The sequence below is a fragment of the Reyranella soli genome (genome assembly GCF_007992495.1).
In the GTDB taxonomy this organism is placed as follows: Bacteria; Pseudomonadota; Alphaproteobacteria; order Reyranellales; family Reyranellaceae; genus Reyranella; species Reyranella soli.
Window position 1 is genome coordinate 1 of the sequence record NZ_BKAJ01000134.1, and the last position, 41,966, is coordinate 41,966.

General features: G+C 67.1%; 44 protein-coding genes. 18 read left to right on the top strand and 26 right to left on the bottom strand.

Annotated features, from left to right (window positions below; genetic code table 11):
- Positions 1-10: 10 nt before the first annotated feature.
- Complete coding sequence (locus RSO01_RS33455) at positions 11-499, bottom strand: MlaC/ttg2D family ABC transporter substrate-binding protein (protein WP_170303544.1); 489 nt, start codon at positions 497-499, stop codon at positions 11-13.
- A 309-nt stretch (positions 500-808) separates the two neighbouring features.
- Positions 809-1,255: a TIGR03668 family PPOX class F420-dependent oxidoreductase gene (locus tag RSO01_RS33460; protein ID WP_147154935.1), complete on the bottom strand. Its 447-nt coding sequence runs from the start codon at positions 1,253-1,255 to the stop codon at positions 809-811.
- A gap of 27 nt (positions 1,256-1,282) precedes the next feature.
- Here RSO01_RS33460 and RSO01_RS33465 point away from each other — a divergent pair, with 27 nt between their 5' ends.
- On the top strand, positions 1,283-1,975 hold the full coding sequence (locus RSO01_RS33465) for a site-2 protease family protein (RefSeq protein WP_147154936.1): 693 nt from the start codon (positions 1,283-1,285) through the stop codon (positions 1,973-1,975).
- Here RSO01_RS33465 and RSO01_RS33470 read toward each other — a convergent pair.
- On the bottom strand, positions 1,972-2,544 hold the full coding sequence (locus RSO01_RS33470; protein ID WP_281291562.1) for a PAS domain-containing protein: 573 nt from the start codon (positions 2,542-2,544) through the stop codon (positions 1,972-1,974). The genes RSO01_RS33465 and RSO01_RS33470 overlap by 4 nt on opposite strands.
- A gap of 113 nt (positions 2,545-2,657) precedes the next feature.
- Complete coding sequence (locus RSO01_RS33475; protein ID WP_147154938.1) at positions 2,658-3,479, bottom strand: glycoside hydrolase family 25 protein; 822 nt, start codon at positions 3,477-3,479, stop codon at positions 2,658-2,660.
- Positions 3,480-3,700: 221 nt separating this feature from the next.
- Between RSO01_RS33475 and RSO01_RS33480 the strand changes: the two genes are divergently transcribed.
- Positions 3,701-4,390 carry a peptidoglycan-binding domain-containing protein gene (locus RSO01_RS33480; RefSeq protein WP_147154939.1) on the top strand — a complete coding sequence of 230 codons (690 nt, stop codon included), beginning with the start codon at positions 3,701-3,703 and terminating at the stop codon, positions 4,388-4,390.
- 10 nt (positions 4,391-4,400) lie between these two features.
- Here the strand turns inward: RSO01_RS33480 and RSO01_RS33485 are convergent, their stop codons facing one another.
- Complete coding sequence (locus tag RSO01_RS33485; protein ID WP_147154940.1) at positions 4,401-4,775, bottom strand: DUF4188 domain-containing protein; 375 nt, start codon at positions 4,773-4,775, stop codon at positions 4,401-4,403.
- Between the two features lie 52 nt (positions 4,776-4,827).
- Positions 4,828-6,732 carry a CocE/NonD family hydrolase gene (locus tag RSO01_RS33490; RefSeq protein WP_246158994.1) on the bottom strand — a complete coding sequence of 635 codons (1,905 nt, stop codon included), beginning with the start codon at positions 6,730-6,732 and terminating at the stop codon, positions 4,828-4,830.
- Between the two features lie 94 nt (positions 6,733-6,826).
- Here RSO01_RS33490 and RSO01_RS33495 point away from each other — a divergent pair, with 94 nt between their 5' ends.
- A complete protein-coding gene (locus RSO01_RS33495) occupies positions 6,827-8,251 on the top strand; it encodes a tetratricopeptide repeat protein (protein WP_147154942.1) in 1,425 nt (474 codons plus the stop codon).
- Positions 8,252-8,256: 5 nt separating this feature from the next.
- Here the strand turns inward: RSO01_RS33495 and RSO01_RS33500 are convergent, their stop codons facing one another.
- The 6 genes from RSO01_RS33500 to RSO01_RS33525 all read right to left on the bottom strand — a co-directional run bounded on the left by RSO01_RS33500 (position 8,257) and on the right by RSO01_RS33525 (position 13,615).
- Positions 8,257-8,538, bottom strand: a complete 282-nt coding sequence (locus RSO01_RS33500; RefSeq protein ID WP_147154943.1) for a hypothetical protein — start codon at positions 8,536-8,538, stop codon at positions 8,257-8,259.
- 60 nt (positions 8,539-8,598) lie between these two features.
- Complete coding sequence (locus RSO01_RS33505; protein ID WP_170303545.1) at positions 8,599-10,887, bottom strand: MASE4 domain-containing protein; 2,289 nt, start codon at positions 10,885-10,887, stop codon at positions 8,599-8,601.
- Between the two features lie 404 nt (positions 10,888-11,291).
- On the bottom strand, positions 11,292-11,702 hold the full coding sequence (locus tag RSO01_RS33510) for a response regulator (protein ID WP_170303546.1): 411 nt from the start codon (positions 11,700-11,702) through the stop codon (positions 11,292-11,294).
- A 35-nt stretch (positions 11,703-11,737) separates the two neighbouring features.
- The gene (locus RSO01_RS33515; protein ID WP_147154946.1) at positions 11,738-12,313 is read right to left on the bottom strand and encodes a cupin domain-containing protein; all 576 of its coding nucleotides are present in this window, start codon (positions 12,311-12,313) and stop codon (positions 11,738-11,740) included.
- A gap of 52 nt (positions 12,314-12,365) precedes the next feature.
- Positions 12,366-12,944, bottom strand: a complete 579-nt coding sequence (locus tag RSO01_RS33520) for a cupin domain-containing protein (RefSeq protein ID WP_147154947.1) — start codon at positions 12,942-12,944, stop codon at positions 12,366-12,368.
- On the bottom strand, positions 12,941-13,615 hold the full coding sequence (locus tag RSO01_RS33525) for a sigma-70 family RNA polymerase sigma factor (protein ID WP_170303547.1): 675 nt from the start codon (positions 13,613-13,615) through the stop codon (positions 12,941-12,943). Before RSO01_RS33525 ends, RSO01_RS33520 begins: the two co-directional genes overlap by 4 nt.
- Before the next feature lie 239 nt (positions 13,616-13,854).
- Here RSO01_RS33525 and RSO01_RS33530 point away from each other — a divergent pair, with 239 nt between their 5' ends.
- The gene (locus tag RSO01_RS33530; RefSeq protein ID WP_147154949.1) at positions 13,855-14,964 is read left to right on the top strand and encodes a YihY/virulence factor BrkB family protein; all 1,110 of its coding nucleotides are present in this window, start codon (positions 13,855-13,857) and stop codon (positions 14,962-14,964) included.
- Between the two features lie 24 nt (positions 14,965-14,988).
- Complete coding sequence (locus RSO01_RS33535; protein ID WP_147154950.1) at positions 14,989-15,408, top strand: GFA family protein; 420 nt, start codon at positions 14,989-14,991, stop codon at positions 15,406-15,408.
- Positions 15,409-15,498: 90 nt separating this feature from the next.
- Here the strand turns inward: RSO01_RS33535 and RSO01_RS33540 are convergent, their stop codons facing one another.
- On the bottom strand, positions 15,499-17,643 hold the full coding sequence (locus RSO01_RS33540) for a catalase (protein WP_147154977.1): 2,145 nt from the start codon (positions 17,641-17,643) through the stop codon (positions 15,499-15,501).
- A 284-nt stretch (positions 17,644-17,927) separates the two neighbouring features.
- On the opposite strand from RSO01_RS33540, the gene RSO01_RS33545 reads away from it, so the two are divergent.
- The 7 genes from RSO01_RS33545 to RSO01_RS33575 all read left to right on the top strand — a co-directional run bounded on the left by RSO01_RS33545 (position 17,928) and on the right by RSO01_RS33575 (position 23,787).
- Positions 17,928-18,407: a hypothetical protein gene (locus tag RSO01_RS33545; RefSeq protein ID WP_147154951.1), complete on the top strand. Its 480-nt coding sequence runs from the start codon at positions 17,928-17,930 to the stop codon at positions 18,405-18,407.
- Positions 18,404-18,802 (top strand): phage holin family protein, encoded by a 399-nt coding sequence (locus RSO01_RS33550; protein ID WP_147154952.1) that lies wholly within the window; start codon positions 18,404-18,406, stop codon positions 18,800-18,802. The genes RSO01_RS33545 and RSO01_RS33550 overlap by 4 nt, the downstream gene beginning before the upstream one ends.
- Positions 18,799-19,719: a hypothetical protein gene (locus RSO01_RS33555; RefSeq protein ID WP_147154953.1), complete on the top strand. Its 921-nt coding sequence runs from the start codon at positions 18,799-18,801 to the stop codon at positions 19,717-19,719. The genes RSO01_RS33550 and RSO01_RS33555 overlap by 4 nt, the downstream gene beginning before the upstream one ends.
- Before the next feature lie 16 nt (positions 19,720-19,735).
- Entirely contained in the window at positions 19,736-20,980 is a 1,245-nt protein-coding gene (locus tag RSO01_RS33560) for an NAD(P)/FAD-dependent oxidoreductase (RefSeq protein WP_147154954.1), read from the top strand.
- Between the two features lie 58 nt (positions 20,981-21,038).
- Entirely contained in the window at positions 21,039-22,601 is a 1,563-nt protein-coding gene (locus tag RSO01_RS33565) for an FAD-dependent oxidoreductase (protein ID WP_147154955.1), read from the top strand.
- Between the two features lie 106 nt (positions 22,602-22,707).
- Entirely contained in the window at positions 22,708-23,178 is a 471-nt protein-coding gene (locus RSO01_RS33570; protein ID WP_147154956.1) for a hypothetical protein, read from the top strand.
- A 21-nt stretch (positions 23,179-23,199) separates the two neighbouring features.
- Positions 23,200-23,787 (top strand): hypothetical protein, encoded by a 588-nt coding sequence (locus RSO01_RS33575; RefSeq protein WP_147154957.1) that lies wholly within the window; start codon positions 23,200-23,202, stop codon positions 23,785-23,787.
- A 68-nt stretch (positions 23,788-23,855) separates the two neighbouring features.
- On the opposite strand, the gene RSO01_RS33580 is transcribed toward RSO01_RS33575, so the two are convergent.
- Positions 23,856-24,131 (bottom strand): hypothetical protein, encoded by a 276-nt coding sequence (locus tag RSO01_RS33580; protein ID WP_147154958.1) that lies wholly within the window; start codon positions 24,129-24,131, stop codon positions 23,856-23,858.
- Positions 24,132-24,364: 233 nt separating this feature from the next.
- Between RSO01_RS33580 and RSO01_RS33585 the strand changes: the two genes are divergently transcribed.
- From RSO01_RS33585 to RSO01_RS33595, 3 genes are all read left to right on the top strand, one after another.
- Positions 24,365-24,916 carry a hemerythrin domain-containing protein gene (locus RSO01_RS33585; protein WP_147154959.1) on the top strand — a complete coding sequence of 184 codons (552 nt, stop codon included), beginning with the start codon at positions 24,365-24,367 and terminating at the stop codon, positions 24,914-24,916.
- Positions 24,913-25,473 (top strand): D-glycero-alpha-D-manno-heptose-1,7-bisphosphate 7-phosphatase, encoded by a 561-nt coding sequence (locus tag RSO01_RS33590; RefSeq protein ID WP_373867971.1) that lies wholly within the window; start codon positions 24,913-24,915, stop codon positions 25,471-25,473. The genes RSO01_RS33585 and RSO01_RS33590 overlap by 4 nt, the downstream gene beginning before the upstream one ends.
- Positions 25,474-25,542: 69 nt before the next feature.
- The gene (locus RSO01_RS33595) at positions 25,543-25,782 is read left to right on the top strand and encodes a hypothetical protein (protein WP_147154961.1); all 240 of its coding nucleotides are present in this window, start codon (positions 25,543-25,545) and stop codon (positions 25,780-25,782) included.
- Positions 25,783-26,711: 929 nt separating this feature from the next.
- On the opposite strand, the gene RSO01_RS33600 is transcribed toward RSO01_RS33595, so the two are convergent.
- The 12 genes from RSO01_RS33600 to RSO01_RS33655 all read right to left on the bottom strand — a co-directional run bounded on the left by RSO01_RS33600 (position 26,712) and on the right by RSO01_RS33655 (position 38,419).
- Positions 26,712-27,548 carry a Crp/Fnr family transcriptional regulator gene (locus tag RSO01_RS33600; protein ID WP_170303549.1) on the bottom strand — a complete coding sequence of 279 codons (837 nt, stop codon included), beginning with the start codon at positions 27,546-27,548 and terminating at the stop codon, positions 26,712-26,714.
- A 213-nt stretch (positions 27,549-27,761) separates the two neighbouring features.
- Positions 27,762-28,175: a cupin domain-containing protein gene (locus RSO01_RS33605; protein ID WP_147154963.1), complete on the bottom strand. Its 414-nt coding sequence runs from the start codon at positions 28,173-28,175 to the stop codon at positions 27,762-27,764.
- A complete protein-coding gene (locus RSO01_RS33610) occupies positions 28,172-28,930 on the bottom strand; it encodes a carboxymuconolactone decarboxylase family protein (protein WP_147154964.1) in 759 nt (252 codons plus the stop codon). Before RSO01_RS33610 ends, RSO01_RS33605 begins: the two co-directional genes overlap by 4 nt.
- Before the next feature lie 4 nt (positions 28,931-28,934).
- Positions 28,935-29,903, bottom strand: a complete 969-nt coding sequence (locus tag RSO01_RS33615; RefSeq protein WP_170303550.1) for a Bug family tripartite tricarboxylate transporter substrate binding protein — start codon at positions 29,901-29,903, stop codon at positions 28,935-28,937.
- A 71-nt stretch (positions 29,904-29,974) separates the two neighbouring features.
- Entirely contained in the window at positions 29,975-30,931 is a 957-nt protein-coding gene (locus tag RSO01_RS33620; protein WP_147154966.1) for an acetamidase/formamidase family protein, read from the bottom strand.
- 11 nt (positions 30,932-30,942) lie between these two features.
- Positions 30,943-31,698, bottom strand: coding sequence for an SDR family NAD(P)-dependent oxidoreductase (locus RSO01_RS33625; RefSeq protein ID WP_147154967.1), 756 nt, complete (start codon positions 31,696-31,698; stop codon positions 30,943-30,945).
- A gap of 64 nt (positions 31,699-31,762) precedes the next feature.
- The gene (locus tag RSO01_RS33630) at positions 31,763-32,761 is read right to left on the bottom strand and encodes an oligopeptide/dipeptide ABC transporter ATP-binding protein (RefSeq protein ID WP_147154968.1); all 999 of its coding nucleotides are present in this window, start codon (positions 32,759-32,761) and stop codon (positions 31,763-31,765) included.
- Positions 32,758-33,801 carry an ABC transporter ATP-binding protein gene (locus RSO01_RS33635; protein ID WP_147154969.1) on the bottom strand — a complete coding sequence of 348 codons (1,044 nt, stop codon included), beginning with the start codon at positions 33,799-33,801 and terminating at the stop codon, positions 32,758-32,760. Before RSO01_RS33635 ends, RSO01_RS33630 begins: the two co-directional genes overlap by 4 nt.
- Entirely contained in the window at positions 33,801-34,709 is a 909-nt protein-coding gene (locus RSO01_RS33640) for an ABC transporter permease (protein ID WP_147154970.1), read from the bottom strand. Before RSO01_RS33640 ends, RSO01_RS33635 begins: the two co-directional genes overlap by 1 nt.
- Position 34,710: 1 nt before the next feature.
- Complete coding sequence (locus RSO01_RS33645) at positions 34,711-35,709, bottom strand: ABC transporter permease (RefSeq protein WP_147154971.1); 999 nt, start codon at positions 35,707-35,709, stop codon at positions 34,711-34,713.
- Between the two features lie 14 nt (positions 35,710-35,723).
- Complete coding sequence (locus RSO01_RS33650; protein WP_147154972.1) at positions 35,724-37,367, bottom strand: ABC transporter substrate-binding protein; 1,644 nt, start codon at positions 37,365-37,367, stop codon at positions 35,724-35,726.
- On the bottom strand, positions 37,364-38,419 hold the full coding sequence (locus tag RSO01_RS33655) for an isopenicillin N synthase family dioxygenase (RefSeq protein WP_147154973.1): 1,056 nt from the start codon (positions 38,417-38,419) through the stop codon (positions 37,364-37,366). Before RSO01_RS33655 ends, RSO01_RS33650 begins: the two co-directional genes overlap by 4 nt.
- 329 nt (positions 38,420-38,748) lie before the next feature.
- Here RSO01_RS33655 and RSO01_RS33660 point away from each other — a divergent pair, with 329 nt between their 5' ends.
- Genes RSO01_RS33660 through RSO01_RS33670 form a run of 3 tightly spaced genes read left to right on the top strand, consistent with a single transcriptional unit; the run spans position 38,749 to position 41,860 of the window.
- Positions 38,749-39,597, top strand: a complete 849-nt coding sequence (locus RSO01_RS33660) for a TauD/TfdA dioxygenase family protein (protein ID WP_147154974.1) — start codon at positions 38,749-38,751, stop codon at positions 39,595-39,597.
- 2 nt (positions 39,598-39,599) lie between these two features.
- Positions 39,600-40,199, top strand: coding sequence for an SRPBCC family protein (locus RSO01_RS33665; protein WP_147154975.1), 600 nt, complete (start codon positions 39,600-39,602; stop codon positions 40,197-40,199).
- The gene (locus tag RSO01_RS33670; protein ID WP_147154976.1) at positions 40,196-41,860 is read left to right on the top strand and encodes a thiamine pyrophosphate-binding protein; all 1,665 of its coding nucleotides are present in this window, start codon (positions 40,196-40,198) and stop codon (positions 41,858-41,860) included. The genes RSO01_RS33665 and RSO01_RS33670 overlap by 4 nt, the downstream gene beginning before the upstream one ends.
- Positions 41,861-41,966: the final 106 nt, after the last annotated feature.

Here is a 41,966-nt window from a genome sequence, read left to right on the forward strand (position 1 = left end):
CTCCGAAGATCTAGCGGCTGGCGCGGGCTTCCAGCTCGCGGACCAGCGGCTCGACCTGGCCGCCGTTGCCCTGGATATAGAAGTTGAACTCCGACCGCTTGATCTGGGACATGCTGATGCCGGCCACCTTGAGGTCGGCGATGCGCGCACCGCGGCCGTCGTCGTGCACTTCCCATTCGATGCGCGTGGTCTCGCCGTTGGCCTGGGTGAAGACGGCCTTCACCATCGACACGCCGTTGGGCCGGGCATCGACCTTGTCGATGGTGACGTCGGAGGTCGCAAGCTTGGCCAGCCGATCGCCGTAGGCCCGCGCCTCGGCCGCTTCCAGCGCCACCAGGAAGCGCGCCCGCTGCGGCTCGCTGGCCTGGCTCCAATAGCCGCCCAGCGCCACGCGCGCGATGTGGGCGAGATCGAAGCTGTTGCGCAGCACCTCGCGGACGGCGGCATCGCGGCTCGGACCGCTCTTGGTCCGGGCGATGTCGGCAAGCTGGCTTGTCACGTTTTTGACGAATTGTCCGGGGTCGCCACTGGCCGCCCCGGCCGGAAACACGAACAACAAGGCCGCCGCTGCGGCAGCCCATAAACCACTGAAAACATTGCGCATCAGGATCACCTGCCTTGGTCGCTCAGCACGCGGGATTTCAGCGAAGGGGACCGCCCGGAGCGAAAATCGATAGAGCATCGCCCCGCCGCAAAGGGCGGGGACAAGCGCACCGGGCACGCGCTCATGGCTGGATACGGTCGATGCCTGTCAAACGTCCCCGAAGCAAAGCGACCGTGCGTCGCGGGCCCCTCCCGCCAGTTGCACTCAATCGCCGAGGTCGCCCCAGCTTGCCGTCCGCTCGATGCGGATGGCGATGACGGGAAGCCCGGCGAGCTGCATGGCGGCGAGCTGCCGGTAGCGGCCCTGCAGCAGCGCCTGCGCCCGGCCATGCTCCGGTCCGTCGGCCAGGATCTCCGCCCGGCCGCGCAGCATCACCCAGGCGAGCCGCCGCCAGTCCTCGTCGTAATGATCGAAGACAATGGCTGCCTGCGGGTTTTCCAGGATGTTGCCCAGCCGCTTCAATGGCCTGTCGGTCTCGCGCTTGGGCTTGCGGTCGATGGTGATGTAGAGCCTGTCGTCCACCAGCCCGAAGCAGACCGGCACGACGTGCGGTGCCGACCGCGCATCCGCGGTCGCCAGATGGCCTATCCGTCGCGTCTCGATGAACCGACGCTCGCGCGCCGACAGCAGGCTGGCCGAAGCTCTGTTCATCGTCGTCATGTCTCAGTAGAAGAGTTCATGGATCAACAACTGGCAAGCACCCTCTACACCGCCTCGACATGGGTGCTGCCCGTGCTGCTGGCGATCACCCTGCACGAGGCGAGCCACGGCTTCGTGGCGCATCTGCGCGGCGACAACACGGCGTGGCAACTGGGGCGCGTCAGCTTCAATCCGCTGAAGCATGTCGATCCATTCGGCACTATCCTGTTGCCCGGGCTGCTGCTGTTCCTGCACGCGCCTTTTCTGTTCGGCTACGCCAAGCCCGTGCCGGTCAATTTCCGGGCGCTGAAGAATCCACGGCGCGACATGGTGCTGGTCGCCGCCGCCGGGCCCGGCATCAACATTGCGCTGGCGATCGCGGCGGCGCTGCTGGTCCACCTCGTCGGTTTCCTGCCTGACGGTGCGCGGCAATGGACGGTGCTCAATCTCGAGAACGCCATCGTCATCAACGTCGTGCTGGCGGTGTTCAACATGATCCCCCTGCCGCCGCTCGACGGCGGCCGCGTCGCCGTCGGCCTGCTGCCCGACGTGCTCGCGCGGCCGCTGGCGCGGCTGGAAGGCTACGGCATGATGATTGTCATCGGCCTGATCTTCATCCTGCCGCTGATCGGCTCTCAGCTCGGGCAGAACCTGAATGTGATCGGCTGGCTGCTGGGCGGACCGGTCGACAGCATCATCGACGCGATCCTGCGACTGACGGGTAACGGTTAGGCCGAGGTAGCGAGCTCGGCGGCGGTCGTCTCGTACTCCTCGCCCATGCGCTGCAGCGCGGCGATGGTCTGAGGATCGTTGATGGTGCGGGCGAGCCGGCGGCAGCGCCGGGCGTGGGCCAGGAATTCGTCGCGCCGACGTGCCGCGGTGATGTCGACCAGGAGATTGACGGCCCCGGTGAACTTGCCTGAGGCATCGAACAGCGGCGTCGGATAGGGCTGGAAGGCCACCCGCCGGCCGTCCGGACGTTCGGCGATGGCCGTCACGCCGCGGATCGAGCGCTGTTCCTTGATCGCCGTGGCCATCGGGCATTGGTCGTGCGGCAGCGACGCGCCGTCGTTGGTCATGAGCTTCCAGGTGACGCACCAGCGGTCGCTGTTGGCAACCGGCGTGCGACCGGCAAAGTCGATGCACGCGCGATTATACCAAGTCACGACGCCATCCCGATCGGTCACATAGAGGGCCGTCGGAAGGTCGTCCAACGAGGCAGGGTTACCGTCGGGACGTCCGTCCAGCGCCTTCAAAGCGACCTGGACGATGTCCTCCGCATCAAGACCTTGAGGAACCACGCTGATACCGCTCCTGAGGTCCTACAACGCCTGGATTCCCATAAGGTTTCAGTCGGATTTCTGCCGGCGACTTTGTCACAGGTTGCGGCGGCAGGTTTCGCCAGGAGATTGGCCTATGACCGGGGACGGCTGTTCCAGAACCGGTAAAGGGCGTTGGCGTCGCCGTTGAACAAATTGCGATCGCAATAGGCAACGCCGGCCACCGCCCGGGCGTGCGAGCCGTAGGCGACGTCGGTCGCGGTCTGGTTGGCGGCGTACTGCCAGAGCTTCCAGCCGCGATCAGCCCACGCCCAGGGGATGTCGGGCTGCTCGCGATAGTCGGCGAGCCAGAGATCGCACTGGGCCAGCAGCGAGCCGGGCTGTATCGGCTGGCCGAGGCTGAGGCCGCGGCGGCCATATTTCTGGCCGTTGGCCCATTGCGGATGGGTGTAGAGCAGCGGCAGCCGGCCGGTCTGCTGACGCACGACCTGCACGAAGACCTCGGCCTGGGCCAAGGTCATGGTGTTGCGCGGATTGCCGTCATTGGGCTCGAGGTCGAGGGCGATCAGCGTCGACGGCCCCGGCCGCGCGACCGAGAGGAAGGACATCGCCTGGTCGGAGCCGGAATACTGCCGCGTGCCGAAGTGATAGGCGCCCCACAGCAGCCCCGCCTGCTCGGCCTGCGGCCGGCGGATGGCATAGGACTGGTCGACCCAGTCGCCGCCTTCGGTCGCCTTGTGGATGAGGCCCAGGATGCCGCTGCGGCGGATCGCGCCGAAGTCGCTCACCGCGACGCCATGGCTGATGTCGATGACGGCGTCCAACCCCGTCGGTCCGGTCGGCGGGTGGTCGATGTAGACATCTCCGCCGCGCCTCGCCACGGGCTGCTGCCCGCCGCAACCCGCCAACGCCAGGCTGGCCAGCCCGCCACCAAACACAACCCTGCGGGAAACCATCCCCCACCCTTCATTGAGCAACCGCCGAACCATAACACGTCGGCCTGTGGGTTTGGTCTCCGATTGGTCACGCAATGTCACGGCCCCAATAGCGTATCTCCAGCAATCGACGAGGTGTGATCATGCTGGGCGACGGCACGATAGGTTCCACGATTGGTTCATGGTGGGGCAAAGTCCGGCCGCAGGCCGCTCGTCGCGACAAATCGCCTCCCGACGACCCCATGTTCATCGACGTGATGGCCGACTTCTCGCGCAAGCTCGGCGAGCGTGCGGCGCGCCAATCGGCCGGCGGCCTGGCCGCGGCACAGCAGGAACGGCGCGAGGCCATGAAGGCGTACGACCGCGCGCGCCGGCGCCAGCAGATATTGACGGCGGGCGTCGCCGTGGGCGCGCTGATCGCCCTCGGCATCGCCTCGCTTGCCCCGCCCGTCGCGCCACCAGTGGCCGCCCCGCCAGCTGTTGCCGCAGCGCCGGTCGAACCAGCACCGCCCGTCATGGTCGCAGCCGCGCAGCCGACCGTCCTGCCCGACACCACGCCGGTCGCGCCGGCGCCTGAGCCCGCGCCGTCGAGTGCCTCGGCATCCACCACGCCCGCCGCGCCTGAGCCGTTGCGTGGCGAGGAGGTGCGAGAAGTCCAGAAGCGCCTGCAAGGCTTCGGCTTCAATCCCGGGCCGGCCGACGGCGTCGCCGGGCGCATGACCGCCAACGCCGTCATGGGCTACCAGCAGAGCCGGGGCCAGGCGCAGACCGGCGACATCGACCGCGATCTGCTGGACCAGTTGCGCCTGGACCCAGCGCCTCAGGTCGCACCGCCGCAGCGGACGGCTCAACGCACGCGGACACAAGCGGCCGCACGACGTTCCAACCCGCTCGACCAATTCGGACGCTGGATCGACTCGCTGGTGCGCTGACCGTCACGTCTCAGGCGGCCTCTGCGTCCGGCGCTTCAGGTGGCGGCGCCGGACCGTCGCTTTTGAGACCAAGGCGCTGGCGTGCCGAGAACGCCGAGCCACGAGCGGGCAGCTCGGGCGCGAAAGCAAGCAAGCCGACCGGCTTGTCCATGTCGGCATAGATCGCTTCCATGCCGCCGCGCCGATGATAGGTCTCGTGCCAGAAGCCGGTACCGAAGTGCAGCAGTCCGTCCGGCTGGTCGGCCCCTGCCCTGTCGATCTGCGGACCGAGGCCGAGCAACGTCATGAGGCCGCGCCAGCCGCGGACGCGCATCCCGAGATAGATCACCACGAGGTCCGGAAAGCCGGACAGATCCACTGTTCGCCGTTCGACGCGCGCCTTCATTCGAGCCCTGCCAGATTGGTCGACTCCTTTACGGTCGGACGACGCCGTCGGATCAGGTGAGGTCGCGGGCAATCGTACAGTCCCAGTCGCGATGGCAGACCTCGGTAGCGCCTTCGCTGGCGCGCAACGTTGCCTGCAGCCGGAAGGCTTCGGCCGTGCAGGTGAGGCGCATCGAGGTTTCGATGCGCACCTGCCAGTCGTCGCGCCGCTTGGTCTGGACCTTGCGCATCTCGGCGACGGCGCTCAGCGGGTCGTCGTCCTTGATGTCGAGGTCGTACTTGCCTTCTCCGCCCTGCTCGAAGCCCAGCGTGTCGGCAGCCGGCGCGGCCGTTTCCGCCATCGGCAAGAGCGGCAGCGCAGCATCCTCTTGCCGCGGCCACCGCACCGGCAGGTCGAGCGTGCCATCGAGGATCGTCACGGTCGCATCGTACGGCGCGGGCCAGATCATCGGCCAGTACGTCGTTGAGAGCGCGAGCCGGATGCGATGGCCGGCCGGAAAGGTCGCGCCACAATCGTTGAGCTTCAGGCGCACGCGATAGCGCTGACCTGGCACCAGCGGTTCGGGAGCGGCATGGCTGTCGCGATGCGTGAGGTTCAGCACGCCGAAGCTGACGCGCAGCGATTCACCCGAGGGGTGCACGTCGCACAGCCGGGCCACGAGATTGGCAACCGGCTTGTCGCAGGCGATGTCGACCGTGACGACCGGCGCGCCCAGGATCTCCAGGGTCTCGTCGAGCGGTGGCGTCTCGAACAGCGACGAGCGCGAGTCGTCGGGCCGCTGGTCACCCGCCTGATCGTTGCCGCGGCCGAACGGGCACCATTCGCCGCCCTCGCTGCCCACCGTCTGCGGCGAGCGTACAGCGCGCGATGCAGGCGACGCTCTTGCCGGCTGCAAACCATCGTCGGTCAGGAACAGGCGATGCGGCTTGCGATCGGGCGGCGGCCAGACGGGCTCACCCACCCAGCGCCCCGGCAACGTCTCGTGATGCGTCGCGGGCTGATGGCTCGCCGTCATCCAGGCGCGCAGCATGGGCTCGTCCATGACGCCTGTCGGCTTGCCCTTCAGCCAGTGGTCCCACCAGCGCAGCATCTCCTGCAGGAAGCCGATCTGCGGGCCGGGCAGGGCGAAATGCGGATAGGCATGCGCCCACGGCCCGATCAGTCCCTTGCGCGGCCCGTCGAGATGCTCCAGCAGGCGCGGGACGGCGTTGCTGTAGCCGTCGGTCCAGCCGCCGACGGCATAGACCGGACATTTGACAGCGCTGAAATCCTCGCACACCGAGCCGTGCCGCCAGTAGGCGTCGCGCCGCTGGTGTTTCAGCCAGCGCTCGAGGAACAACGGCACGCCCGCCAGGCGCTTCAGCCACATCTCGCGCCAGCGCTCGCCGACCAACAGAGGATCGGGCGGGTGGCACATATCGCCGAAGATGAAGCCGCCCCAGCCGAGATCGGCCGAGGCGAGCTTGGCGCCGCCCATGTAGTGCACGTCGTCGGCGTAGCGGTCGTCGGTCGAGCACAGCGTGACGATGGCCTTGAGCGCCGGCGGCTGCAGGGCCGCGACCTGCAGCGCATTGAAGCCGCCCCATGAGATGCCGAACATGCCGACGGCGCCGCTGCACCACGGCTGGGCGGCGAGCCAGGCGACGATTTCCAGCCCATCGTCGAGTTCCTGCTGGCTGTATTCGTCGCTCAGCACGCCGTCGGACTCGCCCGAGCCGCGGATATCGACGCGCACCGCGGCATAGCCGTGCCCGGCGAGATATGGATGGGTGAGCGCATCGCGCTGATACGTGCCGTCGCGCTTGCGGTAGGGCAGATACTCCAGCAGCGCGGGCACCGGGTCAGCCTCGGCATCTTCAGGCAGCCAGAGGCGCGCGGCGAGCCGCGTGCCGTCCTTCAGCGGGATCGTCATGTGCTCGATCTCGCGGATCGCGCGAGGAAAGGACGTGACGATCAAGATCGATGCTCAAACGCCATTATAACCACGCCCCAGCATACAAGTTGTCGCGATGGTGGAAACCTTCTAGTGGTCGGCGGCAAGGGAGCGGGCGATGTCGGCGAGTAGCAAGTTTCTGGCTTTTGCAGTGGTTTTTCTGGTCGCGGTGATCGGCTATCTCGCCGTCGACCATCTCAGCCGGACGCCGGCGCCCGCCAGCGCACCGGCACAGCAGGCCGCGTCCCAGCCAGCCAGCCCAACCCCTGCAACGTCGGGCCCTGCCGCTCCGGCCGCGGCGCCATCCGCACCGACGGCCGGCGAGGGCACCGACGACACGACGGTCCGCCAAGCCTATACCGAATGTGTGTCGGGCCTGTTTCCGACCCGCGCCGACGCCCAGAGCCGCGCCGCCGCCTGCTCCAAGGCGCTGCAGAGCCGCCAGCTCAAGCCCGACGAGATCGCGCTGGCGCGGTTGAACCGCGGCATCGCCCGCACCGCGCTCGGCGACAATGTATTGGCCGGCGAGGATTACATCGACGCGGTCCAGCGCTACGACCGGCTGATCGACCCCAGCAATCCCGATTCGCTGGCGCTCTACCGGCGCGCCGTGGCGCTCGACGGCAGCGGCCAGACCGACAAGGCGCTGGAGGATTACAGCGCGGCGATCAAGGCCGACCCGAAATCGTCGCTCGCCTTCCTCGGCCGCGGCGTGCTGCTGGCGACGCGCAAGCGCGCCTACGACCGCGCCATCGAGGACTTCGACAAGGTGCTGGTGATCGAGCCCGACAATGTCTGGGCGCTGATAAGCCGTGGCGATGCCTTCTCCCAGCTGAGCGACGTCGGCCGCGCCATGGCCGATCTCAACCGCGCCGTGGCGCTGGCGCCCGACAATCCCGTCGTGCTGCTGACGCGCGGCCTGGCCGAGGGCCGGCGCGGCAATCTCGACAGCGCAGCGCGCGACTACGAGGCGGCGCTGAAGCTCGACCCGCGCTACGCCGCCGCCTTGGCCAACCTCGCCGCCATCCGCTCGATGCAGGGCCAATCCGGCGCCGCCGTCGAACTCCTCGACAAGGCGATCGCGATCGACCCCAGCAATCCGCTCGCCCTCTACAATCGCGGCTATGCCGAGTTTGCGCTGAAGCGGTACGACAAGGCGATCGCCGACTACGGCGCGGCCATCGCCATCGATCCCAACATGGGCCTCGCCTACAACAACCGCGCCCTGACCCGCGCCATCGCCGGCAGCGACCTGGTGGCGGCGCTGGCCGACAGCGACCAGGCGCTGAAGCTGCTGCCGCTCAATCTCGAGGTCCGCGACACGCGCGGCTTCATCTACCTGAAGCTCGGCGACCCGGCGCTGGCCCTGAACGAATACAATGCCGCCCTGACGATCGATCCCAATCGCGCCCTGTCGCTCTACGGCCGTGGCCTGGCCCGGATCAGGATGGGCGATGCCGCGGGCGGCAAGGGTGACCAGGACGCCGCACTCACCATCAATCCCGAAGTCGCCAACGACTTTGCGATCTACGGCCTGAAGTAACGCCTTTAGAGCAACGCCCGGCGGTAGGCGCGGTCGGCCGAGCGATCGGCGTGGTGGTCGTAGCGGATGACGGCATGATGACCGGGTTGGCGCGCCCGCAACTCCAGGATCTCGGCCCAGGTCTTGCCGGCCAGGGCATAGATCGCCTCGAGCTGTCGGCGTGCGATGGGATCGCTCGGATTGAGCCTGAGGTCGTGCTCGGCATCGTCGGCCGCGCCACCCATACGGTCGAATTCGCGCTCGAGAAACGCCAGCCGCCGCGCGATCACCGACTCGATCTCGTTCATGACATTCCCCCGCTGCGACGCTCCTAAAGTCGCCGCGGTCGCTTTGCAAGCTCATACTCTTCAGCTTGAGACCCGCGCGATCGTCTGCGCGAGCTGCTCCAGGCGGAAGGGTTTGCGCAGCACCGGGAACTGTTCGGGTACGGCGCTGGCCGACGCGGCATAGCCGCTCACCAGGACGATCGGCAGGCCGGGCCGTCGATGGCGCAGCTCCTCGGCGAGCTCGATGCCGTTCATGCCGCCCGGCATCACGATGTCGCTGACCACGAGATCGAAATCCTCCGCCTCGAACATCACCAGGGCCTGCCGGGCATCGGCCGCCGGGCGCACGGTGTAGCCGATCTCCTCCAGCATGGACTGGCCGACCGCGGCCACGTCGGCATTGTCCTCGACCAGCAGCACCTTGCCGGCCGCCGTGCTGGGCGCGGCCTCGTCGTCGTGCGCGGCCGGCCGCGACTCGGGCGAGCGCGGCAGGTAGAGCGTGACGACCGTGCCTCTTCCCGGCGTGCTGTCGATGGTGACCGTGCCGCCCGACTGATGGCTGAAGCCGTGGACCTGCGACAGCCCCAGCCCGGTGCCCTTGCCCACCGACTTGGTCGTAAAGAAAGGATCGAACACCCGCGACAGCACGTCGGGCGCAATCCCCTGCCCGCTGTCGCGCACGGCGATCACCACGAAGGCGCCGCTGAGGCCATCCGGCGCATTCCCGCCGTCGAGCTGCCGGTTCTCGGCCGAGATGGTCACGACGCCGTCCTGCTGGATGGCGTCGCGCGCGTTCAGCACGATGTTGAGCAGCGCCAGCTCGAACTCGCTGGTATCGACGCGAACCAGGCCGAGATCGTGCGCAAGGGCGAGCTCCAGGCGTACCTGCGGCCCCACCGTGCTGCGCAGGATCGGCTCCAGCTCCTTGATGGTCGCGGCGACGTCGATTACTTCCGGATTGAGCGGCTGGCGGCGCGAGAAGCTGAGCAGCTGGCGGGTCAGGGCAGCGCCGCGGCGGCTCGCCGATTCGATGGCGAGCGCCGCCTGGCTCGCCTTGAGGTCTGACGCGACCGCCTCCTTGAGCCGCGGGATGTAGCCGCTCACGATCATCAGCAGATTGTTGAAATCGTGCGCCACGCCGCCGGTGAGCTGGCCCAGCGCCTCCATCTTGTGGCGATGCGCGGCATCGGCCTCGGCCTTGCGCATCGTCTCCTCGGCCTGCTTCTCGGCCGTGATGTCGCGGCCGGCGACATAGATCAGCCCCTGGTCGGTCGTCATGGTCCAGGAGATCCAGCGCCAGCTGCCGTCCTTGTGACGGAAGCGGTTCTGCATGCGCACCGTCGGCGCGCCCTCGGCCAGGCTGGCGCGGCCCTGCCGGGCGGGCGCGGCGTCGTCGGGATGGCGCAGCGCGTCAGTGTTCATCGCCTTCACCTCGGCCTCGCTCCAGCCGAGCATCTTCTCCCAGGCGGGGTTGAGGGTGAGGAAGTAACCGTCGAAGGTCGCAACGGCCAAAAGGTCTTCCGACACGCTCCAGATGCGGTCGCGCTCGCGGGTGCGCTCCTCCAGGTCGCCGGTGGTGCGGCTGAGCTCGCCTTCCTGGCGCACGAACTTGCCGAGGAAGTAGAGCAGCAGCACGCCGCTCGAGACGAGCCAGCTCAGCCGGCAGGCATACCAGCCGACCGTGTAGCGGGCGCCGCCGACGACGGAGAGCATGTTGCCGATGGCGATGGCCGCGAGAGCGAGGCTCAACCACAGGAACAGGTCGCGCGGCGGCCGCATGGCGAGCAGGATCAGGGCAACGCCGGCCGCCAGCAGGAGTGCCGCAGCGGAATTGAAGATCGCGTTCAACGACGTCCACGTGCCGCCGGCGCCCAGCAGCGGCAGCCGATCGCCCACCATGATCGCCAGGCCGCTCATCGCCAAGGCCGCAACCGTCGCCAGCGCCGGCACCAGGGTGCCCAGCCGCCGGGCCTGGCGATCGGGCGAGCGTCGATGGCCCTGCAGCACCTCGACCAGCACGGCGGCGAATGTGAACAAAGCGAAGCCTACGACCCAGTTGTTGTAGATCCAGCCGATGGATTGCGGCGTGCCCATCAACGGACGGCCGGCGGCGACGGCGCCCGGATAGGCCAGCAGGTAGCCCAGGCTCATGACGGCGGAGTAGAGGTAGGCGCCGACCAGCAGCACCACGGAGCGCTGGGGCTGGCGACGATAGAGAACCATCAGCAGGAAAGCGGTCACACCCTCGATGACGAACACGCCGCCGGCGAACAGCGCGTTGAAGCCCGGCAGGTCGGGTCCCGCTTCCCGGGCGAAGGGCAGCAGTGCCGCGCCGACCACCAGATACGCGGCGGCGAGCACGGCCGTCATCGTAAACGCCGCGGGGACAACCGGAGACCCAGTATGCGCCGCGACGACTGTCTGTGGGAACCTGTCCTGAACGTCCGCCATCCTGCCCTCGCCGGCAATCCTAGCATGGCTGCCGCAGGATCAATCACCTTCCAGGCGCGCACGCTCGCCGGCTGCATCCAGCTCGGCCAATTCCGCATTGGTGACGCCCAGCAGGCAGCGACGTGCGCCTGCATTCGGCTTTGTGCACGGTCGGATGTCCGGTTACGGGCATGCGCTGATGATAACTTAAGTCAATTTCAATGACAACAAGAAATGACTACTGTTCTCATAGTTTTTGCGCCCCATATGGGCCATATGGGCGCAGAAACGCGAGTGCCTGCAGTGCAAGCATGCGCTCACGCCAAAGTGCTTTCAGGCGCGGCTCACAAGCGATCGGCGGACGACCAGGAAGAGCGCTCGGTCGGCATTAAGCCGGCGCTCAGACCTTCGATTGCCTCCAACAGAACCGGCACTGATATGGGCTTGGCGATGAAGGGGGCCCTTCTCAGTCCACTCGGCAGGTCCACCTCGTCGTAACCGCTGACCACCACATAGGGAATTCGACGCTCCTCGATGCACACGGCCAAGTCTGCACCGGAGCCGTCGACGAGCTTGGCATCGAGAATGACCAGATCAATGACCCGGGTCTCAATCTCCTTCAGCGCGTCGGCAACCGATGTCGCGGGGCCAATGGTGGTGCCACCGGCGCGTTCGATCTCCTTGGTGAGCATCAAGCCAATGAGGAATTCGTCTTCGACGATCAGGACAGATTTGCCACTGAGCCACGGCGTCATTGACCGTCCTCCGTCGCGGGCGGGTGCCTCTACGGTCATTGCAGAATGTCCCGGGTGCTGGTGAGGAGAACGCAAGTGCAGCCCGTCTCGCTCCAGACGCGCTGATCGGCGGTGCCCGGCGCACAGCAGCTATAGTCACCCGGCCGCAACTTGCGCTCGTTGATCCAGAGTTCGCCGTCGAGAAGATGCAGCTCTTCGGTGCCCGCATGGGTATGCGCCGGATAGTGCGCGCCAGGCGCCAGGCGGACCAGCATGCTGACCCGATACCTTGCACCGTCGGTCGCCAACAGCTTGCATTCGATGCCGGGCGCGACTTGTTCCCAATCGGGCTCAGACCATCGCGGTGCGGGCGGGCCCGCCAGCGGCTTGCCGCTCGTCCCTGCGATCCGCTGCGCAAGACGCGCCTGCAGTGATGTCGGCGGACGCAGCACGTCGATCGGCCACAACACAAACCGATCGACCACCGGGCGCAGGCTCTCCAACTCGTGCCGGCAGTGCAGACAGCCGTCGATATGGGCCTGAATCGGCGCCCGTTCGCTCGCCGGCAAGGCCTGCAGGGCATGGACGCAGGCCAGCTCGGCCCGTTCGCAGGGGGATTCCCACGGCTTCATACCCTCTAGAACGACAAACGCGCGCCGCTGGATTGGTCGCCCTAGAGTCCCTTCAGCGAAGGGTATCCCTGGTGCTGGTTACCAGAACGCAGGTGCAGCCGGTCTCGCTCCAGACGCGCTCGTCGCTGGCGCCCGGTGGGCCGTAGTTGTAGTCGCCGGGCACAAGCTTGCGCTCGTCGATCCACAGTTCGCCATCGAGGAGATGCAACTCTTCGACACCGGCATGGGTATGCGCCGGATAACGCGCACCGGGCGCCAGGCGCACCAGCATGCTGACCCGGTGCCGTTCGCCATCGGTCGCCAGCAGCTTGCACTCGATGCCGGGGGCGACCTGCTCCCAGTCCGGCTCGCGCCATTGCGGTGCCGGCGGCGGCACCGGTTCTCTCCCGGTGTCCGCGGCGATCCGCTGCGCAAGGCGTGCCTGCAGCGGCGTCGGCGGACGCAACACGTCGGTCGGCCAGGAGACGAACCGGTCGACCACGGGACGCAAGGCCGCCAACTCGCGCTGGCAGTGCGGGCAGGCGGCAATATGGGCTTCCGCCGCGGCAACATCGCTTGCCGGCAGAGCCTGGACAGCATAGGCCGACGTCAACTCGCTCTGCCCGCAGCCTTCCTCGTCGAGCGTGGTCATGGCATCCCCGCCTGTGCAGCCAGCGCTTGCCGCAGCTTGTGCAGTCCCGAACGAATGCGCGTCTTGATCGTCCCGAGCGGCATATTGAGCCGCGCCGCAGCTTCGGCGTGCGTCAACCCGCCGAAGAACGTCGTTTCGATCGCCTGGCGCTCGGCCGGCGTGAGCACCACCAACGCCGCGCGCAGCCATTCGGCTTGCTCGCGAAGCTCGAGTTCGTCACACGGATCGGCAGCAGCTTCGGGCGGCGGCTGCTGCATGTCGCCGCCATCACTGCGTTTCTTTCGACTGTCGAAGCGCAGGCGATCGATCGCCCGCGAGCGCGCCTGGTTCATGATCCAGCCGAGCACCGTGCCGTTGGCGGCGTCGTAGCCCGCCGCGCGCCGCCAGACGTCATGGAAGACGTCGACGGTCAGCTCCTCAGCAGTTTCCCGATTGGCCGTGATCCGCATAGCCAGCGTGAACACCATGCGATGAGCCCTCTCGTAGAGAGCATGCAGCGCGAACTGGTCGCCCGCGGCGATCGATCGGACGAGTGCCGCCCAGTCCTCCTCCAGCACCACAGCCTTGGGCTTGGCGTACAGCACGTCGCCCAATGTCGCCGGCGACTGTTCTGCCTCTTTCTTACGGGCATCGACGGATTGGCCACTGGCCGCGATTTTGGAATCTTCCATCAGTCGATCAGTCGCGGAGGATAGGCGCTTTGCCCGGCCCGAAACAACGGCTTCGATATCTCCATTGGCAGCCGGTCTTGAGGGTGGCTGGCGCGCAACGCCTTCATCGTCCCCTCCTCGCCACGCAAAACTAGAGACGACCCGAGAAGGCCGGAAGCGACGGTTCGATAACGGACCGCCGCAGCGCGCAACGGCAGCGAGCGAAGCTCGTTCTGACCCCACCATATGGACTCGATGCCATGGGCGTCTGGGAACTGGCCAAGGACACGGTGAAGGGCTTCATCGCCGACGAAGCCTTGAGCCACGGAGCTGCGATCGCCTATTACACCTTGTTCGCCGTCGCACCCGTGCTGTTGATTATCATTGCCATCGCCGGCCTGGTGTTTGGCCGAGAGGCGGCGGAAGCCGCCATCGTCGCTCAGCTGAGCGGCCTGATGGGCGAGTCGACAGCCAAGGCCCTCGAAGAGATCGTGCACAAGGTCGGAGACCGCGAGGGCGGGCTGTGGGCGACGGCGATCGGCGTCGGCGCCCTGATCCTCACGGCGACCGGCGTATTCGGCGAGGTCCAGTCCGCGCTGAACGTCGTCTGGAAGGCCAAGGATCGCAAGGCCAGGGAACGGCGGTCGGCGCTCAGCCGCTTGGCGCGGGCCCGCGCCGCCAGTCTCGGCCTCGTGGTGACCGCCGGTTTCCTGATCACGGTGTCCCTTGCCGTGAGCGCGGCCCTGGAAGCCCTGTCGGGTTACCTGAGGGGCATTTTTCCGGGCGCGGAAATCGTGCTCACTGTCGTCGATTTCGTGATCTCCACGGCCCTCATCGGCTTCCTGTTCGCGGCGATCTACAAGGTGCTGCCCGACAAGCCCATCGCCTGGCGCGACGTGGCGATCGGAGCACTCGTCACGGCATTGCTGTTCGAAGCGGGCAAGTATCTGATTGCCCTATATATCGGCAAGAGCGACGTGGCCTCGACCTACGGCGCGGCCGGAGCGCTGGTGGTGCTGTTGCTGTGGATCTTCTACACGGCGCAGATCTTCCTGCTCGGATCCGAGTTCACCTACGCCTATGCGCGTCGCTACGGCAGCTTCTCTGCGGCAGGCCGCGCCGGTTCAGATGCAGAATCGGGTGACGCCGACGGCGACGCGCTTCGCGAGCTGCTGGAGGATGCCGAGCGAAACGTGGCGCTGACCACCCGCCGGGTCGAGCGACAGCGCCAGTCGGTCGAGCGGATCGAGCGCCAGCGACAGGACGCCAATAGCGCCCGACGAGTGCTGGCCACCGCTGAGCGAGCGCTGAGGATGCGGACCGAGCATCGCGACCGGCTACGACAGGAGGTGGAATCAAGCAACTCATGAGTGGTCTACCCGTTTTGATGGGTGATGACGGTCAGCACCTCCGAACGCCCCTTGTTTGCGGGCGGCTGCCTATGCGGCGCCGTCCGCTGGCAAGCGTCTGCAGGCCCTCGCGTCGTCCACCATTGCCATTGCAGCATGTGCCGTCGATGGACCGGCTCGGGCTTTGCCACACTGGTCTGGTTTTCCCGCAGCGACCTTTCCTGGGATGGCGCCGCGCCCGCGCTTTTCCGTTCCTCGCCGATCGCCGTCCGCAGCCACTGTGGACGGTGCGGCACGCCCCTGGCGTTGGCCTATGACGGACGCAGCGACATAGCTTTGGCCGTTGGCACGCTCGACGACCCGGCCGCAGTCACGCCACGTCATCACTACGGTGTGGAAGGTCGATTGCCGTGGGTCGACATCGACAAGGATCTGCCAGGCAAGGAAACACGGGAACGTTGGTAGAGCCTCGGCCCGTGAAGCCCCCTTGCCATGCGATGATATTGGTGCCGTCGAGCGAGGTGGCATCGTTCTTCAATCCATGCACGACGTCCATCATGATGGGCGCAGCACGGAGACCCGGCGCGGGAACCGATGCCGACCGAGGTCGGTTGTCAATTGTTCCGCCAACTCGGCGGCCTCGGCCACGGTGACGCCGTCGCTCGATGCCGGTACGCCAGACGCCTCGAGCAGCGTCTCCGCATCGGACGCCACGGCGATCGGCTTGCCATGACGCCATGCCTCATGGAGGAAGCGTTGCGCCAGCGTCTGAGCCGCCAGCGCCGGCCCCACACCTGTGGGCACGAGCACGGCATCGTAGACGACCGATGGCGCGTTGGGCGCGGCGCGATTGACCTTCATCGGCCCCCCGCTCGCAGCGACGGCGCCGGCACGCGGCCCGATGGTCTCGGGCACCAGCTCGGCGGCAGACAGCGCCTCGAGCAGGGCCTCGACCTCACCGGTATCGACGCCGTCACCCAGCAGCACGGCGACCTTGCGGCCTTTGATGGTGGGAGGAGGCTTGTCCATGCTGAGCGCTGGTGAGCGCAGCTTGTCGGCATCCTTGCGCAGCGGACCGGCCGGCGTCGGCGCCGAAGGCGTCGGCGCCTCGGGCGAGCCGGCAGGGCTCACGGCGATGCCGGTCGCTTCGGAGACCATCGCCGCTAGCTCCTTGTGAATGTTCACCAGGATCTCGTTCATGGTGCGGTCGCGCACGACTTCGTCGACCACCTGGTTCAGCTCGAAGGCGAAGGCGGCGGCGATGTGGTCCTTCTCCCAGTCGCTCATGCTGTTCCAGAACTGGGTCGCCTGGCTGAAATGATCGCTGAAGCTCGGGCTGCGCTCGCGCACCTTCGGCCCGGGCTGCTCCTTGACCGCGACCGAGCGGAACGCCGCGGCAGCGGCAGGCGAATGCATCGGGCAACCGCCGCCCAGGCTGTTGGGGAAATAGGAGACGCGGCCCTTGTTGATGGTCATGCGGGCAAAGCCGTCGCGCTGGTTGTTGTCGGCCGGTCGCAGCGAGCGATTGATCGGCAGCTCGTGGAAGTTCGGCCCGACTCGGCGAAGCTGGGTGTCGATGTAGGAGAACAGCCGACCCTGCAGCAGCGGGTCATTGGTGAAGTCGATGCCCGGAATGATGTGGCCGGTGTGAAAGGCCACCTGCTCGGTTTCGGCAAAGAAGTTGTCCGGGTTGCGGTTGAGCGTGAGCTTGCCCACCGGAACAACCGGCACGACCTCCTCGGGAATGATCTTGGTGGCGTCCAGGAGATCGAAGCCGAACTTGTGTTCGTCGGTCTCCTCGACCACCTGCAGGCCGAGCTCGTATTCGGGGAAGTCGCCGCGCTCGATCGATTCCCAGAGATCGCGCCGATTGAAGTCGGGATCCTTGCCTGAAATGAGCTGTGCCTCCTCCCACACCAGGGAACAGACGCCCTTGAGCGGCTTCCAATGGAACTTCACGAACCGCGACACGCCATCGGCATTGACCAAGCGGAAGGTATGGACGCCGAAGCCTTCCATGGTGGCGAAGCTGCGCGGGAGGGCACGGTCGCTCATCACCCACATCAGCATGTGGGCGCTTTCCGGCGTCAACGAGACGAAATCCCAGAAGGTGTCGTGGGCCGACTGGGCCTGCGGGATCTCGTTGTGCGGCTCGGGCTTCACCGCATGGATCAGGTCGGGGAACTTGTTGGCGTCCTGGATGAAGAACACCGGCATGTTGTTGCCGACCAGGTCCCACACGCCGTCGGGGGTATAGAACTTCACGGCAAAGCCACGCACGTCGCGCGGCGTGTCGGTCGAGCCGCGCGAGCCCGCTACGGTCGAGAAGCGCACAAAGACCGGCGTCTTTACGGTCGGGTCCTGTAGCGGCGCTGCCATGGTGAGATGGGCCTGGCTTTCATAGACCTGGAAGACGCCGTGGGCGGCGGTACCGCGGGCATGGACCACGCGTTCGGGAATGCGCTCGTGGTCGAAGTGCGTGATCTTCTCACGCATCAGGATGTCTTCGAGCAGCGTCGGACCACGTACGTGGGACTTCAGCGAATTCTGGTCGTCGCTGACCGTCACACCCTGGTTGGTCGTCAGTTGCTGGCCGGGCGCCAGCGTGTCGGGCTGCAGGTCGAGGGTCTTGTCGGTGTCCTGGGGCGGCGACGGCGGCTTGTCGTTTGGCGTCACCTGGCCCGAGGTGCGCGGCAGCATCGGCGGCAGGGCGTTGCCCGGTTCGGCGGCCATTGAGATCTCCGGCGTCGGCTGGTCGGAAGGACGGCGTGATGGTTTGGCGCTCGGCTTCTTCGCGTGAGCCGTGCGCTTGGCGGGCCGTTTGGTGGGCATGCTTGTTGGTCCCTTCTGCTTCGCTGTCCGTTTGATCGCTGTTTGTCGGCGCCAGGAGAACGAGGCACCAAGTTTGGAGTTGCTCCAAATCAGCGACCGTGATGCAGGGTCACCAGCCAGCGCCGGACGGTAATCAGTCGGCCGGAGCAACCTTGTTCTTCAACGCCTCGTTCCTGACACAAGGAACAGACACGGAGGCGTACATGCCGGACAGCACTCAGCACACAACGGATCAGGCAAAGGACCAGGCAAGCGGCGTCGCCCGCGCGGTCGGCGAAGCGGTGGGCAAGAAGGTCGAAGAGGTGGCGGACAAGTCAAAGCAGGCCGGGGCGGATGCCGTGGCTGGTCTCGGACGCACCGCCAGCACCATCGCCGACAGCGTCGCCGAGCAATCACCCGCGATCGCAGACTATGTGCGCGGCGCGGGTGAAAAGATTGACCGACTGGCGACCGACCTTCGGGACAAGAAAGTGGGAGACCTGATGACGTCGGCCGTCGAGTTCGGCCGTTCGCAGCCCATCGCCATGATCGCCGGCGCCGCCTTGGTGGGCTTCGCCCTTTCGCGGCTGATCAAAGCCGGGGTTGCGACGCCGTCCGACAGCAACAGCGACAGCCACGGAGAGCAGGCATGATGCTCAACACACCCCGCCGCCCCGGCGTCGTGACCTTGTTCACCGCCGCCGTCGCGCAGTCGGCCGACCTGGTCCAGACCGAATTCCGGCTGGCGCGCGCCGAAGTTTCCGAAAAGCTTGCGGCACTGCGTATCGGCCTCGCTTTGATGGCCGCCGGCGCCATTTTCCTGATTGCGGCGCTCGGCATGCTGCTGCAGGCGCTGGTGAGCGTACTGATCGCCAACGGCATGTCTCCACCCGCCGCCATCCTCGTGGTCGCAGGCGGCGCTGCCGTCATCGGCCTGGTGCTCTTCCTGGTGGGCCAGAAGCGGCTCAACCCCGAGGAGCTGGTTCCCGACCGCACCCTGACCTCGCTGTCGCGCGACGGGCGCATGATGAAGGAGACCGTGACATGACCTCGACTGCTCGCCTGCAACGCGAAGCGGATGCCAGCCGCGTCGAACTCGCCGATACGCTCGGCCAGCTGCGTGACGGCCTGGCCCCCTCCGCGCTGTCCACTGAAGCCATATCGCTGGTGAAGGATACCGGCCTGTCCCTGGTCAAGACCCTGGCCGAGCAGGCGCGGGCCAATCCCGTGCCCGCGCTTCTGATCGGCGCCGGCATCACCATGCTGCTGACGCGCACCACGGGCTCGGATGTCATGGGGGTGGCGGGTTCGACGCTGAAGTCCGCTGCCGCGACGGGAGCCGGCGCCGCGCGCAGCGCCGCTTCAACGATGGCATCCGCAGCCGCCGGTGCCGCGTCATCGGCCGCCGGTGCCGCGTCATCGGCCGCTTCCTCGGTGGCGGGCGCAGCACGCGATGCCGCCAGCGCCGTCAGCGACCGCGTCGCGGACACCGTCGGCGAAGTCCGGCACAAGGCGAGCGAGGGTTATGCCGCCGCGAAAGACAAAGTCGACAGCGAGATCGAGGCGGGCCGTCGCGAGATGCACGACCGGCGCGACCAGGCCGCGGGCCTGGCCGACGCAGCTCAGGAAAAGGCCGCGACGCTGGCCGACCAGACAAGGCAGAGCCTGGCGCACCTTCTCGAAGAACAGCCCATCCTGATGGCGGCTCTCGGGGCGGCGCTCGGCGCTGCATTAGGCGCGGCGCTGCCGCTGTCGAAGGCCGAAAAGGACATGATCGGCAGCGCCGGCGCGCGGGTTGTCGGCGCCGGACGTGATGCCGTCACCACGGCGGCGGACGTCCTGAAGGCAGAAGTCGGCAACGCGGACATCGGCGGCAAGGTCGGCGAGATCGCCGACAAGGTCGTGCAGTCCGTCACGAAGGACATCAACCAGTCGGCGACCGCGAACACCGGCCAACGCGCCTGAAGGGCGTCGACGGTTGATGCTTTCCATCGACGGCGCGCAGCACAGCGACCTTCGTACCGGTCGCGCGCCGTGGGCAAACGGTGCGCGCCCGCCGCGCCGGTCGCTGGACAAGGACAGGCGATGCGATGTCCTGGTCGTGGGCGCCGGCATCACCGGAGCTCTGGTGGCGGAGCACCTGGTCCGCGATGGTCGCGACGTCTGCATTGTCGATCGCGAACGGCCGGGACTGGGCAGCACGGCGGCAAGCACCGCGATGCTGCTGTGGGAGATCGACCGTCCGCTCGCCAGCCTCACCGACGTCTACGGTTTCGAGCGGGCCGCCCGCGCCTATCGGCTGAGCCTGCAGGCAGTGCGCGGCCTGCAGTCGCTCGTCGAGCAGCGCCAGATCGCCTGCCGGATGCGCGCGCGCAACTCCCTCTACCTCGCGGCGGGCACGACGGACGCCCAGGCCTTGATGAAGGAGCACGAGCTGCGGGTGCGGGCCGGGCTGCCCGGCCATTTCCTCGACTACCAAACGCTCCGCCAACAGTTCGGCATCGACCGCGAAGCCGCCCTTCTGTCGCCGGACGCGGCCGATGCCGATCCGCTCTGTCTCGCCCACGGGCTGATGGCTCGTGCCGTCGCAGGGGGTGGCCACCTGTTCGATGCCGATGCGGTGCACTACGACACTGGCAACCAGCGCACGACGGTGGTGATGGACGACGGCCATTCGATCGAAGCCGACTGGGTCGTGCTCGCCACTGGCTATGTCATGCCCGATTTCATGGCGTCGGAGATCCATCGGGTGACGACGACGTGGGCCGTGGCCACGCCGCCGCAGCCTCGCCGCGTCCGTTGGCGCGGCGAAGCGCTGATCTGGGAGGCGACCGAGCACTATCTCTACCTGCGCACGACGGAGGACCATCGCATCGTCGTTGGCGGCGGCGACGACGAGGCGATCAGCAAGCCGGACGATCGGGCGAGCGCGACACCCGACAAGACCCAATTCCTGCTGGCCGGGCTGCGCGGGCTTCTTCCTGATGCCGAGCCATGCGCCGAGACAGCCTGGTCCGGCGTTTTCGGCACGACGGCGGACGGCCTGCCCTTGATCGGTCCCGTGGCGGGCCATCCGCGCCTGCTTGCGGCCTACGGCTACGGCGGCAACGGCATCACCTTCGGGTTCCTTGCCGCAGAGCTGATCGCCGGCCTGATCGGTGGCCGCCGCGCTGCCTGGTACGACGACTTCCCGGTCGGGCGGCCGTTGCCCAGCGCGCTCAAGTAGGAAGCGGCAACCGCCGGTCCAAGCTGTCGTTGCCGACCATGCATCGGAGGAGAATGCCGTGAACGCACGCGACGAAGCGACCCGGTCGCTCTGGATGCGCGTCGAGGTACTGCCCGACGCATCGGCAGCCGAGGGGGCGCTCACCGCCGATACGGTCATCGTAGGGTCGGGAATCGCCGGTCTGTCCGCCGCCTACGAACTTGCAGCCGCCGGCCAAAAAGTGATCGTCGTCGACCGCGGCTCGATCGCCGGCGGCATGACCTCGCGGACGACCGCGCACCTGGCGCCGATCTGCGACGATACCATCAGCAGCCTGATCGACCTGCGCGGCGAGGAGATGGCGCGGCTGTTCCAGCAGAGCCAGGAGGCGGCCGTCGACCGCATCGAGGCGATCGTGGACGAGCTCGGCATCGACTGCGCCTTCAGGCGGCTGGACGGCTTTCTCTTTCCGGCGGAAGGCATGAAGCGCGAGGAGGCGAAGAAGCAGCTCGACAAGGAACTCGAGGCCGCGCACAAGGCCGGAGCCGCGGCCGAACACGCCAAGGGCGTGCCGTTCGTCGCCTTCAAGACCGCACCGGCGTTGCGCTATCCGCGCCAGGCGACTTTCCATCCCCTGAAATACCTGCAGGCAGTAGCCCGTGTGGTCGTCGACAACCGCGGCCGCCTGTTCGCCAACAGCCCGGTGGTTCGCATCGAGGCCTCGTCACAGGGCGTCGAGGTGCACACGCAGAACGGCGCCCGCATCGCGGCAAGCCATGCCATCGTCGCCACCAACTCGCCCATCAACAAGCGCGTCGAGCTGCACAGCAAGATGGCGCCCTACCGCACCTACGCCATGGCGTTCAGCATCGCCCGCGACACGCTGCCGGATGCGCTCTATTGGGACATGGCCGATCCCTACCACTACGTCCGCCTCCATCCGGGTTCCGGCGAGGGCGATTACCTGATCGTGGGGGGCGAGGACCACAAGTCGGGCGAGGCCGATGACGGCGACGAGCGGTTCGGCAGGCTCGAAGCCTGGATCCGCAAGCTGGTGCCCGAGCTCGGCAAGGAGGCGCACCGCTGGTCGGGCCAGGTCATGACGACCCTGGATCATTGCGGCTATATCGGCCGCGACCCGGACGAGGAGCGCGTTTTCGTGGTGACTGGCGATTCGGGCCAGGGGATCACGCACGGCGCCCTCGCCGGCCTGCTCCTCCGGAACCTGATCGTGTCGGGCTCGAGCCCCTGGGAAAGCGTCTACGATCCCTCGCGCAAGAGCGCCAAGGCGATCGGCACCTACATCAGCGAGAACGTGACGGCGATCAAGAATTTCGCGGAGTACCTGCTGCCCAGCGAGCTCAAGTCCGTCGAGGCGCTGCAGCCCGGCGAGGGCGGCATCCTCATCCACGGCCTGAAGAGACTGGCGGCATGCCGCGAGCGCGACGGCACGCTGCACGTCCGATCGGGCGTGTGCACGCATCTCGGATGCCACGTCAACTGGAACTCGACCGAGCAATGCTGGGATTGCCCGTGCCACGGCTCGCAGTTCGCTCCCGACGGCGCGGTGCTCAATGGGCCGGCGCTGTCGCCGCTGGAAACGGCAGAGGCACCGGTCGAAAGGAAGCGCCGGCACGGCTAGTTCGCCGACGCGCGACGCGTGCGAGCTGAATTTCACAGAAGGCCGCAACCATTGCTGGCGCCGCACTTTGTCTCATCGAGAACAATCCAACAGCACGGAGGACTTCATGACGAGAACGATCTCGCTTTTCGCCGTCGCCGCGATCGGCGTGGCGATGGCGGCGCCGGCGTGGGCGGCGACAGACGCCGAGTGCCAGGACATGTGGAAGAAGGCCGACACCAACGGCGACGGCGTTCTTTCCGACAAGGAGTCGATCCGCTACGTCGCGCTGATGCGCGTCGGCGACCGGACCATTGCCACGGAAGGCAAGATCACGCAGGCCGAGTTCATGGACTCCTGCAAGGCCGACATCTACGCGCCGCGCAAGGCTGACGAGGGCGCGCCTCTGAAGGGCGCCAACAGCTTCACCGAAGGCCAGGCCAAGGACCGCGCGATCGGCCATGGCGGGGTCGACGCCGTCGCCGGCCTCAAGAAGGACGATGACGGGATCTGGCGCGGCACCGGCACTCAGGCCGGCAAGTCCGTCGAGATCGCCGTCGACTACAAGGGCAACGTCGTCACCAAGGCGCAGCAGTAACCCCCACCGAAAGGAGACGACATGACTACCGTATGCCGAGTCTATGACAGTTACGCGCAGGCACGGGCCGCCGTCGATGCGGTTGAGGGAGCCGGCGTGCCCGCTTCCGATATCAGCGTCGTCGCCAACAAGCATGTGAGCGCCGAGCATGCCGACGTCGACGAAGTTTCCGGCGCCACCAAGGGCGCCGGCATCGGCGGCGCGCTGGGCGGCGGCGCCGGCCTGTTGGCCGGCCTCGGCCTGCTGGCGATCCCCGGCCTCGGCCCGGTGGTGGCCGCGGGTTGGATCGCTGCGACCGCCGTGGGCGCCGTTGCCGGGGCCGCCACCGGCGGCATCGTCGGTGCATTGGTCGATGCCGGCGTCGATCGGGACCATGCCGTCGTCTATTCCGAGGCAGTCCGCCGCGGCGGAACCATGGTGACAGTGCGGACGCGCGACGAGGATGCCGGGCGCATCGCCACGCTGATGGAGACCTACAAGCCGATCGATCCGGCCGTACGCGGCGCCGAGTACCGCAAGACCGGCTGGCAGACGTTCGACGAGAAGGCCCCGCCCTACCGGCCGAGCCAGGCCGAGGTCGACCGCATGCGGGCGAACTGGCCGGGTTGAGCACGACAGGAATCGTGACGAGGGCAGGCGCAAAGCCTGCCCTTCGTCATGCCGCCCCGCATCGCCGTCTAGATTTGCCTGGAGCGGATGACATTGGCGAGGATTTGCTCGATCTCTCGCGGCGAGCCATCGGTCGCCAGTGCCGCTGGCCGCGGCAGTTCGTTGTAGCGTTGACGACCAAGCGGCGTCAGTTGGTGGCCGCCCCCGGCGGCTTCGATCAGTTTCAATTGCTCCAGACGCTTCAAATGCTCCGCCGGCAGCTTGTGCGCCAAGATAGATCCCATCGCAACACGCCGAAGGGTGACTTCTTCGTTCGAGCTGAGCGGTGCAAGAAGACCTCTCATGGCAGAACTCCGTCGCCTGAAGGCGGGAGCGCTGGGCATTTACGTCGTGCCTCTGGTCTCTCAGCCGTCGGCGCCAAAGGGCCTCTGCCGACGATGAGTCAAGACTAGGTCAAAGTCGGAGGCCGTACAGTCCAATATTGAACACGCGTCGGTACGGCAGTTCAGGCGGCAACGTCCGATGGCACGCTCCGTTGTCGGTGTGGTTTTCACCCGCAACATCCTGAGGTCCCCCAATGCCAAGCCGCGACAAGCCCGACGCCATCGCCCTGCTCAAGGAAGACCATCGCAAGGTCGAGGACCTGTTCGAGAAGGCCGAGAAGGCGCGCGACGAAGACCGCAAGAAGATGCTGGTCCAGCAGATCTGCACGGAGCTGATGATCCATTCGATGGTCGAGGAGGAGATTTTCTACCCGGCCTGCAAAGACCAAATCGAGGACGAGGACGTGCTCGACGAAGCCTATGTCGAGCACGACGGCGCCAAGGTCCTGATCGCCGAGCTGCTCGACAGCGAGCCGGACGCTGAGTTCTACGACGCCAAGGTCAAGGTGCTGTCGGAGCTGATCAGGCATCACGTCAAGGAAGAGGAGAAGCGCGCGGAGGGCCTGTTCGCCCAGGCGCGCGAGGCCGGGCTCGACATCGAAGCGCTGGGCGAGCGCATCATGGCGCGCAAGGAGGAGCTGAAGCAGGAATTCGCGGGCGGCAACCTGCCGCCGCCGCATACCCGCAGCTACACCGGCCACAAGCTGGTGCAGGACAACCCGGTCGCCGCGGCCGGCGACGACTGAGCGGCGGTGCCTCGGTGCCGCTGTTCCTGCTCGACCGCGACGGCGTCGTCGTGGTCAACCGCAAGGACAACATCAAGACGCCCGCCGGGTTGACTCTGATCCCCGGCGCGGCGGAGGCGCTGGCCCGCCTGACGGCGGCCGGCTTCGACGTGGCCATCTGCACCAACCAGCCGGAGGTGGCGCGTGGGGCCATGAGCCACGCCGACCTCGATGCGGTACACGACGCCCTGACCCGCTTGCTGGCGGCCAAGGGCGCACGCATCGCCAGCATCCTGTGCTGCACCTGCACCCGCAAAACGCCGCGCATGAAGCCTGCGGCCGGCATGCTGCGCGACGCGCTGGCCCGCTTTGGCGCCAATCCGGCCGAGACGCCATTCGTCGGCGACCAAGTCGACGATCTCAAGGCGGCGTTCCATGCCGGCTGCCGGCGCGTCCTGGTGCGCACCGGACTGGGGCGCAAGGCCCTGGAGGACGGCCTGCCGGACTATGTCCAGCCGGTCGCGATCTACGACGACCTCGCCGCGGCCGTCGATGCCCACTTGGCCGCGCGCAGGTAGCCAAGGTCCGCCTGGCATCCCGAGCGCAGCGAGGCAACCTCCGGCCAACGGGAACATTTCTTCAAGGTCATGAGCGAACGAGCTGACGAAGCGGTCCGGACGGCGCAGGCCATGCGCGAAGATGTCGTGCGGCTGGCCCGCGGCCGGCCTTGCCACTGGGTGCCGGTGCACGACATCGCCCAGCGCCTGGGACTCGACGACGAGGCGAGCGCCGCCGCCGTGAGGCATGCGATCGAACAGGGATGGTTCGTGGCCGACGGCGATCCGCCGCACAGCGTCCGTCTCAGCGTGGTGCCGATGGCAACGTGACGCTGTGGTCTTCACGGCACCATAGGCTTCTGATCCCGAACTACCTTCGTGGGATTAAGCTGTGCCGCCGCGAAATTGGGTCACCAGGAATGCGCCTGTAAAACTTGACAGCTATATTTTTGCCCTGAATGGGGGGGGCGCGACCTGAGCGACAATTGGGTCGCGATGGGACATGAAATCAGCGACAACATCGGTCGCGCGTCGCCTGCGTACGTGGTGGGTTGGGCTTCGTCCGGCACGTTCCGACACCGAACCGATATCGCCGCCCCGTCCGACGGCACTTGCCGAACAGCAAGAGGCGCCGTCATCGACTGCAGCAAATGCCGCCGGTTATGTTCTTCTTGTCAGAGCCGTGGACGCCGACGTCGCTTCCGTGGCACGTGGTGTACCCGGAGTCACAAAGGTCACGCGCGACCTAGGCGGCGTCTGGAGCATTGCAGCGACCTCGGCGGTCGCGCGCGGAATCATTTCCCGCGGGGGATCGCTGCAGCTCCTCGCCGGCGTGAAGCCAGGCAATCAGCAAGCACTCATGCAATACGTCGCACGAGACGAACCCTGACAAGGGGTCCGGAAGATATGGAGGTCAGAAGCGCAGATCGCGTAGCCGTGACCTTGATGACTCTTACCGTGCCAGGTCACAGCGCCTTCATGGACCCTTATTCGGCACCATGGACTCTACGCTAGCGCGCGGCGCCAAGGCGACTGGATCCGGCTTCGGCAGCATCGCGAGCGACAATGATGCACGGCGGAGCCTGCCGGGTCGGCTGGAGTTGCGAAGGCTGGCACCCAGCGCGCGCAGCAAGGAGAGTTCCCGCAGCACGAGGGTCCGCGCATGGTGATGTCTGGATTGCATGTCATGTTAATGCCGTGATCGCGATGGCAGTTGCAGTCGGCGGCCGATTTTTACGCTCGGAGGTCTCGGCCGGCGATCAGCGCTGCGCCAGCTCCGCCAATCCCTCCGGATCGAGTATCACGACGGCGCGCCGCGTCGAGCGGATCAGATGCTTGCCCTCGAGCATCTGTAGGCTGGTTGTCACACTCGGCCTGCGCACGCCGAGGATTTCGGCGAGCACGTCGTGCGTCAGTTCGAGTCGCCGGCTGCCCAGCCGCCAGGCCGCCTGCACCAGCCAGTGCGCCAAGCGCTCGACGATGGTCGCGCGGCCGCTGTACGACAGCGTATCGGCGAGATGACGCAACGCCCCGCCGACCTGGCCGAGCAGGTGATGGCGCAGGCCGGGATCGCTCTCGCTGAGCTGGTACAGAGTGGCTGCCGGGATACGCCAGGCGCTGCCGTTCGCCTGCACCACCGTCTGGCCGGGCGAGACGCTGTCGCCCAGCAGGATTCCAGGCGCGGTCATGCCGTCTCGGCCGATGGTGGCGGCCTCGATCCGGGTCGCCGCCGTCGCGCCGACGAAGATCGAGACCAGGCCCTCGACCGGGAAGTGAACGTATCCGACAGGCGCGCCGCAAACGTCCAGCACGTCGCCCCGCTTCAGCGGGACACGCTCGAGCCACGCCGCCAACGCGGACCTCGTCGCGGCCGGCAGCGAATCCAGGATGGTGTTGGCGAAAATCGGCTCTGCCCGTGCCGGGACGGCCGCTTCATCGACCGCATCCCGGGCGATCAGGGCCGGCCTGCTCTCGACTGATGACGCCGCGCCGGCGACGGCGCTGCCGCGGACGACGTCTCCCGGTTCCTCCGCCATGAGGTAGTTGTCTTCGGCGACCAGGATACGCGGTCGTGACACATTGATTGTATCCGGCATTCAGCTCCCCTGCTGACCGACTGACATAACGCCGACGCAGGCGTCCGGTTGCGGACCAAAGGAGGGTACTGTTGCGTACGGCAACCGCGCTGCCATTGGGACATTTCTTGGGGGCGTCCCGACGAGCTTGCCTCCGGCAAGCTCTCTTCCCCCATCGTCGGGTCGTGTGGCGGGCCCACCTGATCCCCATCAGGTGGGCCTTTTCCTTGGACTTCAGTGCTCGAGGTCGAGGTCTTCCGGCCGGGGCGCCTGCTCGAGGTTCATTCGCCCTTCGTAGATCGGCCGGCCGCCGGTGGTCGGGCCGGGATACTGCACGAACAGCACTGTTCCCCCGGTTTCCGTCCGCATCTCGTCCTCAAAATGCGGGTCTTCCATGTAGACCAAGGTGCCGGGGCCGTACTTTCGCTGACCCATCTGGAACTCACCCTCGATGATGTACCAGACCTGCGCGAAGTCGTGCTTGTGCAGCGGGAAGCCGGCGCCCGGCTCGTAGCGCAGGAAGCCGACATTGGGCACGGTCGGCCGCTCGGGCGTCGGATGGAACAGGAACTTGGTGACGTTCCTGAAGCGGCCCATCTCCCATTCCATCTCGTCGGGATGCCGGAATTCGGGGGCGTTGTGGGTCATGCCTTGCCTCCAAGAGCTTCACTGAGACCGCCCAGCGCATTCAGCGCCGGAGCGAAGCCGCTGAGCGGCGCCGTCTGGACGATGGCTTCGATCACCTCGGTCCGGCTCAGCCCCATGTTGAGCGCCGACTGGCCGAACTTCTTCACCTGGCCGTCGAGCTTCAGCGCCGTGAAGGCAGCAACCGCGACCAGCGCGCGGCGGCGCAAGTCGAGGCCGGGACGGAACCAGATCTCGCCATAGCCGTACTGGATGGCAAGCGGATAGAGCGCGCCGGTCACCGCGTTGCCGGGCGCGGCATAGCCCTGCGTGGCGCGATCGCCGTGCAGCTCAGCCATCAGCTTGCGGCCGCGCTCGCTCAGCACCTCGAGCGAGTCGCCACGGCTCGGCTCCTGAGGCATGGCGATCTGGCGTTCGCCGAACACCTCGCCTGCCGTCTCCACCGCCTCCTCCGACGCGGCGAACCCGGCATAGATGCCGATCTGGATCAGGATCTCGACGATGGCCTGCGGCGAAAGCCCGAGATCGATTGCCGCCGCGACATGGCGACGAAGCCTTTTCAGGCGCTGCACGGCAGCGAGGGCCGCCAGGGCGCACACCATGCGATCCTCGAGCGCAAGGCCCGGCCGGCTCCAGATGGCGCCGTAACTCGCCTCGGTATTGAGGGCGCGCATGAAGGCGGGCGCACCGTCGTCCGGTCCGAACAGGCGGCGGCGCATGGCCTCGCCCTTCTCGCGCAAGCAAGCACGTGTCGTCATGGCTCTACTCCGCCTGGATGCCGGCCTTCTCGATGATCGGCCGCCACAGGTCGATCTGAGAGGAAAGCCTGGTGCGCAACGCCTCGGGCGTTGCCTGATCCGCCGGGGATAGCTCGGTCTCGATCTTCTCGAGCTGCTGGGCGACGCCCTTGTCGACCACGATCTCGCGCAACGCCTTGCTCAGGGTGTCGATGATCGGCTTGGGCGTGCCGCGCGGCGCGTAGAGGCCGAACCAGGTGCTCATGTCGAGGCTCGGCATGCCGACCTCCACCGCCGTCGGCACGTCGGGCAAGGAGGCCAGGCGCTTGCGCGCGGTCAGCACGAAGGCCTTGAGATCGCCCGAGCGAATGGCGCCGGAGGTGGTCGTCGGCAGGTCGCAGATGACGTCGACCTGGCCGCTGCGAATGTCGAGAATCGCCGGCCCGGCGCCCTTGTATTGCACCATGGTGAGCGGCGTGCCGATGGCTTCCTGGAACAGCATGGCACAGAGATGCGTGGCGCTGCCCAGGCCCGACGAGGCGAAGGTCAGCTTCTCCTTGTTGGCCTTGGCGTAGGCCACCAGCTCGGCGAAGGTCGTTGGCGCGAAGTCCCTGCGCGCCAGCATGATCATCGGCCCCTCGGCGAACAGGCCGATGAACTCGAACGACGCCAGCGGATCGAAATTGAGCTTCTTGTACAGCGAGGGGATGGTCGACAGGCCGATATGGTTCAGCAGCAGGGTGTAGCCATCGGGCTTGGCCTTCGACGCCTGGATCGAGCCGACGGCGCCGCCCGCGCCCGGTACGTTCTGGACCAGCACCGGTTGGTGCAGCCGCGCCTTCAGCGCTTCCGCCAGCACCCGCGAAAGGTAGTCGCTGGCGCCGCCCGGAGCGTAGGGCGAGACGATGGTGATCGGCCGGCTGGGCCAAGCCTCCTGAGCCGTCGCGGGCAGGGCAAGCAGAACAGCGAAAACGAAAGCCGCGATACGACGCACGATTTCCTCCGCTTCTGTCTTGCGGAGGATGCTGGGCGAATCGGCGCGGCTTTACCAGCGTCTTGGCGGCTCTACTCCAGGACGATCCGCGGGAAGTACATCGAAACGACCCAGTTCGGCACGTCGACGATGGAGCTGATGCGCAGGTCGGCGCAGACGCTGCACAGCATGTAGGCGTCGATCGGCGAATAGCCGAAGCGTTTGCTCAGCAGGTCGATCATCTCGCTGACCGCCATGCGCGCGCCTTGCATCAGGTCGGGACCGATGCCGGTCGTGACCTCGTAACCCTTCTTGTCGAAATGGCTGGTGACCGGACCGGGCGTAACGTAGCGCGGCATCCTGAGGTTGGCGCCCTTCACCAGGTCGAACTTCAGCGCGACGTCGATCGAGCTTTCGATCGCCGTGCCGCAGACCTCGCCGTCGCCTTGCGCGGCATGCGTGTCGCCGACCGAGAACAGTGCGCCCGCGACCTCGACCGGCAGCAAGAGCTCGGTGCCCTCGGCGATGTCGCGCACGTCCATGTTGCCGCCGACATTGCGCGGCGGGATGATACTGTGCAGGCCGGCCGCGGCCGGCGCCACGCCGATCGTGCCGGTGAAAGGCTTCAGCGGCACCCGACCGCCCGGACCGTACATCGCGGGCGCAAGGCTCGCGTCATAGTGCCAATGATGGAGCTTGGCGTCGGGGAACTGGTCGGCCAGCAGACCGAAGCCCGGGATGTTGCCCGTCCAGCCCCACCCCGCGCCACCTGGGCCCGACGGCTTGAACGACAGCAGCGTCACCTTGAGCGCATCGCCCGGCTGAGCGCCGTCGATGAACACCGGGCCGGTGACCGGATTGACCCGGCCGAGATCGAGCTTCGCCAGGTCGGCCGCGGTCGAGGTCTTCGAGAGCTGGCCCGACGAGGCATCCAGCGTCTCGAACTCGACGGTCTCGCCGGGCTTGATGGTGATGCGCGGCTTGAAGGAGTTGTCCCAGCCGTGATGGATGCAATCGCTATGGATCGTGTGCTTGCCATGTCCGCTCATGAGCCGCTCCTCTAGACCGCGACCGTGAGCGCGCCGTCGATCACCAGGTTGGTGCCGGAGATCCGGCTCGCCATCGGGCTCGAGATGAAGATGACGCCGTTCGCCACCTCCTCGGCGGTGCCGAACTTGCCCGTCGGGTTGACCTTGAGCGTCGAGGCGAAGAGATCGGGCATGTTCTTCTCGATGTTCTGCCAGATGCCGCCGTCGAAGTAGGTGTTGCCGGGCGACACGCAGTTGACGCGGATGCCCTTGCCGACGAGCTGGCGGCTCAGGCCCTTGGCGTAATGGATCAGCGCCGCCTTGATGGCGCCGTAGGAGCCGGCGGCGAAATCGACCTCGAAGCCCGAGACGCTGGAGATCAGCACGATCGAGCCCGAGCTCGACTTCTCGAGAAACGGCACGGCCGCTTGCACGGCATTGACGGTGTGCATCATGTCGACCGAGAAGGACTTCTGCCAGCTCTCGGCCGAATCGCCGACCGCGAGCGCGCTCACGTTGCAGACCAGGGCGTCGAGGCCGCCCAGCGCCTCGGCGCTGGCGGCGACCCAGGCCGACAGCGCCGGCCCGTCGGCGACATCGAGGGCCTGGCCGAACGCCTTCACGCCCTTGGCCTTCAGCGCCGCCACGGTCGCCTCGACCTCGGCGGCGTTGCGGGCACAGATCGACACGCCGGCGCCCTCGGCGGCGAAACCCTCGGCGATGGCGCGGCCGATGCCCTTGCTGCCGCCGGTCACGGCGACCTTCTTGCCCTTCAATCCGAGATCCATGATCCGTCTCCTTCGTCGCCCGTCCGCAACCCCACCGACGGAGCCGGCAAGGGAGTTGACAATACTACGTCGCGGGCGCCGTCACATGGCAACTCACCTTGCGCCCCTCGGGCAGGGCGACCAGCGCCGGGTGGGCGCGCTCCAGGCACTGCGGCTGGCGCGCCGGGCAGCGCGAATAGAACGAGCAGTGGCGCGGCGGATCGATGAAGGACGGCAGCTCGCCGTCGCGTGGCTCGACCTGAGGGATCAGGGCGCGTTCGGACTCGCGCACCACCGGGATCGCCGACAGGAGCGTCTGCGTATAGGGATGCAATGGTGCCGCCATGAGCTGGTCGACCGTGCCGACCTCGACGATCTTACCGAAATACATCACCGCCACGCGCTCGGCGATGGCGCGCACCACGCCGAAATTATGGGTGACGATCACGTAGGTGAGCGCCCTCTCCTTCTTGAGCGCCATCAGCAGCGCCAGGATGCGGGCCTGCACCGAGACGTCGAGCGCCGAGGTCGGCTCGTCGAGCACCAGCACGCGCGGTTCCAGCGCCAGCGCGCGGGCGATGTTGACGCGCTGCTTCTGTCCGCCGCTCAGCGACACCGGATAGCGATTGGCGAAGTCGGCCGGCAGGTGGACGGCTTCGAGGAGATCGCGGATGCGCTCGTCGCGGTCGCGGCGGCCGCGCATGCCGGAGAGCTTCAGCGGCAGGGCCACGATCTCGCCGACCGTCTGACGCGGGTTCAGCGAGGCGCCGGGGTCCTGGAAGACGATCTGGATCTGCCGGCGCAGGCTGCGCAGGTCGACGCCGCTGGGCCGCGAGATCTCCTCGCCGTCGAGCACGATGCGGCCGTCGGTCGGCACCGTGACCCGCGCCAGCAGGTTGGCGAGCGTGGTCTTGCCCGAGCCCGATTCGCCCACGATGGCGAAGACCTCGCCCTCGGCGATGTCCAGCGACACGTCGTCGACGGCGCGCAGGGCCGTCGTAGTCATGCCGAGCCCATCTCCTTTGCGGCGCACCTTGAAGGCCTTGGTGACGGAGGCGGCCTGCAGGAAGGCGGCGTCGCTCATGCCGCCTCCTTGCCGTAGAGCCAGCAGGCGACCTGGCGGCCGGGGGCCTGCTCGACGCGCTCGGGTGTCTCGCGGCAGCGTTCGAAGGCCTCAGGGCAACGCGGCGCGAAGCGGCAGCCGCGCGGCGGCGCCAGATAGTCCGGCACCTGGCCCGGGATCGTCCGCGGCAGGCCGCCTTCGAGCGACGGGATCGCCTCGACCAGGCCGCGCGTATAGGGGTGCAGCGGCGCGTCGAGCAGCGGCCCGGTCGGCCCGTTCTCGACGGTGGTGCCGGCGTACATGACGTAGGTGCGCGCGCAGATCTCGCGCGCCACCCCGAGGTCGTGGGTGATGTAGAGCCCGGCCAGTCCCTCGCGCTCGACAAGGTCCTTCAGGAGATCGATGGTGCGCTTCTGCACGGTGACGTCGAGCGCCGTGGTCGGCTCGTCGGCGATCATGAGCTGCGGGCTGCCGCTCAGCGCCATGGCCAGCAGCACGCGCTGGCGCATGCCGCCCGAGAGCTGGACGGGATAGCGCCGCAGCACCTGCTCGGGATCGGCGATGTAGACCTTCTCCAGAAGATGCGCGGCGTGGTCGCGGGCGCGCGACACCACGGTGCGGGTATGGCGCTTGCGGAAGTAGGTCGCGAGCTTCCGGTCGCTTTCGTACCAGACGATCATGTCGATCATCTGCGTGGCGATGGTGAAGGACGGGTTGAGCACCGCCGACGGGTCCTGCGGTACGTAGGCCACGAACTTCTTCAGCGCCTCGCGCTCGCCCGACGGAAGGCCTGCGAGATCGCGGCCGAACATCTCGATGCTGCCCGCCTTCACCACGGCCGGCGGCATCGGCAGGATGCCCAGCAGCAGCTTCGCGGTGACGCTCTTGCCGCAACCCGATTCGCCCACCAGCCCGACGATCTCGCCGGGATCGATGCGCAAGGTGACGTCCTTGATGACCTGCTCGACGCCGTCGCCGGTGTGGAAGTCCATGCGCAGCCCGTTCAGGCGGACCACGGGTGCCTGCACCGACACCGACGGAAAGGACAGCGAATCGGGCATCACTCTTCCGAAAAGTAGTCGCGCAGCCCGTCGCCCAGCAGGTTGAAGCTGACGACGGTGATGAAGATGGCGATGCCGGGGAACAGCGACGGCCACCAGGCTCCCGGCAGATAGTTGCGGCTGGCCGCCACCATCTGGCCCCACTCCGGCGTCGGCGGCCGCGCGCCGGCGCCCAGGAAGGAGAGCGCCGTGCCCGTCAGCACGGCATAGCCGGCATTGAGCGAGATCGCGACGAGAAGCGGCGAGGAGATGTTGGGCAGGATCTCGCGGAACATGATGTGCATGTCCGAGGCGCCCAGCGACTTGGCGACCGTAACGTAGGTCTCCTGCTTGCGCGACAAGGTCTGGCCGTGGGCGATGCGCGCGAAGCTGCGCCACCAGACGAAGCCGATGGCGATCATGGCGTTGATCAGGCTCGGCCCCAGCAGAACCGTGATGGCGAGCGCCAGCACGAGGGCCGGGATGGCCGAAAAGCCGTCGGTGATGCGCATCAGCACCTGTTCCAGCGCGCCGCCGTAATAGCCTGCGAACAGGCCGAGCGGCACGCCGATCGTGACGGCGATCGCCAGCACGATCACGGCCATGGACAGCGACCAGCGTGCGCCTGCCATCACGCGCGTGAGCACATCGCGGCCGACTTCGTCGGTGCCCATCGGATGCGCGAGCGACGGCGGCTGCAAGACGGCGTCGAAGTTCAGCGAATCGGCGACGTCGTCGGGATAGGGCACGATCCACGGCGCCAGTACCGCGACCACGAGGAGGACCAGCAGGCAGATCGCGCCGGCAAGCGCCAGCCGGTTGCGCGCGAACCGCGCGAAGCGGCGGCGAAACCCGGTCTTGCGGACGGGAGCTGCTTCCGCCTGATCGGAGACAGCGACGGCCGCCTGGTCGATCGAGGTGACGGCCATGCTAGCGCTCCAGCCGAATGCGGGGATCGAGGGCGACGTAGAGCTCCTCGGTCACGAAGTTCACCACGACCACGAACAGGCAGATCACCAGGGTCACGCCGACGATGGCGTTGTAGTCGTTGGCGAGGATGGCGTCGGCGCCGAAGCGGGCGACGCCGGGCCAGGCAAAGACCTTCTCGACCACGAAGGCGCCGCCGATCATCAGCGGGAACAGGAAGCCGATCAGCGTCAGGGTCGAGGAGAAGGCATTGCGCAGCACGTACTTGTAGTTGATCAGGAAGCGCGGCATGCCGACGGCCTGGCTGAAGCCGACATAGGGTTTGGCCAGCTCGTCGAGCATGGAGCTGCGGATCATCGAGGTGATCTGCGCCAGCGGGCCGACCGCGAGCACGATCGTCGGCGTGATCAGGTGGCGGGCGGCGTCGCCCATGGCCTTGAAATTACCGCTAAGCAGCGCATCGACCAGATAGAGGCCGGTGATGTGCTCGGGCGGCGGCCCGGTGATGCGGCCGGTGATCGGCACCAGCGATAGCGCGGCGCCCAGAACGAGCTGGAGCATCAGCGCTGCCCAGAAGTTCGGGAAGGAGACGCCGGTCAATGACCACAGGCGGCTCGCCTGGTCGACCGGGCCGTTTCGATGCGTCGCCGCCAGGATGCCGAGCGGCACGCCGACGACGATGGCGAGCGCCAGCGAGCACAGCACCAGCTCGAGCGTGGCCGGCAGGCGCTCGCGGACGATCGTGCCGACGTCGCGCGGTTCCATCAGGGATACGCCGAAATTGCCGTCGAGCAAGCCGCGCAGATAGGCGAGGTACTGGACCTGCAGCGGCTTATCCATGCCCATCTGGACGCGGAACTTCTCGACCTGCTCCTTGGTCGCCCCGTCGCCCAGTGCGGCGCCGACCGGATCGCCCGGCAGCACCCGCACCAGCACGAACATCAGCAGCGACACGAACAGCAGCACCACCAGCATGTTGAGGACACGGCGCAGGAACCTCATGGTGCCGCCCGCCCTTACTTCGACTGGTTGGCGACGAAGTCGGGATCCTTCGTGTCGAAGCGGAAGGTCTCGAAGCGGTACTCGTACTGCGAGGAGCCCCCGTCCTGCTTGGCCGCCTTGACGAGGTACTTCCAGCGCGGCTGCACGCGGATGTCGTTGTGCGCGAAGATGGCCGGCGCCTCGGCCGCGATCTTCTTCTGGGCCTCGCAGTAGAGCGCATACTGCTCGGGCGCCCCGTCCGGCAGCAGCGAGGCCTTGTCCATCAGCGCCGTGACCTCGGGATTCTCCCAGTAGATGCCGCCGCTGGGATAGGGCGCGCCCCAGCCCTTCTTCGTATAGAAGCTGAGCAGCGGGCTGGGATGGCGCACGCGCGCCGAATCGTAGAAGAACACGAAGGGATAGGCCGATTCGGGCTTGGTCTGGGCGGCCACGATGTCGGTCCAGCGCACGGTCTTGACCTCGGCATTGAGGCCGATCCTCTTGAGGTTCAGCGTCAGCAGCAACCCGACCTTCTCGAACGGCTCGGAGCCCGCCGTCGAGGCGTACTCGAGCTTGAACTTCTTGAGGTCGTCGGCCGAATACTTCGACTTGGCGATGTATTCCGCCGCCTTCTTCATGTCGTACTCGTAAGTCGCGATGCCCTCGCACTTGCCGAGCAGCGCCTCCGGCACGGGGCCCTTCAGCCGGATGCCGCCGGAATAGATCTTGTTCATCGCCGTGCTGGCGTCGAAGGCGTGCGAGATCGCCTTGCGCACGTTGACGTCGTCGAGCGGCGGCTTGGTGGTGTTCATGACCACGTAGTAGTTGTTCAGCGTCGGCCACTGATCGACCGCGAACTTCGGGTTGTCGGCGAAGATCTTGACGCGCGGCGGCGAGGGGCTGACCAGGCTGACGTCGAACTCGCCGGCCAGCATCTTGTTCTCGAGCGTCACGATCTCGGGGATGATGCGCAGCTTGACCTCGACCGGCGCGCCGGGCTCGAACGGCCGCAGCTTGTAACCCTCGAAGGCCTTGAGCGTGATGCCCTCGCCGGCCTTGAAGTCGGCGATGTAGTACGGGCCCGAGCCGGCGTCCTTGCTCTGCAGGTACTTCACGCCGTAGTCGCCGAATTCGCCGTACTGGCCCTCGGCCTTGTTGGCCATCAGGAGCTTGCCGTTCAGGATCTTGAGGTTGACCAGGGCGCGGATGAAGGTCGGGTCGACCTCCTTCAGGTTGAAGCGGACCGTGCGCGGATCGACGACCTCGATCTTGTCCTTGTCGACGTTGCGCAGATAGCCGCCGACGAGGCCCGGCAGGGTGAGCACGCGGCGCATCGAGAAGGCGATGTCGTCGGCCTCGACCGGCTTGCCGTCGTGGAACAGCACGTCGTCGCGCAGGTGGAAGGTGTAGGTCTTGCGGTCGTCCGAGACGTCCCACGACTTGGCGATCCACGGCACCACGGTGTTGTCGGGCATCGGCATCACCAGCATATCGTAGACATTGAGCACGATGATGTTCTCGCCGTAGTTGGTGGCGCGCGCCGGATCGAGGGTCGAGACCTCGAGGGTGAGGCCGGCACGCAGCACCGGCTTGGCGGCGTCGGCCCGGACGGTGGCAGGCGCGATGGCGGAAACCAATGCGAATGCGGCCAGCGCCGCGGTGATCGAGAACGCTTTCACAACTCTATCCTTCTCAGGCGTGTCAGGGGCTTCGGCGCGGTGTAGTCGGTCGTGTACCAGGCCATGTATTCGGCGTAGGTCATCGGCTCGTACTGGAAGGGATTGTCGTCCGACTTGCAGCTCGGCAGGCAATCCATGACCCAGTCGCGGTTGACGTCGAGGAAGAACGGCATGGCGTAGCGCTCTTCCGGCGACAGGTTGACGACCTGATGCGGCGTCGACATGCAGCGGTTGTTGCTCCAGCGGCGCAGCATGTTGCCGCTGTTGACCACGAAGCTGCCCGGCACCGCGGGCACGTCGACCCATCGGCCATCGGTCCGCCGCACCTGCAGGCCCTGCACGCGATTGTAGGGCAGCAGGGTCATGAAGCTGGTGTCGGTGTGCGGCGGCAGGCCTTGCTCCCGCTCGCCGAGCGTGGCCTGGCGCGGGTAACGAGAGATACGCAGCGTGTACATCGGATCGACGAAGGCCTGGTCGAACCAGTCGACCGGCAGGTCGAGCGCGGTGGCATAGAGCGGCAGGAGCGACTTGCCGAGCGCCTCGAGCGCGCGTGCATAGCCCACCATGGCGTCGCGGAAACCGGGCGCCGACGGCTCCGGCGGCCACTGGTTGGGCGCGCGGAAGCGCTTGCCGGCCAGCACGTCGGGATGATCGGGCGCGAGGTCGGCCTTCATGAAGAAGGATTCGGCGGCGGCAGTGACCTGCCGCTTGGCGTTCAGGTCGGACGTCGGACGATTGTAGAGAGAGCGCATCGGCGTGTAGCCGATGTTGTGCTGGTTCTTCAGCAGCGGCAGCTTGACGTCTTCGGGCAGCGCGAAGAACCCGCGCACGGCTTCATAGGTCCGATCGATCGTGGCCTGCGGCACGCCATGATTGACGATCAGGTAGAAGCCGACTTTTTCCAGCGCAGTGCGCAACTGCGCGGCGCAGGATTCCATGCCACCCGACGTGCCGGCACGGAAGGGCGCAAGGTCGATCACGGGGATTTCGTACACGGCTCCGGTCTGCACCGCCTGTACCGGCGTCAAATACTCCTTCACCTGCACATTCATCGGGCCCTCTCTACGCTACGCTGGAACGGACGCTTGTGGGGAATTGCACAAGCAATAAACATTCCAGCCGCGTCGGCGGCGCCTGCGCGACCGTGATTGCGGGCATGCACGCGGCACATTCACCGCACGCAGCATGCCAGGGTGAAAAATTCACTCCGCCTGGAAGAGGCAATGGCGAGGTCTCGCTCTCTCGACCTGGTGGATCAGCGGGAACTGCGAAAACCAAAGCCGCGATGCGACGCACGCTGCTTTTGGTCGGTCTCGTTGGGCTCGCTGCCGGGCCAGACGGCGAGGCTTTACCAGCGGCACGACGGGCGTAGACTTCCCGCATGCAGATTGAACGGCCTCATCCCAAGATCGGCGCCCTGGTCAGCGGCGTCGACGTCCGTTCGCTCTCCGACGAGGAGTGGCGAACGCTCTATCAGACGTGGCTCGACAGCATCGTCATGGTGGTGCGCGGCCAGGCCCTAACGAAGGAAGAATTTTTGGCTTACTCGCGCCGCTTCGGCCGGCTGAAGCCGCATCGCGTGAGAAAGACGCGCGATCCCGACCATGCCGAGCTCACTGTCATGGGCATCGGCACCAGGAAAGCCGACGGCCAGGTCAACCAGGTAATCTACAATCGCGGCGGCCACTGGCACACCGATTCGCCGTGGGACGCCGAGATCTGCAAGGGCACGCAGCTCTACGGCGTCGCCATTCCCTCGAGCGGCGGCGACACCGCCTTCGCCAGCATGTACGAGGCCTACGCGGCCCTGCCCGACAGCCTCAAGCAGCGCATCGCCGGGCTCAAGGCCGAGTACATCTACGGCGGCAAGAAGCGCGAGGGTCATGAGCTGCTGGAGCCGGAGGACCGGCAGAAGCCGCCGGCCGTCTATCCCATCGTGCGCGTGCACGAAGAGACAGGCCGCACCTCGCTCTACGCCAATCCTCATCACATCGTGCGCATCCAGGGGCTGAGCGAGGCCGAGAGCGATGCCCTGGTCAAGGAGCTCACGCCCTACATGGTCGAGACACCGGCGCAGTACCAGCACCAGTGGCGCGTCGGCGACATCGTGATCTGGGACAATCGCTGCGGCCTGCACAAGGCCTGCGGCGGCTATCCGCTCGACGAGGCGCGCGTCCACTGGCGCACGACGATCATGCAGGACGAGGCAGAACGGCGGGTTGCCGCCTGACCATGCCGTCTCTCAGCGAGCAGACCACGATCCCGTTGCCCGCCGATGACGTCTGGCCACTATTGAGCGACCCCGCGCTGGTCGCCTCGTGCATTCCCGGCGCCAGCCTTTCTCCTGACCAGGGCGACGGGCTGTGGCGCGGCTCGGTGCGCGTGAAGTTCGGCCCGACCGTTGCGGTGTTCCGCGGCGAGGCCACGCTCGCCTTCGATCACACCCAGCGCACCTGCACCATCGAGGGGCGTGGCATCGACGGCCGCGGCGCCTCGCGCGCGCTGGCCTCGGGCAACGTCAAGGTCACGGGCAAGGAGACGACCGAGCTCGCCATCGACGGCAGCTTCAGCGTCTCGGGTCCGCTCGAAACCTTCGCCAATGCCGGCGGCGTGCATGTCGCGCGCGCCCTGCTCGGCGAATTCTCGACCAATCTCGCCAAGCTGGTGGCCGAGCGACGACCGGCGGCAGCCACGCCGCAGGCGTCGCCGGAGCCAGCACCGATACCACCATCGCCGCCGCCCGCCGCCGAGCTGAGCGCGGGCAACCTCATGTGGCGCGCATTCCTGTCGTGGTTGCGCAGCCTCTTCGGAAAAAGGGAGACCCCGAGATGAGCAAGCTGCAGGTAACCGACATGCTGGCCCGCGCCTTCGCGGCCGAGGGCGTGGACACGCTGTTCACGCTGATGGGCGATGCCAACATGTACTGGTCGGTGGCGATGTCGAAGCTGCCCGGCATGAAGGTCGTGCATGCCCGCCACGAGCACTGCGCCGTCGCCATGGCCGACGGCTATGCCCGCGCCACCGGCAAGGTCGGGGTGGCCTCGACGACCTGCGGGCCGGGCTTCACCCAGATCATGACGGCGCTCACCATCTCGGCGCGCTCCAACACGCCGCTGGTGGTGTTCGCGGGCGATGCGCCCCTCACCGCCTCCTGGTACATCCAGCAGATCGACATGGCGCCATTGGCGCTGGCCTGCGGCGCCGCCTTCGTCGGCGTGAAGCACATCGACCGCGTGCTCGACAATGTGCGCGAGGCTTTCCAGATCGCCCAGGCCGAGCGCAAGCCGGTGGTGCTGTCCGTGCCGATGGACCTGCAGAAGCAGGCGTGGCCGCACCTCACCGACTACACGCCCTCCTCCGAGCTGGTGCCGATGGCGCAGCGGCCGATCCCCGATCCCGCGATGGTCGACCGCGTCGTCGACATGATCGCCGAGGCCGAGAAGCCGATCATCGTGGCCGGCCGCGGCGTGATCCGGTCCGGCGCACGCCAGGCGATCGAGGCGCTGGCCGAGCAGTCGGGCGCCCTGATGGCGACGTCGCTCTTGGGCAAAGGCCTGTTCGACGGCAATCCCTATGCGCTCGACATCGCCGGCTCCTTCGCCAGCGATTTCTCGCGCGAGCGCTTCGCCGAGGCCGACCTGGTGATCGGCATCGGCGCGGGGCTCGGCCATTACACGACCGAGGGCGGCTACCTCTATCCCGGCGCCCGCACCGTGCAGATCGACACCAACCCGCGCGGCCTGTGGCAGGGCCTGCGCACGGCCGATCTCCACGTTCGCGCCGACGCCAAGGCGGCGGCCGAAGCCATCGTGGCACGCATGAAAGCGCGCGGCGTGTCGCGTACCGGCTTCCGCAACGGCGACATGGCCCAGCAGATCGCCAAGGATTCTCCGGACTCCAAGGAATTCCAGGTCCAGCCCAACACCGTCGATCCGCGCAAGGCGATCCTCGAGCTCGACCAGGCGATCCCCAAGGACTGGGACGTCGTCGTCGGCGGCGGCCACTATTTCAGCATCGCCATGACCCACATGAAGGGCCGGCCGGCCGACAAGTATCACGTGGTGAACGAGTTCGGCGCCATCGGTTCGGGCCTGCCGGCCGCCATCGGCATCGCCGCGGCGCGCGGCGACGGCAAGGTCATGCTGATCGAGGGCGACGGCAGCCTGCTGATGCACATCCAGGAGCTGGAGACCATCCGCCGCCAGGGCATCCGCATGCTGATCTCGGTGATGAACGACGGCGGCTATGGCGCGGAGTTCCACAAGTTCCGCGCCAACGGCATCGACCCCGGCGAAGCGATCCACGGCCGCGGCGATCTCGCCGGCGTGGCGACGGGCTTCGGCCTGCGCGGCGCCGCCGTCACCGAGATGGGCCGCTTCGCCCCGCTGTTCCGCGAGCACCAGGCCGCCAACATCGGCTCGGTATGGGACATCCACACGGACGACCTGATCCCGTCACGCGCCTATCGCCGCGTGCACTACGGCGAGGCGTAGCTCCAGGTCCGTTCATTAATCATGTTCCTCTCCCCCGCTAGGGGGAGAGGTTAGGTGAGGGGGAATCGACGGTTGTAACCCCCCCCCCCCCCCCCCCCCCCCCCCC

Coding starts and splice junctions, on each gene's coding strand:
- RSO01_RS33460 (WP_147154935.1), bottom strand. CDS start 1,255: ATGAACAGAGCTTCGGCCAGCCTGCTGTCGGCGCGCGAGCGTCGGTTC.
- RSO01_RS33465 (WP_147154936.1), top strand. CDS start 1,283: ATGGATCAACAACTGGCAAGCACCCTCTACACCGCCTCGACATGGGTG.
- RSO01_RS33475 (WP_147154938.1), bottom strand. CDS start 3,479: ATGGTTTCCCGCAGGGTTGTGTTTGGTGGCGGGCTGGCCAGCCTGGCG.
- RSO01_RS33480 (WP_147154939.1), top strand. CDS start 3,701: ATGTTCATCGACGTGATGGCCGACTTCTCGCGCAAGCTCGGCGAGCGT.
- RSO01_RS33485 (WP_147154940.1), bottom strand. CDS start 4,775: ATGAAGGCGCGCGTCGAACGGCGAACAGTGGATCTGTCCGGCTTTCCG.
- RSO01_RS33495 (WP_147154942.1), top strand. CDS start 6,827: ATGTCGGCGAGTAGCAAGTTTCTGGCTTTTGCAGTGGTTTTTCTGGTC.
- RSO01_RS33500 (WP_147154943.1), bottom strand. CDS start 8,538: ATGAACGAGATCGAGTCGGTGATCGCGCGGCGGCTGGCGTTTCTCGAG.
- RSO01_RS33505 (WP_170303545.1), bottom strand. CDS start 10,887: ATGACGGCCGTGCTCGCCGCCGCGTATCTGGTGGTCGGCGCGGCACTG.
- RSO01_RS33510 (WP_170303546.1), bottom strand. CDS start 11,702: ATGACGCCGTGGCTCAGTGGCAAATCTGTCCTGATCGTCGAAGACGAA.
- RSO01_RS33515 (WP_147154946.1), bottom strand. CDS start 12,313: ATGAAGCCGTGGGAATCCCCCTGCGAACGGGCCGAGCTGGCCTGCGTC.
- RSO01_RS33520 (WP_147154947.1), bottom strand. CDS start 12,944: ATGACCACGCTCGACGAGGAAGGCTGCGGGCAGAGCGAGTTGACGTCG.
- RSO01_RS33525 (WP_170303547.1), bottom strand. CDS start 13,615: ATGGAAGATTCCAAAATCGCGGCCAGTGGCCAATCCGTCGATGCCCGT.
- RSO01_RS33530 (WP_147154949.1), top strand. CDS start 13,855: ATGGGCGTCTGGGAACTGGCCAAGGACACGGTGAAGGGCTTCATCGCC.
- RSO01_RS33535 (WP_147154950.1), top strand. CDS start 14,989: ATGACGGTCAGCACCTCCGAACGCCCCTTGTTTGCGGGCGGCTGCCTA.
- RSO01_RS33540 (WP_147154977.1), bottom strand. CDS start 17,643: ATGCTGCCGCGCACCTCGGGCCAGGTGACGCCAAACGACAAGCCGCCG.
- RSO01_RS33550 (WP_147154952.1), top strand. CDS start 18,404: ATGATGCTCAACACACCCCGCCGCCCCGGCGTCGTGACCTTGTTCACC.
- RSO01_RS33555 (WP_147154953.1), top strand. CDS start 18,799: ATGACCTCGACTGCTCGCCTGCAACGCGAAGCGGATGCCAGCCGCGTC.
- RSO01_RS33560 (WP_147154954.1), top strand. CDS start 19,736: ATGCTTTCCATCGACGGCGCGCAGCACAGCGACCTTCGTACCGGTCGC.
- RSO01_RS33570 (WP_147154956.1), top strand. CDS start 22,708: ATGACGAGAACGATCTCGCTTTTCGCCGTCGCCGCGATCGGCGTGGCG.
- RSO01_RS33575 (WP_147154957.1), top strand. CDS start 23,200: ATGACTACCGTATGCCGAGTCTATGACAGTTACGCGCAGGCACGGGCC.
- RSO01_RS33580 (WP_147154958.1), bottom strand. CDS start 24,131: ATGAGAGGTCTTCTTGCACCGCTCAGCTCGAACGAAGAAGTCACCCTT.
- RSO01_RS33585 (WP_147154959.1), top strand. CDS start 24,365: ATGCCAAGCCGCGACAAGCCCGACGCCATCGCCCTGCTCAAGGAAGAC.
- RSO01_RS33595 (WP_147154961.1), top strand. CDS start 25,543: ATGAGCGAACGAGCTGACGAAGCGGTCCGGACGGCGCAGGCCATGCGC.
- RSO01_RS33600 (WP_170303549.1), bottom strand. CDS start 27,548: ATGCCGGATACAATCAATGTGTCACGACCGCGTATCCTGGTCGCCGAA.
- RSO01_RS33605 (WP_147154963.1), bottom strand. CDS start 28,175: ATGACCCACAACGCCCCCGAATTCCGGCATCCCGACGAGATGGAATGG.
- RSO01_RS33610 (WP_147154964.1), bottom strand. CDS start 28,930: ATGACGACACGTGCTTGCTTGCGCGAGAAGGGCGAGGCCATGCGCCGC.
- RSO01_RS33620 (WP_147154966.1), bottom strand. CDS start 30,931: ATGAGCGGACATGGCAAGCACACGATCCATAGCGATTGCATCCATCAC.
- RSO01_RS33625 (WP_147154967.1), bottom strand. CDS start 31,698: ATGGATCTCGGATTGAAGGGCAAGAAGGTCGCCGTGACCGGCGGCAGC.
- RSO01_RS33630 (WP_147154968.1), bottom strand. CDS start 32,761: ATGAGCGACGCCGCCTTCCTGCAGGCCGCCTCCGTCACCAAGGCCTTC.
- RSO01_RS33635 (WP_147154969.1), bottom strand. CDS start 33,801: ATGCCCGATTCGCTGTCCTTTCCGTCGGTGTCGGTGCAGGCACCCGTG.
- RSO01_RS33640 (WP_147154970.1), bottom strand. CDS start 34,709: ATGGCCGTCACCTCGATCGACCAGGCGGCCGTCGCTGTCTCCGATCAG.
- RSO01_RS33645 (WP_147154971.1), bottom strand. CDS start 35,709: ATGAGGTTCCTGCGCCGTGTCCTCAACATGCTGGTGGTGCTGCTGTTC.
- RSO01_RS33655 (WP_147154973.1), bottom strand. CDS start 38,419: ATGAATGTGCAGGTGAAGGAGTATTTGACGCCGGTACAGGCGGTGCAG.
- RSO01_RS33660 (WP_147154974.1), top strand. CDS start 38,749: ATGCAGATTGAACGGCCTCATCCCAAGATCGGCGCCCTGGTCAGCGGC.
- RSO01_RS33665 (WP_147154975.1), top strand. CDS start 39,600: ATGCCGTCTCTCAGCGAGCAGACCACGATCCCGTTGCCCGCCGATGAC.
- RSO01_RS33670 (WP_147154976.1), top strand. CDS start 40,196: ATGAGCAAGCTGCAGGTAACCGACATGCTGGCCCGCGCCTTCGCGGCC.